Origin of the sequence: Phycicoccus sp. Root101, assembly GCF_001426245.1 — a bacterium.
In the GTDB taxonomy this organism is placed as follows: domain Bacteria; phylum Actinomycetota; class Actinomycetes; order Actinomycetales; family Dermatophilaceae; genus Pedococcus.
Map to the genome: position 1 here is coordinate 110958 of NZ_LMCM01000005.1, position 57354 is coordinate 168311.

A 57354-nucleotide genomic window follows, 5' to 3' on the forward strand; every position below is an offset into this window, starting at 1 on the left:
AGGTGGCCGTGAGCGATCCGCCGGGCGAGTTGATGTAGAGGTCGATGGGGCGCTCGGGGTCCTCGGACTCGAGGTGCAGGATCTGCGCGATGAGGGCGTTGGAGACCCCGTCGTCGATCTCGGTGCCGAGGTAGACGATGCGTTCGCTCAGCAGGTGGCTGTAGACGTCCATCACCCGGTCGCCCCGCGGGTGGGTGCGGATCACGTTGGGGATCGTGTAGGTGCTCATCGGGCGCCTCCCAGCCCGGTCCGCGTGGCCCGCCGGGGACGGACGCTGTCGAGCGACTCGAGGACGTGGTCGACGAAGCCGTACTCCAGCGCCTGGTCGGCCGAGTACCACCGGTCTCGTGCCGAGTCCTCCCGGACCTTCTCCAGGGGTTGGCCGGTGTGCTCCGCGATCAGTCCGAGGACGGTCTCGACGGTCGAGCGCAGGTCCTCGGCCTGGAGCTCGATGTCCACGGCCGTCCCGCCGATCCCCGCCGAGCCCTGGTGCATGAGGATGCGCGAGTGCCGAAGCGCGTACCGCTTGCCGTGCGTGCCGGCCGTGAGGAGGAACTGGCCCGCGCTGCACGCCAGCCCGAGGGCGAGCGTCGAGACGTCGTTGGGCACGAGGCGCATCGCGTCGTGGATCGCCAGCATGGCCGGGACGGATCCGCCGGGGGAGTTGATCCAGAGGCTGATGTCGGCGCGCGGGTCCTCGGCGGACAGGAGGAACAGCTGGGAGCAGAGGCGAGTGCCTCCGTGGTCGTCGAGCTCGCCGTCGAGGACGATGATCCGCTGCTCGAGCAGCCGGCTGGAGAGGTGGGCGTCTGTGGGCTGGGCTGGGGCGGTGGTGTCGCGCATGGCCCCACGCTGGGCGCACCGTCGTGGGCACGCCCAGCGTTCGCTGCTGTGAGCAGAACCTAGGGAGCGACGGGGACGCTGAAGGCGGCCGGGGCCGTGGGCGAGGCGTGCACGGTGACCGGCTGCACGGCATACGCGTTCTTGTAGGCGGCGTCGGTGCTCGCGAGCACGAGCTGCAGCCGGTGCCCCGCCTGCACCCGGTGGACGATCGCCGGGAGCTCGATGTGCACGGGCTGGGTGACGTCGGCGACCCTCACCGGGCTGATCAGCTTGTGCACCAACGTCTTCGAGCCGTCGGGCGCAACGTCGTAGAGCTTGGCGAAGACCTGTAGCTGGCCCGTGGGGCCGGCTGCCTGGGTCAGTGCGGCCGCCGGCGACTCGAGCCTGACGTCGAGTGTCGGCGAGCCGACGACGTCCACCGCCGAGGCCAGCGGCGCGGTCGACCACGCACCGAACGTGCCCGGGGTGTCGAACGGAGCGGTCACGCCGGGCGGCAGCGACACCTGTCCCTCGAGTCCGGAGACCTCGCTGTAGGAGGCGGGGACTCCGAGGCCCGGGTTGGACCAGGTCGTCGAGCCGGGCTGCACCTGGCTCCTCGAGGCCACCAGCTCGTCGGCTGCGGAGAGGTACCACGTGCGGCGGGCGCCGACGGGGAAGGCGGCGGCGCCGGCGTAGGCCGGTGCGGCGCTGCCGGTGTAGGGGACCCAGTCGCGGAAGTAGGCGAACTCGGGGCCGGTCGACACGGTCGAGCCCTTGAGGTGGTGGTCGAACCAGTTCTTCACACGCAGCCCGAGGTAGGTGTCCTCGATGTGCTGGCCGGTCAGGTCCAGCTCGCCGGGGGCCGCGCCCGTGTTGCCGTTGGTGCCGCCCGAGTGGCCCCACGACTGCCAGGCCATCGTCACCGGGACGCCGCGGGACTTCAGGGAGCGGTAGGTCGCAACCGACTCCTGGAGGTTGAACAAGGTGTCGTTCTCGCCCTGGATGAGGAACGTGGGCACCTTCACCTTGTCGATGTAGTGCGCCACCGAGACGCGGTCGGTGAGGCGGTACGTGTCCGAGGAGGGATGGCCGAGCGTGTCGAGCGTCGCCTTCGCCTGGCAGGCCTCGAGGACGAAGTTGGGGCAGCCGACGTTGCGCTTCGGGTCGATCGCCGTCCCCTGGAGGCCGTCGAGGATGCCGATGCCGAAGAACAGCCCGGTCCAGCCGATCTTCTCGGTGCCGGGGTTCGAGTTCGCGTAGGTCACCCCGCGGAGGCTGGTGTTGTTCGGGGCCAGCGAGTAGCGCAGGTCGTTCCAGGTGATGAGGGGAACGAGCGTGTCGACGCGTGGATCCGTTGCGGCAGTGGCGAACTGGATCTGACCACCGTACGAACCACCCAGCATGCCCAGTCGTGGGTCGTGCTTGGCCGCGTCGTCGAGGACGGTCCAGTCCACCGTGAGCGTGCCGGCAGCCCTGGTGGTGCCGCCCACCTGCGCGGAGGCGTATGGCGCGCTGCCTCCGCCACCGAGGAACGTCACGAGGGAGGACGCGGCCACCCCGTCGACGCCGGGGTCGTCGAGCGAGATCTTGCAGCCGCTGTCCGGGAAGCCGAGACCGGTGTACGACAGGACGGTGTAGCCCCGCGCGGCGAACGCCCGTCCGAGCCCGGCCTGGTCGTCCTTGCTCCCGCCGAAGCCGTTGGTGGTGAGGATGGTGGGCACCCGGGCCGACCTGCTGGCCGAGTGGGGCTTGTAGAGGTCCGCGTCGATGGTGCACGTCTGCGGCCGCCCGAGGTCGTCGTTGCCGGCCGGGACCGTGAACTTCAGTCCCGTGTACGTGTCGACAGCGCCGAGGGAGGTGGCGGACGGTGTCGCGCCGGCGGCGGGTGTCGATGCGACGGTGCCGCCGACGGCGACCGCGGCGAGGGGTGCGAGCGCGAGGGCGGTGAGCCGGCGGGCTCGGGACGGGGACGGGCGCGACATCGAGCCTCCACGGGAGTGCGGGCGAGCCGGGTGGCGACGCCTCGGTGGACTGACAACGACGACACCGCTCGCGCGGTTACGTTCACCGAGCTCGCGGCCTTCACCGTGCCGCCAGGGTCGCCCCCGGTGAAGTAGCCACATCGTGGATCTCGCGTACCGAGGCGTGGACCGCGGGGCCTGCCGTCGGCCCCCGCGATGGCACGAACTTGGCCAAGAGCAGAAGAAACATGGTGACGAATCCCCTTGAACCGCAGGTCCCCACGCATTTGGCAAAGTCTTCGCAAGATTCATTGACCCTGTGTGCGCACGAAAGGTTAGGTCGGCACGGCGCCGACGCCCACGGTCACCTTGTGCCGTCTCGGAGGGGGATCGACGTCGCCTCGTGGTGCGGGACCCCATCCGTGCCCTGTCCGAGAAGAGGAACACTCGTGATCCGACTGTCCACCGGCGCCGCCCTCGGCGTCGCAGTCGCCGCAGCAGTGGCCACCCCGCTGTCTGCTGCCTCAGCCGCTCCCGCCGCGGCACCGAGCCAGGCCCCCAGCCAGTCCGTGGCCGTCGCCACCGCCCAGGCAGGAGCCGACCGGGACCACAGCGCCCTGGGGCTCTCCAACGACGAGAAGCTCGTCGTGCGCAACGTCGTCACCGACCGTGACGGCACCCAGCACGTCCGGTACGACCGCACCTACAAGGGCCTGCGTGTCGTCGGTGGCGACCTGGTCGTCGACAAGGCCTCCTCCGGCACGGTCCGTAAGGTTCGCTGGAACGGCAACGACGGTGGCAGGGTCGCTGTCGCCTCGACCACGCCTGCGGTCGCCGAGACGAGCGCCGAGAAGTCCGGTGCCAAGCGCGCCGGCTACGCGCCGAAGAAGAACGACGGCGAGCTCGTCGTGTGGGCGGGCCACGGCACGCCGCGCCTCGCCTACGACGTCCTGACCGAGGGCGTCAAGGCGGACCAGACGCCCAGCCGCCTGCACACCATCGTCGACGCGAGGAGCGGCGCCGTCCTCACCTCGTGGGACGAGGTCGTCAACGGCACCGGCAACTCGATGTACTCCGGCACGGTCACCCTCAACACGACCCTCTCGGGCAGCACGTACCAGCTGAAGGACTCGGTCGGGAACTACACGACCGACCTCAACGGCGCGACGACCGGTACCGGCACGCAGTTCACCGACGCCGACGACGTGTGGGGCAACGGCGCGACCACGTCGCGGCAGACCGCAGGGGTCGACGCCGAGTACGGCGCGGAGAAGACGTTCGCCTACTACAAGAACGTCCTCGGCCGGAACGGCATCTTCAACAACGGCGTGGGCGCCCGCAGCCGGGTCCACTACGGCAACGCCTACAACAACGCGTTCTGGGACGGCACCCAGATGACGTACGGCGACGGGGCGGGCAACACCAAGCCGCTCACCTCGATCGACGTCGCGGCGCACGAGATGAGCCACGGGGTCACCGAGAACACCGCCGGCCTCGCCTACTCGGGTGACGCGGGCGGCCTCAACGAGGCGACGTCCGACATCTTCGGGACCGCGGTCGAGTTCTACGCCAACAGCGCGGCCGACCCGGGTGACTACCTCATCGGCGAGAAGATCAACATCAACGGCAACGGCACCCCGCTGCGCTACATGGACAAGCCCAGCAAGGACGGCGCCTCCAAGGACTGCTGGTCCTCCAGCCTGGGTGGCCTCGACCCGCACTACTCCTCCGGCCCGTTGAACCACTGGTTCTACCTGGCCTCCGAGGGCTCGGGCGCCAAGACCGTCAACGGTGTCGCCTACAACAGCCCCACCTGTGACGGTTCGACCGTCACCGGCGGTGGCCGCAGCAACATCGAGAAGGTCTGGTACCGCACGCTGTCGATCAAGCTCACCTCGAACAGCACCTACCTCAACGCTCGCGAGGGTGCGATCGCCTCGGCCATCGAGCTGTACGGCGCGGGCAGCGCCACCTGCACCGCCGTCGAGAAGGCCTTCACGGCCATCGCGGTCCCGGCCGGTTCGCAGTCCTGCGGCGGCACCACGCCCCCGCCCACCGGCAACCTCCTCCAGAACCCGGGCTTCGAGTCCGGTGCGGTGAGCTGGACCGGCACTGCCGGCCCGATCACCAACAACACCGGCCGTGCAGCCCGCACGGGCTCGTGGAAGGCCTGGCTCGGCGGCAACGGAGCCACCACGACGGAGACGATCCAGCAGAGCGTCACCCTCCCGTCCACGGCGACCGCTGCCACCCTGTCGTTCTACCTGTCCAGCGACACCGCTGAGTCCGGCAGCACGGCGTACGACACGATGAAGGTCCAGGTCGTCGATGGTGCGACGACCACCACCCTGGCGACGTACTCCAACGTCGGCGCCAACGCGGCGTACACCCTGAAGTCGTTCAACGTGACGGCCTACAAGGGCAAGACGATCTCGGTGAAGTTCCTCATGAACGAGGACTCCTCCCTGCAGACGTCGTTCGTCGTGGACGACACCTCGCTCGCCACCAGCTGACGAGGGGACGTGGGCCGGCGCCCGTGCGAGCGCCGGCCCACGTCCGTGTCACCCCAGAACGGGTGGTGGCGGGATCGGGACCTCCAGCCCGGACCCGCCACCACCACCGGCGCCACTCCCGGCGCCCACCCCGAAGGAGATCTCGTGAAGAAGATGTCAGCAGGCCTCGCATTCGGCGTGGTCGTCGCAGCCGCAGTCGCGACCCCCCTCAGCGCAGCCCAAGCCGTCCCGTCCGGATCCACCCCGGCCCCCACCGCTGCCCAGGCGATCGGTGCCGAACAGGCGAAGGTCGCCGACGCCGGCAGGACCCTGGGTCTCGGAGCCGACCAGAAGCTCGTCGTCCGCGACGTGGTCGTGGACACCGACGGCACGCGGCACGTCCGGTACGAGCGCACCTATCGGGGCCTGCGGGTCCTCGGGGGCGACCTCGTCGTCGAGCAGGCACCCGGCGGAGCCGCGAAGTCCGTGCACTGGAACGCCTCCGGCCGCGCGGCCATGCCTGCCACGACGGCGACCCTGTCGGGCGCGCGGGCAGAGTCGTTGGGCCGCAAGGCCTCGGGCTTCAGCGTCGACAGCTCGCACCACGAGCTGGTGGTGCAGCTGACCGGCACCGGCTCGAGGCTCGCCTACGACGTCGTCACGGAGGGAGTGAGGGCGGACCAGACCCCGAGTCGCCTCCACACGGTCGTGGACGCGAAGTCCGGTGCGACGCTGCGCAGCTGGGACGAGGTCAAGACCGGGACGGGCCGCTCGCAGTACTCCGGCACCGTCGCCATCCCCACGCTCAAGAGCGGCTCGACGTTCCAGCTGAAGGACTCCATCGGCAACTCGGCCGAGGACCTCAACGGCAAGACCGACCTGCTGCCCGTGTTCCCTCGCAGCGGCACCATCTTCACGGACGCCGACGACGTGTGGGGCAACGGTGCCACCAGCGATCGCGCGACCGCTGGCGTGGATGCGATGTACGGGGCCCAGAAGACCTTCGAGTTCTACAAGAACATGTTGGGGCGCAACGGGATCAAGAACGACGGCAAGGGCGCACGCAGCCGTGTGCACTACGGCAGCGGCTACGTCAACGCGTTCTGGAACGGCTCGATGATGACCTACGGCGACGGTGCGGGGAACGCCAAGCCGCTCACCCAGCTCGACGTCGCGGCGCACGAGATGAGCCACGGCGTCACCGAGAACACCGCCAACCTCGACTACTCCGGTGACGCCGGCGGCCTCAACGAGGCCACCAGCGACATCATGGCGACGTCGGCGGAGTTCTGGCTCGCCAACGCCGCTGACCCGGGGGACTACCTCATCGGCGAGAAGATCGACATCCGTGGCAACGGCGCCCCGTTGCGCTACATGGACCGTCCGAGCCGGGACGGCAGCAGCCAGGACTGCTGGACGACGGGGACCAAGGACCTCGACCCGCACTACTCCTCGGGTCCGTTGAACCACTGGTTCTACCTCGTGTCAGAGGGGTCGGGCGCCAAGACCGTCAACGGTGTCGCGTACGACAGCCCGGTCTGTGGGAGCGCGGCTCCCGTGACCGGCGCGGGCCGCGACGCGGCCACCAAGGTCTGGTATCGCACCCTGTCGACCAAGCTCACGTCGACCAGCACCTACGCGGACGCCCGCAACGGCGCCATCTCCTCAGCCAAGGAGCTGTACGGCGCGGGCTCGCCGCAGTGCGTCGCGGTGAAGTCCGCGTTCGACGCCATCGCCGTGCCGGCGGGTTCGCAGACCTGCTGATTGACAGACACCTCGACGAGGGGGCGTCGCCGACCGGCTGGTCGGCGGCGCACCCTCGTGTCTGGAGCCGGCGGCCGCACCGACTCCGGCGCGGTCAGCGGCAGGTGGTGCGCTGCGCCTTCGGCCTGGCCAGGTCCTCGAACAGGGTCGTGACGACGGGCGCGACGTCCTTGAGCCGGGCGTCGTCCGTGGGGACCCCGTTGAGGAGCACGAGCAGGTCGTCGGCGTGGGCCATGGTCGGGGTGCTGTTGGCACCGCTGTCGCCGATGGCGAGGGCGGCGGCACTGATGGCCGAGAAGGCCGCGGGGTCGAGCGTGCAGGTGACCTGGCCGTTGTTGACCTTCGCCAGCACGGTCCGGTCGTCCTGGAGGTTCACGGTGTCGCCGAACCCGGCGACTCCTCCGAAGCGCTGGATCGCGATCGGGTAGTCCACGGTCGCGGTCGTCGAGGATGCTCCGCCGGCGGGAGCCTTCGGCAGCTCCGGCGCCTTCTGCGTGCAGCCGCTGAGCAGTCCCCCGATGAGGGCGGCGGAGGCGCAGACGAGGGCGAGCGCGGGCACGGTGGTGGGTCGCGACATACCGGACACCCTCCCACGGCCCCAGCGACTCGGGGAGGATGCGCGCATGACCCTCTCCCTGGCAGACCTGGCCGCAGCCACCGCGGTCGTGCGACGGCACTTCCCGGCGACCCCGCAGTTCGCCTGGCCGCTCCTTGCGCAGGAGGTCGGGGCGACCGTCTGGGTCAAGCACGAGAACCAGACCCCGACGGGTGCGTTCAAGGTGCGTGGCGGCCTGGTCTACACCGACCGCCTGACGCGCGAGCGTCCGCACGTGACGGGGATCGTGGCAGCGACGAGGGGAAACCACGGTCAGTCGCTGGCCTACGCCGGGACCGCTGCCGGGCTGCGGGTGGTCATCGTCGTGCCGGAGGGCAACAGCCCGGACAAGAACGCGGCGATGGAGGGGTTCGGGGCCGAGCTCGTCGTGCACGGCGTCGACTTCCAGGAGTCGCGCGAGCACGCGGCCCGGCTGGGGGAGGAGCTCGGCCTCGAGACCGTGCCGTCGTTCCACGCGGACCTCGTGGCCGGTGTCGCGACGTACGCCAAGGAGCTCTTCGATGCGGCCGGACCGCTCGACGCGGTCTACGTGCCCGTCGGGATGGGCTCGGGCATCGCCGGGCTCGTCGGCGTGCGCGACCTGCTGGGCCTGCCCACGCGGATCGTGGGCGTCGTGTCCCGGGAGGCGCCCGCGACGGCGCTGTCGTTCGCGGCGGGGGAGGTCGTGACCACCGAGCGGGCGGCGACGTTCGTCGACGGCGTCGCGTGCCGCACCCCGGACGCGGACGCGATCGCCCTGATCGTCGCTGGTGCCGACCACATCGTCATGGTGCGGGAGGACGAGACCGCCGAGGCGATGCGCGTGCTCCTGCGCACCACGCACCAGCTCCCGGAGCCGGCCGGGGCGATCGCGCTCGCAGGCCTGCTCGCCGAGCGTGGGTCCGTCATCGGACAGCGGGTCGGGGTGATCCTGTCCGGCGGCAACTGTGACACCCCGATCCTGACCGAGGTCCTCGCCGGCCGGACCCCGGCCGCCTGAGGCCTCGGGCTGGGCGCGGGGACCGCTCGTCGTGAGATTGCTCCCACCCGCAGCACCCGCGGGTCCTGCCGTGCTCGGACAGGACTAGTCTCGGGGCCGAACCTCACCCATCTGCAGACGAGGACGTCAGACGTGGATCTGTTCGAATACCAGGCTCGAGACATGTTCGAGAAGCACGGTGTGCCCGTGCTCGCCGGTGCCACCGCCACCACGCCCGCGCAGGCGCGCGAGGCCGCGGAGGCCATCGGCCCCAAGAGCGGCGGAGTCACCGTCGTCAAGGCCCAGGTGAAGACCGGTGGCCGCGGCAAGGCCGGCGGCGTCAAGGTCGCCAAGAGCGCCGACGAGGCCGAGGAGTTCGCCGAGGCGATCCTCGGTATGGACATCAAGGGCCACACCGTGGGCACCGTGATGATCGCCCAGGGCGCCCGCATCGCCGAGGAGTACTACTTCTCCGTGCTGCTGGACCGGGCCAACCGCACCTACCTCGCGATGTGCAGCAAGGAGGGCGGTATGGAGATCGAGCAGCTCGCGGTCGAACGTCCCGAGGCCCTCGCGCGCATCGCGGTCGACCCCAACACCGGCATCGACGCGGCCAAGGCCGCCGAGATCGTCGAGGCTGCCGGGTTCGACGCCGAGACCGGCGCCAAGATCGCGCCCGTCCTCGAGAAGCTGTGGGCGGTCTACCGCGACGAGGACGCCACGCTCGTGGAGGTCAACCCGCTCGTGAAGACCGAGGACGGCGACATCGTCGCCCTCGACGGCAAGGTCACGCTGGACGCCAACGCGGACTTCCGCCACCCCGACCACGAGGCGCTCGAGGACAAGGACGCGGCCGACCCGCTCGAGGCCGCGGCCAAGGAGAAGGGCCTCAACTACGTCAAGCTCGACGGTTCCGTCGGCATCATCGGCAACGGGGCCGGCCTGGTCATGTCGACCCTCGACGTCGTCGCCTACGCCGGTGAGGAGTTCGCCGGGTCGCCCAAGCCCGCCAACTTCCTCGACATCGGTGGCGGCGCCTCGGCCGAGGTCATGGCCAACGGACTGCACATCATCCTCGGCGACGAGCAGGTGAAGTCGGTGTTCGTCAACGTGTTCGGTGGCATCACCTCCTGCGACGCGGTGGCCAACGGCATCGTCGGTGCGCTGAACGCGCTGGGTGACGAGGCGACCAAGCCGCTCGTCGTGCGGCTCGACGGCAACAACGTGGAGGAGGGCCGGCGCATCCTCGCCGAGGCCAACCACCCGCTGGTGAGCATCGAAGAGACCATGGACGGCGCGGCCCGCAAGGCCGCCGAGCTGGCTTCGGCCGCGACGAACTGACAAGGGCCGGGAGAACACAACAATGGCAATCTTTCTCGACGAGAACTCCAAGGTCATCGTCCAGGGCATGACCGGCTCCGAGGGCATGAAGCACACGCAGCGCATGCTCGCCTCGGGCACCTCGATCGTCGGCGGCGTCAACCCGCGCAAGGCCGGCACCACGGTCGAGTTCGACGGCGGCGTCTCGGTGCCGGTGTACGGCACGGTGGCCGAGGCCATCGAGGCCACCGGCGCGAACGTGTCGGTCATCTTCGTCCCCCCGGCCTTCGCGAAGTCCGCGGTGGTCGAGGCGATCGACGCGGCCATCCCGCTCGCGGTCGTCATCACCGAGGGCATCGCGGTCAAGGACTCCGCTGAGTTCTACGCCTACAGCAAGGACAAGGGCACGACGCGCATCGTCGGCCCGAACTGTCCCGGCCTGATCAGCCCCGGCAAGTCCAACGCCGGCATCATCCCCGCCAACATCGCCGGCCCGGGTCGCATCGGCCTGGTCTCCAAGTCGGGCACGCTGACCTACCAGATGATGTACGAGCTGCGGGAGTTCGGTTTCTCCTCGGCCGTCGGCATCGGTGGTGACCCGATCATCGGGACGACGCACATCGACTGCCTCGAGGCGTTCGAGAACGACCCCGACACCGACGCGATCGTCATGATCGGCGAGATCGGCGGCGACGCCGAAGAGCGCGCCGCGGCATACATCAAGGAGCACGTGACCAAGCCCGTCGTCGGCTACGTCGCGGGCTTCACCGCCCCCGAGGGCAAGACCATGGGCCACGCCGGCGCCATCGTGTCCGGCTCCGCGGGCACCGCTGCAGCCAAGCAGGAGGCCCTCGAGGCCGCCGGGGTCAAGGTCGGCAAGACGCCGTCCGCCACCGCCGACCTGATGCGCGAGATCATGCGCGGGCTGGGCGCCTGAGCGCTTGCAGCACTAAGCAACACGCACGGCAGACGACGAGCGGGCGACCACCGGGGACGGTGGTCGCCCGCTCGTCGTCGTGCTGCTGACCTTTCGACGGTGGCCCATCAGCCGTCCGGGGGAGGTCGTGGTGTGTTTGGGTAAGCAGTTGGTCAAGTCTGTTTACCGGGTCGGGTCCTGATGGTTCCCTGTGATCCTCCCGCACGACCAAGGCCGTGACCCGCACCCCCTGGCGGCGAGCCGTGTCGACGCGGGAGAGGGATTCCCCCCGCCCTCAGATGAGAGACCCAGCCATGTCGTCGACCCGTTTTTCCCCACGCCGCCGCGCGCTCCGCCCCCGTGCCACCGCAGCCCTGGCCGTGATCGCCGTCGTCGTGGCCGGGCTCTTCTGGCAGGCCTCCACGGCCACGGCCCTGACGTCGGTCACGTCGAACTACTCGTACGGAGACTTCGAGACTGGGTCGAAGACACCGCCCGGGTGGTCCCTCAACGCCGTGGCTCCCAACCGCGCTTTCGTCACGAGTCCTCTGGGCATCTCGGGCACCCACTCCCTCTACGTCGAGGACAACTCGACCACCTTGGGGACGACGGCCCGGCGCACGGTGACCAAGGTGGTCCCCGGGTCCGAATACCATCTGCAGGGCTACGCCATGCCGAAGACCGGCATCCAGTACCTCGCGCTGCGGTTCTACGACTCGACCGGGCGAGTGGTCCTGCGGGTCGCGACCCCGAGCACGACGAGCACCATGGCCTGGTCCCGCATCGAGGCCCACGCCGTGGCACCGGCCGGAGCGACCAGCGTCGGGATCGAGATCTCAAGCAGCTCCTCCGCGCAGTCCGCCGTGTGGTGGGACGCCCTGGAGGTGCTGAGGGCCGGTGTGGGCAACAGCGGGTTCGAGACCACCTCGTCGACGACCCCCGTGCCCTCGTGGACGCTCATCACCCCGGCGCGGACCTCGGCCAAGATCGCCACGGACCAGGCCCGTCTCGGTTCACGGAGCCTGTCCATGACCGACTCGTCGACCACAGCAGACGTCACGGCCACCAGTGCACAGGTTCCTGTGTTCGCCGGCACCGGCCACAACCTCAGGGCGTGGCTTCGCCCGACGGGTGGCAGCTACGCCGTCACGGTGCGGTTCACTGACACAGCGAGGGTCGTCGTGGGCCAGCAAAGGTTCAGCTTCAACGGCACGAAGGGCGTGTGGACCCTGCTGGCGCGGCAGGTCACGGCTCCGCCGACCGCGCACTGGGCGACGATCGAGCTGGCCAGCACGGCTGCCTCTACCGGCACGGCGTCCTGGGACGCCGTGGACCTCCGGCCGGCCCCGGGATCGGGCGTGCACACGTTCGTCAACGGTGTCGCCCTTCAGCCTGTGGACGCCTTCAGCAACACCAACGTCGCTGACGCCGTGGTCGTGGGTGGCCGCGCGAAGATCGTGAGCACGGTCTCCGGAAGCCCCGCAGAGCTCCAGGTCGCCGACCTCGAGACCGGCACGGTGGAGCAGCGCTTCCCGCTGGGGACGATGAAGACCAGCTGGACCCTCACCAAGGGTCCTGACAGCGCGGTGTACGTCGGTGGAAACGACGGCCACCTGTGGCGCTGGGCCTACGGCGCCAGCAGCGTCACCGACGTGGGGCGCGCGACCTCGAAGTCCACCACCGTGTTCGACCTCGAGCCGGGCCAGGACGGAAGGCTCTGGGGCGTGTCTTACCCGGGCTCGGAACTGTGGAGCTACAACCCGTCCACGCGGTCCATCACGAACCTCGGTTCGGTGAGCCCGACTCACGCCTACGCGCGCACGCTCGCGGTCGACGGCACCTACGCCTGGGTGGGCCTCGGGTCCGAGGATCCCAGCATCATGAGGGTCACCCTCTCCAACCCCGCGCAGCGCGTGGCGCTGGCGCTGCCCAGTCCCGTCACCAGTGGCCTGATCACCGAGCTCGACTCCCGCGGTCGCTACCTCGCCGTGAAGACCCCGTCGGGAACGACCGCAGCCGGTGTGGCTGTCGCCTCCGAGCGGCGCCTCTACGACACCGTCGCGCAGACCTGGGACGTGCCGGCCAACCTCGCCGCGCAGCGTCCGACCGAGCAGGACACCGACGGCAACTTCTACTACTTCCGCTACAACCAGCTGCTCTACGTCAACGGTGCGACCGGCGCGACCGGCTCGCGAGGCGGGATCGCGACGCAGGCAGGTCGTGACCGCGTGACGCTGCAGGCGACGATCGGTGGCGTGAGCGGCGAGTGGCTGCTCACCTACGACACCGACGGGACGGTCGGGGCCATCAACCTGGCAACCATGCAGGAGCAGTCCTTCACGGTGAAGTTCCTCCCGACCAAGATGCGCATCAAGTCGGTCACACCCGGCGCCGGAACCCTGTTCGTGGGTGGCTACGGCGGGTCCAGCCTTGCGGTCCTTGACGACGCGAACCTGTCGCAGAAGAAGCAGTACCCGCTGATCCCGTTCGGCCCCGGCGTCATCGGTGAGGTCGAGTCCACCATCTCGCACGGGAAGTACCAGTACATCGGTACCTACACGGACTCGAGGGTGTTCCGGTTCGACACGACCCAGCCTTGGAGCGACGGCACCAACCCGTCACTCGTGGCGACCCTCGGGACCTCCCACGGGCAGGATCGTCCGCTTGCGTGGGCGACTGCCGGGTCGCGCACCTTCTTCGGTACCGTGCCCAAGTACGGCCTTCTCGGTGGCGCGCTCGGTATCTTCGACAACGACACCAGTGCCCCCCGTGTCGTGAAGGAACCGGTCGTGGACCAAAGCGTCATCTCGCTCGCAGCGTCGGGGGACGTCGTGTACGGCGGCACCTCGCGATGGGGCGGTCTGGGTGCCACCCCGACCCAGCCCTCGGCCAAGGTCTTCGCCTACAACGCCTCCACGGGCAAGAAGCTCTGGGAGGTGGCCCCGATCGCCAAGGTCGAGGCGTACGGCGCGGTCGCCCTCTCTCCAAACGGGACGCTGTGGGCGTCCCACGGGACGACCCTCGTGGAGCTGAATCCGGCGAACGGTGCGACGCTCCGGGTGATCACCCTCTCGCCGCAGGGTGCCCAGACCACGCCGGTGCTGCACAACGCGGGCATCGTCTTCGACTCGAACGGGCTGATGTTCCTGGCCGCCGCGAGCCGGGTCTACACGTTCGACCCGGTCACGCTGCGCGTCGACGTCGCGGTGGCGGGCGGCCTGACGACCCCGATGATCGTGGTGCGCAACGGAAGCCTCTACGTTGGCCAGGACAACACCCTGCGCCAGGTGCTCGTCCGCTGACCCTGCTACTTCTGGCGGGCGAGCATGAGGAGCCGGTCCAGCTCGGCGAAGGCCTGCTCCGGGTCCTTCAGCTTGGTGATGACGATCGTCGAGACCGCGCCGGAGGTCTTCTGCGCGGTGACCCCGACCCACTCGGAGAGGGTGGGGCTCCCGTCGGTGAAGACGGTGTCGAGGCGGTAGGTGCCCTGCGACGGCCCGGCGGTGGACTTCACGGTGCCGTTGCCGAACGCGCAGCCCTTGCCGTACAACGCCTTTGCCTCGTCCAGGCGCGCGGCGACGTAGGCCTTCTGCACGGCCGCCCCGGTCGACTCGTCGAGCTGCACGCGCTGGTGGCCGACGTAGCTGGTGGCGCTGGTGCCGGCCCTCACCGACACGACGCCGACCCGGCCACCGATGCCTGCCTGCTGCTCGGTGGTCTCACAGGAGGCGATGGCGGTGGAGCCCTCGAGGGCTCCGGGACCGGCCGTGGTCGCGACGTCCCCGCTCAGCGCCGGGGACCGCCACTGCGAGGCGGCGACGAACAGGGGTGACCCCGGGACCGGCTGGGGGCCGGCGACGGGCATGTCCTGGGACAGCGCCCGCGTGCTCCCGGTCGGTCCGATCTGTGGCGTCGTACTGGTGGCCGACGGGCTCCCGGAGCCGGACCCGGCGCCATACCGGTCGAGGCGTTGGCGGGTGAGCTCGGCGAGCGCGCTGAGCTCCTTGGTGGTGAACCCGCCCGAGGCGACGTCGCTGAAGGCGGGGTCGACGAGCTGGAGCAGGGCGACGCCATCACCCCCCGGGACGACGGCGAACCAGCCGGATCCGGCCGAGGGGGTGGAGTAGGAGAACAGGGCGTACGCGCCGACGTACTCGGACTTCACCGTGAAGCCGGGTCCGTTGTCGCAGCCGGTGACGGACTTGATCAGGGCGTTGGCGGAGGGCTCCGGCGTTCCCGTCTTCCAGTACGCGGCGCCACCACTCACCGGGGAGTTGGCCTGCGTCATGCCGTCCTGGCGGGTCGGTACGCCGAGGGCACCGCAGTCGACGCCGCCTCCCTTGGTCACCGGCGTGATCGTCGCCGACCCGGTGGGCAGGTCCAGGGTCGTCTCCCAGTCCCGGGCGAGGGGCAGCAGACCCGGTTCGGCGATGGGGTCGGTGGCGCTGTTCGTGGGCGCTGCGGTCGGCGCCGCGGTGGGTACCGGCGCCGTCGACTGCGTGGCCGGCGTGGCGGGCAGGGTGCTGTCACGGCCGAGCTGGCCGTACCCCACCGCCCCGATCACGACTGCCGCTGCGGCCGCCGCGGCGGTGAGGGCGAGCGCCCGCTGGCGGCGGCGCCTCACCCCGCGGGCCCGGACGAACCGCACGTCCGGCAGGGGCAGCAGGTCGACGTCCTGGCGCAGGGTGGCGAGGGCGCCGCGCAGCTGGGCGTCGTCCTGCGCCGTCCAGTCCTCGTGGTCAGCCATGGGTGGTCTCCTCGTGCCGGAGGGCCTGCGCCAGCTGGGCGCGGCCCCGGTGCAGGCGTGCCTTGACGGTGCCTGCGGGGGTGTTGGTCTCGTGGGCGATCTGCTCGATGGACAGGTCGCCGATGTAGTGCAGCGTCACGGCCTCACGCAGCGGCTCGGACAGCGTCCGCAGTGCTGCGACGACGGCCACCCTGTCCTCGGTGGGTGGGCCGGTCGTGTCGCGGACCCCGTGCCGCTCGTACGCCCGGTCCTGCGTCGTCTTCTTGCGCCACCCGGAGATGGCCACCCGCCGGGCGACGGTCCGCACCCAGGCGAGGGGGTCGTCGTGGGTCCGCACGGTGGACCACTGCTGCCAGGCCCGCGCGTACGCCTCCTGGGTGCTGTCCTGGGCGACGGTGAGGTCACCCGTGAAGCCGTAGACGAGGTGGACGACCCGGCGGGCGGTGTCGCGGTAGAACGCGTCGAACTCCGCCTCGGCGGACTGCGTCCCCACCACCACGTCCCCCTCGTCCGGCGCCGTCCCGACGCTGCCGTTCCTCAGTGCCATCACACCCCAGCAGACGCGACCCCGGCGACCCTGGTTGCGGCGCGTTCGGACATTTCTGGTCCGGCGTCGGCGTTGCCTGCGGCCCGGGGGAGGGCCGGTCAGCGACGATGGGTCGGACATGACTGTGATGGAACTGCTGCGCGGGGCGACGTCGACATCGGGCGGGCCCGACCCGAGGGCGCACCAGCGCACCCTGCTCGCCGGAGCGGGCGCCGCCTCCGCCTCGGCCCTGGTGTTCGTGCTCCCGGCCCTGCTGGTGTGGGTGGCCGCCTCGGAGAGCACCGTCGCCTGGACCACCTCGCTGGGGGTGGGGGCGAGCCTGTGGCTCCTCGGCACCGGCGCCCACCTCGACCTCGGGGCCACGACCGTGACGGTCGTCCCCCTCCTCTTCCTGGCCCTCGCCGTGGTCGGCGGGGCCTGGGCCGCCATCCGCGCGGTCCGTGACAGCGCGGAGGACCGCACGGTCGCCCTCGCCGGGGACCTCCTGCACCGTCCCCTCGCGTTCGGGCTGGGGGCGTGGGCCCTTGGGTATGCCGTCGCCACGGCCCTGTGGTCCCTCGTCGCCCTCGCTGCGGGGCCACGCCCGGTGCTCTGGACGCTGGTCGTGCCCGTCGTCGTCGTCCCGCTGGCCTCGGCCGCGCTGGCCCTGACCAGGCTGCTCCGCCGGCGACCCGAGCTCGCGGGGGACCGCCTGCGGCGCCCGACCTGGCTGCCCGAAGCGGTCCGCCGCGCCCTGCGCCCGGGTGTCGAGGGCGCTGGCGCCCTCCTCGGCGCAGGTGTCGCCGTCTGCGTCGGCTCGGTCGCCGTGCACCACGCGAGCGTCGGCAACCTCCAGGGTGCCCTGGCCCCCGGGCTGATTGGCGGGGCCGTGCTCGCCCTGGCGCAGCTGTTCGTCCTGCCCAACCTCGGCCTTTGGGCCCTGTCCTTCATGGCGGGCACCGGCTTCTCGGCGGTCGACGGGGCCTCGGCGACCTGGACCGGGTCCCGCACGTCGTTGCTGCCGATGGTCCCGGTGTTCGGGGCGCTGCCGGCGCCCGGCGCGTTCCCCGGCTGGCTGCCGGCGATCGTGCTCGTACCGGTCGCCATCGGGGCGTTCGTGGGGTGGCGCGCGCTGCGCTCCGTGGCCCGGTTGTCCACCGAACGCACCAAGCTCACGGTCGCCGGTGTCGCCGTCGTCCTCGCGGCGGGCCTGATCGGCCTGCTCGACGTCGTCGGGGGCGCCTCCCTCGGCCAGCAGCGGTTGTCCGCGATCGGCGCCCCGGCCGGGGCGATGACCCTGGCGCTGCTCGTCGAGCTCGTCGCCGGCGCTGCCGTGGTGCTGGCCTGGGACCGCTGGAAGCTCCGGCGCTGACCGGCAGCGCCCGGCCGCACCGCATACCTCCTCGCCCGCGGCCTGTCCCGTCCGCGCCCGCCCGCGCCTGCCCGCGCCTGTCCCGCGAAGCGGGTGTCGTTCGGTGACACCAGCAGAAATATGACCCGGGTTGACGTAGGACACCCGCTTTGCGAGCCCAGCCCTCCGCCCGGGTGGTGGCCCTCGCCGACCCGTGTGACGGTGGTGGCATGACCCGATTCGGCTACACCCTGATGACCGAGCAGTCCGGCCCGCGCGAGCTGGTCGGCTACGCCGTCGACGCCGAGCGCAGCGGATTCGACTTCGCCGTGAGCAGCGACCACTACTCCCCGTGGCTCACCGAGCAGGGGCATGCGCCCTACGCCTGGACGGTGCTCGGCGCGGTCGCACAGGCGACGAAGCGGCTCGAGCTGATGACCTACGTGACCTGCCCCACGATCCGCTACGAGCCCGCGGTGGTCGCCCAGAAGGCGGCCACCCTGCAGCTCCTCAGCGAGGGGCGGTTCACCCTCGGTCTCGGCAGCGGCGAGAACCTCAACGAGCACGTCGTCGGTGAGGGGTGGCCCATGGTGGGTGTCCGTCAGGACATGCTCGAGGAGGCCATCCACATCATCCGGGAGCTGCACACCGGGAAGCTCGTGACCTGGCAGGGCGAGTACTTCCGGGTCGACTCGGCCCGCATCTGGGACTGCCCCGACGGGGGTGTCCCGATCGGCGTGGCCGTCTCCGGCGAGAAGTCTTTCGCCCGGTTCGGCCCGCTGGCCGACCACGTTATCGCCGTGGAGCCGGACGCCGACCTCGTCAAGGGGTTCCTCGACGCACGGCGTGCGGCCGAGAGCAGCGGCGACGCCGAGGGCGCCCGTTCGTCCTCGGCCCGCGCCATCGGGCAGATCCCCATCTCGTGGGACACCGACGCCGAGCGGGCCAAGGCTCGGGCACACGAGCAGTTCCGCTGGTTCGCCGGCGGCTGGTCGGTGAACGCGGACCTGCCGACGCCGGCCGGCTTCGCGGGGGCGTCGCAGTTCATCACCCCCGAGCAGGTCGCCGAGAACATCCCGTGCGGGCCGGACCTCGACGCCATCGTCGAAGCCGTCTCCGCCTACTGGGACGCCGGGTTCACCGACATCGCGCTGGTGCAGGTGGGGGACGAGGGGCAGCAGAGGTTCCTCGACGAGGCAGCCGGCCCGCTGCTGGAGAAGCTGCGCTCCGCCGCCCCCTGACCCGGCGGTCCGCCGCCCCCTGACCCGGCGCGTGGACGCGGGTGCCTGGGTCCGCGCGACGGTCGGTATCGTCTCCCGCGTGACCGCGGACGGGACGACGCAGCCCACGGGCATCGTCGTCCTCATCTCCGGGTCGGGCACGAACCTCCAGGCGCTCATCGACGCCACGGCCGACCCGGCCTACGGGGTCCGCATCCTGGCGGTGGGGGCCGACCGGGCGGGGATCTCGGGCCTGCACAAGGCTGCCGCCGCGGGCATCCCGACGTTCGTCGTCCGCGTCGAGGACCACGACGATCGCGCCGACTGGGACGCAGCCCTGGCCGAGCGGATCGCCGACCACGAACCGGCCTTCGTCGTCTCGGCGGGGTTCATGAAGATCCTCGGGCCGCGGGTGCTGGGCGACCACGTCGTCCTCAACACCCACCCGGCGCTGCTGCCGGCGTTCCCGGGGGCCCACGCCGTGCGTGACGCGCTCGCCGCCGGGGCCACGGTCACCGGCTGCACGGTCCACGTCGTCGACGCCGGCGTCGACACCGGTCCGGTGATCGCGCAGTCCACCGTCGAGGTGCAGCCCGGCGACACCGAGGACACCCTGCACGAACGCATCAAAGCCGTCGAGCACCTGTTGCTCGTCAACATCGTGGGCCGCGCGGCCCGCGAGGGAATCACCGTCACCGATGGGAAGGTCAGCATTCCGTGACCCAGCAGTCCAGCCCGAAGCCCGCTGACGACGCAGGACGCCGCCCGGTCCGCCGGGCGCTCGTCTCCGTCTACGACAAGACCGGGCTGGAGGAGCTGGCCCGCGGTCTGCACGCTGCCGGCGTCGCCCTCGTCTCGACGGGTGGTTCGGCCAAGCTCATCGAGTCGCTCGGCATCCCCGTGACGGAGGTCGCCGACCTGACCGGGTTCCCAGAGTGCCTCGAGGGTCGGGTCAAGACCCTGCACCCGCGCGTGCACGCCGGCATCCTCGCCGACACGCGCAAGGACGACCACGTCCGTCAGCTCGAGGAGCTCGGGGTCGAGCCGTTCGAGCTCGTCGTCGTGAACCTCTACCCGTTCCGCGAGACCGTCGCCTCGGGCGCCTCCCCGGACGAGGTCATCGAGCAGATCGACATCGGCGGACCGTCGATGGTGCGCGCCGCGGCCAAGAACCACCCGAGCGTCGCCGTGGTCACCGACCCCGCCGCGTATGGCGCGGTGCTGGCTGCCGTCGAGGCCGGCGGCTTCACGCTGGGTGAGCGGAAGCTGTTGGCAGCACAGGCCTTCGTGCACACCGCCGACTACGACAACGCCGTCGCCAACTGGATGGGCAACGTCTACACCGACACCTCCGACGGCACCGGCTTCCCCGCGTGGACCGGTGCGACCTTCACGCGCGCAGCCGTGCTGCGCTACGGCGAGAACCCGCACCAGAAGGCCGCGATCTACCGCCACTGGCGCGGCGGCGTCGCCTCCGCCGAGCAGCTGCACGGCAAGGAGATGTCCTACAACAACTACGTCGACACCGACGCCGCCGTGCGCGCCGCGCACGACCACGGCGACCAGCCGACCGTGGCGATCGTCAAGCACGCCAACCCCTGCGGCATCGCCGTGGGTTCCTCCGTCGAGGCCGCGTATGCCGCCGCGCACGCCACCGACCCCGTGTCCGCCTTCGGGGGCATCATCGCCGCCAACCGCACCGTGAACCTCGCGATGGCCGACCAGGTGAAGGACGTGTTCACCGAGGTCATCATCGCGCCCGACTTCGACGCCGACGCGCTCGAGGTGCTCCAGGGCAAGAAGAACATCCGCATCCTGCGCCTGCCCGCCGAGGCCTCGCGCAACGCCGACGCCATCGAGATGCGGCCGATCAGCGGCGGCCTGCTCCTGCAGACCGTCGACAAGGTCGACGCCGTCGTCGAGGGCGACAAGCCCGGCGGCGACGACCCGTCGCGCTGGACCCTCGTCTCCGGTGACGCTGCCGACGAGGCGATGCTGGCCGACCTGGCGTTCGCGTGGCGCTCGGTGCGCGCGGTGAAGTCCAACGCGATCCTGCTCGCCAAGGACGGCGCGGCAGTCGGCATCGGCATGGGCCAGGTCAACCGCGTCGACTCCTGCCACCTCGCGGTGTCGCGGGCCGGGTCAGATCGGGCGCGCGGAGCCGTGGCCTCGTCGGACGCCTTCTTCCCGTTCGCCGACGGCCTCCAGGTGCTGCTCGACGCGGGGGTCCGCGCGGTGGTCGCCCCGGGTGGTTCCATGCGGGACGCCGAGGTCGTCGAGGCCGCCAAGGCCGCCGGCGTGACGATGTACTTCACCGGCACCCGTCACTTCGCCCACTGACACCGGCACACCGCGGGCCCCACGGCCCGCGGTGTGCGGTTGTCGACTTCTCTGGCGTTCCGGCGGTCCGGCGTGGGACCGTTGGCGCACCGGGCACGCCGCCCGGGCACCGGAGGGGTGGCGTCATGATGATGTGGATCGTGATCGGGTCAGTGCTCGTCGTCGTCCTGGGACTGGCGTGGCTCTACGACCGGAAGTGGGGCGGTGACCCGACCCCGCGCCATACCCCGGGGCGGGCCCAGGCGGAGTCGGACCAGGCGGCCACCGGGTTCAACGGTGGTGGGTACGGCAACAGCGGCTTCTGACCGTCAGGCGGGCTGCGGCCCGCGGTAGCCGGTCGGGTCGCCTGACCCGAGGTCGACGATCGCGGCCACGGGACCACCACCGTCGGGGCCCTGGTGGGCGGCCGAGACGGACACGAACACGGCCGGGTCACCGGTCACCGACGCGGTGACGCCACCGACGGCGGCCTTGATCTGGCGGTGCCAGTGCACGTCGGAGTCGTCGAGCATGGCGTTGCGGCGACCGCGGACCGCCCCGTCCTGGCTGGTCTCGCACTTGAGGAACACGTTGACCAGGCGGCCCTGCAGGTCCGTCGAGTGCGGTCGGTCCGGCAGGTCGAGGCCTGCGTCCTTGATCGCCTCCCAGATGCCGTCGGCGTCGAGGGCGTCGCGCATCACCGAGTGGCCGATGCGGTAGCGGCCGCCGATGCCCCGGGTGTTCCCCACGACCACGACCTGGGCGCGGTCGAGCTCGACGCCGGAGGAGCAGGAGGCGACGGAGGAGAACAGGCTCCGGTCGCGGAGCACGTCCTCGTCACGGGGCATCTTGATCTCGCCGAGGGCGACCGCGATCCCGAGGGCCGTGCCGCCGTTGGACACGTCCATGGACGTCAGCGTGTCCTCCGTGAAGACGTCGTGGCCGCGGCTCTTGGCGTCGCGGATGGTGTCGATCGTCAGCAACGGCGTCTTGGTCTGCACGTAGTGGACGTCGGCCGTGTCGGTGATGCCGGCGCGCTCCATGGCGACCTTCACCGCGTCGGCGACCTTGGTGACCATGGCGGTGCGGCCGATGTCCTCGGGGAGCAGCACCTCGCTCATCGCGAACCCGACCGTGAGCCGCGGCTCGTCGGACTGCTCGGCCCGGTCGGCCGGGACCGTGGCGAAGATGGTCGCGTGCGGGCTGATGACGCCGTCGGTCCCACCGGACCAGACGATCGGCACCTCCTTGACCTTGGCCGGATCGGCGCCCTTCGCCACCAGCACCTCGCGGAACGCCCGGTCGGCGATGATCCGCGTGTAGTCGTTGACGCCGCCGTTGCCCTCGGTCTTGCCGATGACGGCGACGACGCGACCGGCCTCGATGACGCCGTCGTCGATGAGCTTCGCCAGCTCGCTGGCGTCGGAGACGCTGTGGAGCGGCACCTTGCGGACCTCGATGGCTTCGGGCACGTGACTCACCTTCCGGTTGGAGTTGCGGGGGTTGCAGGGGGAGGAGCTGGGGACGTTGCGGCTGGCGCGGGTTCGATGACGGTGCCGACCTCGCCGGAGACGGCCTCGGCGATCCGGTCGAGGGCGGTGATGACGCTGCGACGACCACCGCCCCGGACGAACCGGAGCGCCGCCTCCACCTTGGGACCCATCGAGCCGGAAGCGAACTCGCCCGCCGCGGCATACCCCTCCATCTCGGCGAGCTGCACCCGACCGAGCTCGCGGGCGGACGCCGAGCCGTACCCGAGGACGGCGTGCTCGACGTCGGTGGCGATGACGAGCACCTCCGCGCCGATCGCCCGGGCGAGGACCGCGGCGGTGAGGTCCTTGTCGACGACGGCCTCGACGCCGTGGACCGATCCGTCGGGTTGCCGGACGACCGGTATACCGCCGCCACCGGCCGCGACGACGACGTAGCCCGCGGCGAGGAGGGTGAGGACGGTGTGGGTGTCGAGGACCTCGAGGGGTTCGGGGGAGGCGACCATGCGGCGCCACCCCTTGTCGCCGCGGTCCTGCCAGGTCTCGCCGTGCTCGATCAGCGGCAGGGCCTGGTCGTGGGGGAGGAACCGGCCCACCGGCTTGGTGGGTGTGGTGAACCCGGGGTCGTCGGGGTCCACGAGCGTGCGGGAGACGACGGCGGCTGCCCGGCGCGAGAGCCCTCGCGCGGCGAACGCGGCCTCGAGGGTGTCGAGCGCGGTGAACCCGATGGTTCCCTGCGTCTGGGCGCCGCACCAGTCGAGCGGGACGGGCGGGACCACGTGGGCCGCGAGCTCGTTCTTGACGAGGAGGTTGCCGACCTGGGGGCCGTTGCCGTGGGTGACGACGACCTCGTGGCCTTCGGCCACGACCTCGGCGACCCGTGCCATCGCGAGGGCGATCGCCTCGCGCTGGGCCTGCGGCGTGGCGCTGCCGTCGGGGCCGGTCATGGCGTTGCCACCCAGCGCGATCAGGACCCGCATGCCACCTCCCCACAGTCGTCGTGCGGTGAGCCTAGGGAGGCGGAGTGCGCGCTGACGTTGGCAGGACCTGCCCAACAGCCGGGGTGCGGTTGGCAGATCTGGTCGCCGTGCCTCCCCGCGACCGCCTCCTCATCCGAGCGCCACGACGAGGTCGCGCACCACCTCGGGATCGTCGAGGTCGTCGCCGAACAGGTCGCGCAGCTGGCCCACGCGGTACCGCACGGTCTGCTGGTGCACGAACAAGGCCTCCGCCACGGCCTCGCGCCGGCCGCGGTGCAGCAGCCACAGCCGCAAGGTCTCCTCGAGCTTCTCGCGGGCCACGGGGGTGAGGTCGTCGAGCGGGGCGAGCGCCGTGCGCCGCAGGTCGGCGAGGGCCTCGGGGTCTGCGGCCCGCACGAGGTCGGCCAGGTGCGCCTCGGTGTCGTAGGCCGCACGCTCAGCGCGGTCGTGCCCCCGCACGAGCCGGTGGGCCCGCAGGGCGCGCTGGTAGGAGCCGACCGTCTGCAGCCACGGCCGGGTCGGCCCGACGACGGCGTCCCTCGTGCCGATCGACCGCAGCAGCTTGGTCCGGCCGCCGGGGGAGAGGTCCGGGACCAGGACGACGGCGACGTTCTCCTCGGCGGCGACGTCGGGCAGGTCCTCGGCCAGGACGAGGGACCGTGGGTCCACGAGCCCGCGTATGCCGTGCAGGTCGGTCTCGCGGGTCAGCACGGCGGTGATGGTGGCCGGCTTGTCCCAGCGCGCACGGTCGACCCGGCGCAGGAGGACCTCCTCGGACGCGCCCCGCAGCAGCTCGAGGGCGAGCCGGTCGCGGTGCTGGCGCTGGAGGCGTTCGGAGGTCTCGAGCTCGTCCGCGTGGCCGGCGACGCTGGCCGCCGACAGCTCGTCGATGTAGGCGAAGACGAGCTCGGCGAACTGCGCGAGCTGGCCGGCGTCCATCCCCGCCTCGACCGCGACGGCGGACAGCTGGCGCCACGAGACGCGGGCGCCGACGCGGTAGGCGGACAGCAGCGCGTCCACGCTGCGGCCGCTGCGGGCCTCGCCCCGACCGAGCTCGTAGGAGCCACGCTGGGCGGGGCGAAGCGGCGTGGAGGCGTCCCCGGACCGGGCGGCCAGCGTGAGGAAGCTGCCCAAGGCCATCTGTACGGCCGCCTCGATGTTGTCGACCATGAAGCTGCGCGCCGCGGCATACACAGGAACCTCGACGATGATGGCGGCGACGGCGTGCTCGGCCACGGAGGGCAGGTGCGACCGCAAGGCGGTCTGCACCTCGGGTGACAGTGTGAGGGCTGCCGCTCGATCGGCGGTCACCGTGGGCGATTCGTGGGGATTTTCGTCAATCTTTGTCATCTGCGAACAACTCTCATCGGAGAACTCACGCTTCTGGGTCAGGATTTTAGACCCTCATGACGCCATGATGGAACCATGACCGCAGTCCTCCCTCCCCGCACGGCTCAGGGCGCCCCACCCCGGCGCTCGCTGCGCGACGCCCCACCCCGGCGCTCGCTGCGCGACACCCTGACCCGGGTGGCCCAGGCTGTGACGACGCCTGTCGTGCCCGCCGAGTACCTCGACCTCATCGCCCCGATGCGCAGCGGCGCCGACCTGCGCGGACGCGTCCTGTCCGTCACGGCCGAGACCCGCGACGCCGCCACGGTGCGGATCAAGCCCGGTCGCGGCTGGAAGGGCCACGTGCCCGGCCAGTACATCCGCATCGGCGTCGACGTGAACGGCGTCCGCAACTGGCGCGCGTACTCGCTCACCTCGCTCGTCGGCGACCCCGACGGCGCCGTGGCGATCACGGTCAAGGCGATCGACGGCGGCAAGGTCAGCAACCACGTCGTCCGCGAGCTCGTGCCCGGGACGCTCATCCACCTCGACCAGGCCACCGGCGAGTTCACGCTGCCGGCCCAGACGCCGCGCAAGGCACTGTTCCTCACCGCCGGCAGCGGCATCACCCCGGTGATGGGCATGCTGCGCAACCACCTCGCGGAGCTGCCCGACGCGGTCATGGTCCACTCGGCCCCGACCCGCGACGACGTCATCTTCGGTGACGAGCTGCGCGCGTGGGCCGACGCCGAGTCGCTGCAGCTCGTCGAGCTGCACACCGACACCGACGGCCTGCTCAGCCCCACCGACCTCGACCGCCTCGTCCCGGACTGGCGCGAGCGCGAGACCTGGTGCTGCGGCCCCACCGGCATGCTCGACGCGATGGAGGCCCACTGGGCCGAGGCCGGCCTCGCCGACCGCATCCACACCGAGCGCTTCCGCCCCGTGATCATCTCCGAGGGCGAGGGTGGCACGGTCACCTTCCGCAGGAACGGCATCGTCATCGAGTCCGACGGCGCCACCCCGATCCTCGACGCCGGCGAGGAAGCCGGCGTCCTCATGCCTTCCGGGTGCCGCATGGGCATCTGCTTCGGCTGCGTACTCCCGCTGCGTGAGGGAGCCGTGCGCGACCTGCGCAACGGCGAGCTCACCGTGGCCACACCGGACGACGACGTCCGCATCCAGACCTGCGTGTCGGCAGCCGCCGGCGCCTGCGAGATCGACCTCTAGGAGCGAACAGTGGCTGCCATTGCCCAGAACCGTGAGACCGACAACTTCGACCTGACCATCGACGGGTCGCTCGCCGGGACGCCCAGCGCCCCGAAGCAGACCAAGGCGGTCAACAGCCGCCTCAACGTCGTCACCACCGAGCGCACCCACGCGCCGAAGCCGTCCGGGAAGCCGGACCCGGCCGCGCACCTGACGCCGGAGGACATCGAGGCCCTCGGCAACGAGCTCGACGCCCTGCGCCAGGAGATCCTCGACTCGCGCGGCACCCGCGACGCGGCATACATCCGCAAGGTCCTCAAGTGGCAGCGCGGGCTGGAGATGAGCAGCCGCGCGGTCCTGCTCTTCTCGATCTTCCCGCCGGCGTGGTTCGTCGGCACCGCCGGCCTGTCCGTGGCGAAGATCCTCGAGAACATGGAGCTCGGCCACAACATCATGCACGGCCAGTGGGACTGGATGCGCGACCCGCGGATCCACAGCCAGGAGTGGGAGTGGGACAACGCCTCCCCGTCGGAGTTCTGGAAGCACTCGCACAACCAGCTCCACCACACCTTCACCAACGTCATCGGCCGTGACAACGACCTCGGCTACGGCATCATGCGCGTCGACGAGGACCAGAAGTGGGTCCCCGCCTACCTCGGCCAGCCGATCTACAACTTCACGAACATGCTGTTCTTCGAGTACGGCATCGCCGCGTACGACCTCGAGGTCGGCGCGTACGTCAAGGGTCGGGGCAAGTCCAAGGAGGACTTCCGCAACGACGGCGCCAAGGTGCTCAAGAAGATCGGCCGCCAGGCCCGTCGCGACTACCTGATCCACCCGCTGCTGTCGGGCCCGTCGTTCTTCCACACCATCGGTGCGAACTTCGTCGCCAACACGGTCCGCAACGTCTGGACCCACTCGGTCATCATGTGCGGCCACTTCCCCGAGGGCGTCGAGACCTTCGCCAAGTCCTCCATCGAGGGTGAGACCCGCGGCGAGTGGTACCTGCGCCAGATGCTCGGCTCCGCCAACATCAGCGGCAGCAAGGCCATGCACCTCATGACCGGCAACCTGTCGCACCAGATCGAGCACCACCTGTTCCCGGACCTGCCGAGCAACCGCTACATCGAGATCGCCCCGCGCATCCAGGAGATCTGCGAGCGCTACGGCCTGACCTACACCACGGGTCCGCTGCCGAAGCAGGTCGCCTCCGCGTGGAAGCAGGTCGTCGTGCTGTCCCTGCCGAACAAGCAGGAGGGCCGCACCCGCGTCGGCATCGCTGCCGAGGCCGTGGGCAAGCGCCTGCGCCGCAAGCTGCGTCACGCGCCCCCCCGCCGCACCGCCTGAGTCCACCTCGGCGGTACGCTCAAGACGCCGACGGCCCACCTCCTCTCGCCAGGACGTGGGCCGTCGGTCTGTCTCCGTCCGATCATTCGGTCGGCCAGGTGCGCAGCGTGGGCCGGTAGACCAGCTCCTGGGTCCGGCCGTCGAGCGTGCGGGTGCTGAGCAGCTCGAGGTCGAAGTCCCCGGCGCCGGCGAAGACCGGCTCGTCCCCCGTCTGGGCTGCCACGACGGGGAAGACGGTCACCTGGACCATGTCGACGAGCCCGGCGGCCATCAGGGCGCGGTTCAGGGAGAGGCTGCCGTGCGAACGGAGCGGCACGTCCGACTCCTCCTTGAGGCGCCGCACGGTGTCCACGGCGTCCCCGCCGGCGACCGAGGCGTCCGGCCAGTCGAGGGGGTCCTGCATCGTCGAGGAGATCACGGTCGTGGGCAGCGCGACCATCCGGTCGAGCCAGGGATCGCGCTCGTCGCCCATCATCGGCAGCATCTGCTGGAACTGGCCGAAGGTGGTGGCGCCGAAGACCATGCGCTGCGCGGCCGCGTAGGTCTGGAACCGGTGCTCGAGGAACTCGGGACCCTGCTTGCCCCAGTAGCCGCCCCAGTCGCCGGGTGGTCCGTAGGAGGCGTTGCCGTCGAGGCTCGTGAAGATGTCGAAGGTGTAGGTGGCTGTCATGCCGGAGCTGACCGGCGCCCCGCCCGGAAGTCATCGGTGCCCCCGACGAGTGCGGGGTCGATGCCGGCGAGGGCCTCCGGGGTCGGCCGCCGTCCGGACACCACCGCGGCAGCGCACGCCATGGCGAGGCCTCCCGCCTGCCGGGGCGCCAGACCGGTCAGCAGCCCGTGGAGCAGGCCTGCGGTCGCTGCGTCCCCGGCGCCCGTGGTCGTGGCGAGGCGGGTCACGGCATACGGGGCGACCCACTCGCGCACGCCCACCCAGCGGTCAGGATCGGGCAGGGCCCGGCCGGCCGCGTGCAGGCGAGCCGTGTCCCCGGTACACAGGAACACGCCGCGGGCGCCCGCGGACACGGCCACGACCGCGGCCCCCCAGTCGAGCAGCGTCAGCGCCAGGCGTTCGACGCACGCGTCGTCCGGGGCCGCCGACCCCGCGAGCCCGGGCAGCGCGGAGGTCAGGTCGTCGATGCTCGGGGTGATGACGTCGACCTCGCCGACGGTCCGGCGCAGGATCTCCTCCCAGTCCAGGGCGCCGGTGGGGGAACGGGGGTCGATGACCGCGAGGTCCACCGAGGTCGTGACGCCGGTCCGCCGCACGCGAGCCAGGAGCTCACGCATGGGGGTCGCACCGTCGGTGAGGAGGGCGGGCAGGAGGTTGGGATAGCCGAGGTGGAGCAGGTCGAGGTCGTCGTCGAGGGTGACCTCGCTGCCGTCGAAGTGGGCGTTGGTGCCGACGTGGTGCCAGAAGGTCCGGTCGGTTCCCGGGGACTCGAACACCAGGCTGTAGGAGGAGGCTGCGCCGTCGACCTGACGCAGCCGTGGCGTCATGCCCGGCCGTTCGGCCACCATCCGGCGAAGCAGGACGCCGAGGTCGTCGTCGCCGACGGTGGCGAAGACGTCGACGGGTGTCCCGAGGTCGGCGAGGTCGCCACCGGTGTTGGCGACGCTGCCTCCCAGCCGCACCGAGAGGGCGCCCACCTCGAGCAGGTGGCCCGGGTCGATGACCTCGCCCCCGAGCAGCTCGGGCGTCAGGTCGAGGCACAGGTGCCCGGCGACGGCGACACGGGCCACGGTGCCCTCCCCCCTGAGTCGGCCCGGCCGAACCATGACCGGGTCGCCCATCGTCCCTTGAGGCCCGGCCGTTGTCACTACGCTGCGAGCATGACTGACTGGTTGAGCGGCCCCGCAAGCCTCGGCAAGGTCCGGTCGCTGACCCGGATCTCGACGGACGACGGTTTCATCGCGACCCTGGCCATCGACCACCCCGAGAACTACCTCGCCATGCTCGACCCCGACTGGCGCCGGGTGACGTCGGCCCAGGCGACACGGAGCAAGCTCGAGCTGATCGCGGCCCTGGCGCCGCACGCGAGCGCCTTCCTCGTCGACCCGCTCTGGTCCCTGGCGCAGGGCATCGCGACGGGAGTGATCCCGGCCGGCACGGGGATCATCACCGGCATCGAGTCGCTCAGCTACCAGCCCGATGGCGGGTTCGGGACCGCCACGGCGGTCCGTGACCGGTGGACCGTCGAGAAGATCAAGACCCTCGGCGCGGACGCGGTGAAGATGGTCGTCTGGTGGCGTCCCGACGCGGACGACGCGGACGAGATCCGCGCGGTGGTGTCCCGTCTGGTTGCTGACTGCGAACGCCACCAGATCCCGCTGGTGGTCGAGCCGCTGTGGTACCCCGCCGAAGGTCAGGACCCCGCGAGTGAAGCCGCCAGGGCAGAGCGGCAGGAGACCCTCGTGGGCGCTGCGCGCGAGTTCGTCGGCCTCGGCATCGACGTGCTGAAGTCGGAGTTCCCGGGCGACCTCGTCATCGGACCCGAGGGCGTGACGGGGGAGCAGTCCGGCACCGACGCGGCCCGGGCGATCGATGCCGCCTGCGCCGGGACCCCGTGGGTCATGCTGTCCGGATCGGGCACGTATGACGTCTTCCGGCGGCAGCTCGAGATCGTCGCCCGCGCAGGGGCGTGCGGCTTCATGGCCGGGCGCGCGATCTGGACCGGGGCCGTGGGTGGGCCCGAGGAGGAGCGGGTGGAGGCCGTGCAGCGCTGCCGGGACCGGCTGGACGAGAGCGTGGCGACCCTCCGCGCCCACGGGCGGCCCTGGCGGCAGGTGCCCACCGTCGACGAGGTCGCGCAGTCGCTGACCGCCGGCTGGCACGAGCGGTACCTCGAGTCCAGCTAGAGCCCGTAACCCGTCCAGTCACCCTCGGAGACGACCTCGACCCGGCCGTCAACGACCGCGATGGCGGTCTGCTCGTCGATCGCGTAGGCGGGGGCGCCGAGGTCGGCCGCCCAGCGGTCGGCGTGAGCCGGGGTGTTGGTCGCGAAGAGGTTGAGGTGCGGGAAGATCGAGAAGTCGACGACGCCGAGCGCACTGTCGTCGGGTGCCCCTGCCCACTCGACGAAGTAGTCGCCGATGCGTGGCGTCATGACCATGCTGCCCGCGCTCACCCCGACCCAGACCGTGTCGGTCAGCGACGGGAGCAGGTCGGCGAGGCCGGACTCGCGCATCCAGTGGGCGAGGTACGTCGCGTCCCCACCGTCGACGAGGAGGACATCGGCCCCGCGGACCCAGGGTTCCCACCGCTCGCGGCCGATGCTGGGGAGGGCGGTGAGCTCGAGGACCCCGAGCGAGGCCCAGCCGAGACCGGTGTGGCTGCGCCACGTGGGGCCGGCAGCGATGAAGCCCTGCACGGACCCGGGTCCGCACATCGGGTGGCCCCACTGCGCCGTCGGTACGCAGAGGGCGTGGCACTCCTCGATCGGCTTGCCGAGCTGGTCCAGCAGGGCCGCGCGGATGCTGGGGTTGGTGACCCCACCCGAGGTGAGCAAGAGCCTCATACTGCCTCCGTGGTGTGTTGACTGCCGGTGCTGACTACAGACCCGCGGGCAGCCCGGAACTCATCGGTGCCCCGCCGTGTCGCGGAGGTCGGCGATCGGTTCAGTCCGACCCCGGTGGGCACTGCGTGCCGGACGGCGTGCACACCCAGAAGTCTGCGCCGACGGTCATGCGGTGCTTGACGAATCCGGATCGGTAGACGATCTCGTAACCCCGGTAGTGCCACGTTCCTGGCCTGGTCACCTTGGCACGGACGAGCACCTCGACGTACCCGGCGTCCTTGCCCACCCGTCGCTCAGGCAGCACGGCGTACTCCGCGGGGCTGCTGCGCACACCCTGCGCCACGTACTCGTACCCGTCGCCATCGACCATGCCGATTCCCGAGGGGGATGCTGGCGCGACCTCGACCGCGGTGACCGTCAGCCCGGCGGCCTCGTCCCCCACGGAGACGGGACGGACGCTCTCGAGGTGAGCGGTGAACCAGCCGTGGTTCACGAGGAACGTCGAACCCTCCGTCACCTCCGAGCCGACGTCGCGCGAGACCCCCACGCCGTACCCCGGCGGGGGCCCGAGTGGTCCGTCACCGGTCCCGATCCCCAGCGCCGACAAGCCGATGCTCGCGACGGTCAGCAGCCCGAGGGCCGCAGGGCCCCGTCGGCGAGGAGCACGCGGTGCCCTCGCCGCAGTCCCCACGGGCTCGTGGATCGTTGCCCCCATGGCGGGAGTATGGCGCGTCAGCCCAGCTCGTCGAGCCAGTTCCGGATGGATTCGTCGTGCTGGCCCAACGTCGGCGGGGCGAGGTGCTCGGCCCGCCCACCGGCATACCCGTTGTCGTCGAAGCGGATCGGCGGTCCGGGGAGCTCGATGGGGCCGAGGACCGGGTGGTCGACCTCGATGACCAGTCCCTGCGAGCGGGTCTGGTCCCAGTCGTACACGCGGTCGATCGTGCGCACCTCGCCGGCGGGGATGCCGAGCGACGCGAGCCGGGGGAGCAGCTCGTCGAGCGGGTGGTCGGCGAACGCTGCGTTGAGGGTGGCGGTGACCTGGTCGCGGTTGACCGTGCGCTCGCGGTTGGTGCTCATGCCGGGAGCGGCCGGGTCGAGGTCGAACGCCCGGGCCAGCTTGACCCACAGCGACTCGCTGCCGCACGCGACCTGGATGTCGCCGTCCTTGCAGTGGAAGAGGCCGTAGGGGGACAGGCTCGGGTGGTGGTTGCCCTGCGCGCGGCCCACGTGGCCGGCGACCGTGTAGGCCGAGCCGTGGAAGGCGTGCGCGCCGACGACCGCGGCGAGCAGGCTGGTTCGGACCACCCGGCCGCGGCCGGTCCGGTCGCGCTCGTGCAGGGCTGCGACGACGCCGTACGCGCCGTACATGCCCGCGAGCAGGTCACCGATCGGCACGCCGACCCGCTGCGGGGTGTCGGCGTCGGGACCGGTGACGGACATGAGTCCGGCCTCGCCCTGGGCGATCTGGTCGTACCCGGCGCGGCCGCCCTGCGGACCGTCGTGGCCGAAGCCGCTGATCGACAGCACGACGAGGCGGGGGTTGAGCTCGTGCAGGCGTTCGACGGTGAAGCCGAGGCGGTCGAGGACGCCGGGGCGGAAGTTCTCCACGAGGACGTCCGACGCCCTGACCAGGCGGGTGAGCACGTCGCGGCCGTCGTCGGACTTGAGGTCGAGGGTGATCGACTCCTTGTTGCGGTTGGCGCTGAGGTAGTAGGTCGAGACCGGGTCGTCCTCCGGCCCGACGAAGGGTGGTCCCCAGCCGCGGGTGTCGTCACCGCTGCCCGGCGACTCGACCTTGATGACGCGGGCTCCCATGTCTCCCAGCATCATCGCCGCGTGCGGGCCGGCCAGGGCGCGGGACAGGTCGACGACGGTGATGTCCTCCAGCGGTGCGCTCACCGCGCCATCCTGTCAGGGCCCCAGCCGTCGTGGGGAGGTCATTCGGTCGGGGGCCGCCACGGCTCGTGCTCGTGCGAGAGCCAGACCTCGTCGGGGTCGAGGTCGCGGATCAGCCGTTGGCCCTCGGTACGCGGCTCGTCGAGCTCGGAGAAGAAGACGGCCGTGTCACCGGCGATGACGACCGAGCGACCGCCCGCCTCGACGACGACGACCTGCGAACCGGGGGTGTGGCCGGGCGCCGGGACGAGCCGGATCCCGGGGAGCAGCTCGTGCGGTCCGTCGACGGGGACGTACTGGACGCCCGGCGCCTGGACCCAGTCCCGGATCGTGTAGTCGTCCTGACCCAGGGCGTCGTCGAGCTCGCGCCTCTGGACGTAGGTCGGCCGGTCGGGGAAGAGGTGGTTGCCACCACAGTGGTCGAAGTGCAGGTGCGTGTTGACGACCATGTCGATGCCCGCGACGTCGAAGTCGGGCTGGCTGTCCAGGGGGAAGACACGCGGATCCATGTCGGCCACCGCAGGGTGCAGCCGGGTCATCCCGGTGTCGACCAGCACGCGCCCCTCGGGGTGGTCGATGACGTGGACGTAGACCGGCATGCGTCCGTCCTCGACGAGCAGCTCGGCAGCCAGGACCGGCGTGACCGTCACCGGCGACGGTTCGGGCGTTTCCTCGTCACCGGTGTCCGTGGACGTCACCATGCGCTTCATCTCCTCGGGGTCAGGGTGCGGCCGGCACCGTGCTCTCCACACTATGACCGCGCGGTGACATCGAACTCATCGTCGGCGCCGGTCGGCGCCGGGCGCCCGTGGGCCGTCAGGTGGCGCCGGCGCGATGGGCCATGACGACGAGCTGAACGCGGTCGCGTGCCCCCAGCTTGGCCTGGATCCGGGACACGTGGGTCTTCACGGTCGTCTCGCCGATGAACAGCTGACGGGCGATCTCGGGGTTGGTGGCACCGCGGGCGACGAGCGTGAGGACCTCGGTCTCCCTGGGCGACAGCCGCGCGAGCACCTGCGCCGTCTCCGGGTGGGGCGGCGCGGGCCTGGCATTGACGAGGCGGTCCAGGACCTGCTTCTCGACGGCGGCCTCCCCGGCGGCCACGGATCGGATGGCGGCCACGAGTGATGCCCGTGGCGTGTCCTTGAGGAGGTACCCGCTGGCCCCGGCCCGGAGCGCGGCGAGGACCAGGTCGTCCGCGCCGAAGGTCGTCAGGATGATGATCCTGGTGGCGGAACCGGACTCGACGATCTGCCGGGTCGCCTCGATGCCGTCGACGTCGGGCATGCGGATGTCCATGAGGGCGATGTCCGGTGCGAGAGTGGTCACCAGTCCCACGGCCTCGGCTCCGTCGGCGGCGGTGCCGACAACAGCGAAGTCGGCCTCGGCATCGAGGATCGCCGCGATGCCGTCGCGGATGAGGATCTGGTCGTCGACGACGACGAGGGTCGTCGTCATCGGCCTCCCGCCACGGGAAGGACTGCCCGGACGCGGTACCCACCCTCGGGCCGTGGCCCGGTCGTGAGCATCCCACCACAGGCGGTCACCCGCTCCTGCATGCCAGACAGCCCGTACCCACCGCCCACGGCCGGCTCGTCGATGCCGACGGCCGCCTCCGTGTCGTTCTGCACCTCGATGAGCAACAGATCGGCCTGCCGGGTGACGTCGACGGTCGTCTGCGACGTCCGTGCGTGCCGCAGCGAGTTCGTCAGCGCCTCCTGCACCACCCGGTATGCCGCGGCCGACGCCTCCGGGGTGAGCTGAGGGTCGCCATCCGGCAGCTGGAGGGTGACGTGGAGCCCCGACTCGCGCATCCGGTGGACGAGCTCGGGGATGTCGGGCCAGGTCGGCGTCAAGGCCGCAGCATCGGCCGATGTCGGGTCCCGGAGCTCCTCGAGCAGGCGACGGGTCTCTCCCAGGGCGGTGCGTCCGGTCTCCTGCACGCGTCGCAGGGCTTCCTCTGCGCGCTCTGGGTCCGACGTCATGAACAACCGTGCCAGCTCGGTCTGCACGACGACGACACTGAGGCTGTGGGACACCACGTCGTGCACCTCCCTGGCGAGGCTGACGCGCTGCTCCGCCGCATGCATACGGGACTGCGCGGCGACGGCCTGGGTCACCCGCTCGCGCAGGATCCGTTCCCGGCGGAAGGCTGCGCCGAGCGCAAAGATCCACACGGCGTTGAGTCCCCAGGCCCAGGCGTTCGCGACATGGACCTCCGGGTGGGCCGCCAGCCACAGCAGCAGCGGCACCTCCGGAAGGGCGACGGCGGCATACCTCAGGGGCGTGGTGCCGTACCGGCCGCAGGCGAAGACCGCCACGACGACGAGGTAGGTCTCCGACAGCAGGATCGCGTTGTAGGCCGTCGTCGTCGTCGCCACCACCGACGTGACGACCACGAGCAGAGCCCACTCGGGTCGGGTCCGGCGCACCAATAGTGCGGCGCTGCAGAACGTCACCGCGACGACGAAGGGCCACCGTGGTCCGTGCACCGGAAGGGCGCGGACGTTCAACGGGTCCCACAGTTCGAGCAGGCCCGCCACCCAGAGGGCCCCGGGGACCGCCCAGTCCCGCCACGTCAGACGCCGGACAAGCCCCGACATGAGCCAAGGCTACGCGGGTGTGGAGGTGTCGGTGGTCCTCCTGTGGTCCACAGGACGCTCATCCCGTACGCCGACGAGGACGGACCTCGTGGGCGACGCGGCCCGCGCTCCCGCAGAGCCACCATTCACTCCTCCCCGCCGGAACGACCACCCCTGGAGGACCGATGCGCACCGGGTGCCCGATCGTCGCTGCCATGGCGGCAAGCGTTGTCGCCATCTCACTGTCCGCCTGCGGTGCTGCTCCCGGCGGTGACTCCTCCTTCCGCGCGGGGAGCGCCCTGCCCCAGCGCGAGGTGGACTCGGTCATCGCCCAGGTCCGTGCCACCGGGAAGCCCGCGTACTACCTGGGGACCACGGTCGACGACCTTCCGCTGACGGTCCTGGACCTCGTCGAGGAGGACGCCCCGACTCTTCAGGTGGAGGCGGACTACGGCAGCTGCCAGCCGTCAGGCGACGGGGGTTGCGCCGATCCTGTCGTCGTCTCGACCTCCGACCGTCCGCCGGACGTCTTCGGCACCCACTGCCTTCGCCTCGAACCCCAGCTGGGAGTCCCCGCAGGTGTCGTCATGGGCGAGCTCACGCTGGTCACTGGGGAGGTGGTCGTGACCGTGTCCGACATGCGCGGACGCGACGACCATGACGACGGCATCCGGTCGGCCCTCGCCCTGCTGCCTCGGCTCCGCGCGCTGGGCGAGACCGGGCCGCCCACCGCTCTGCCGCTCCCCAGCAAGGCGTCCGCCGCCTGGATGGACGAGGTCTGTGGTACCCGCCCGGGGGGAGAGGTGTCCCACGACCCCGACAGCCAGCCCGTTCCTACGGTCCCCGACCACGTCCCGGACTTCACGGTCGAGCGTCTCGGGGGCGGGACGCTGAGCTGGGCCGACTACCGCGGGAAGACGGTCGTCATCGCGGTCGGCACGGTGGCGCAGGTGTCGGCCGCCGTGGTGCGTCTCCGGCCTCTGGTGGCCAAGGCGCCCTCGCATCCGACCCTCCTCGGTCTGGTCACGGACCCGACCGGGGACAAGTTCAACCCTCGGCCTGTGAAGGACATCGAACGCGAGGCGGGCCCCCTGCCGGCCGCCGTCGGGTATGCCGCGGTGCCCATGTCGGCAGTGTGGTTCCTCGACGCTGCCGCCGACTCGGGTGGAACACCGTTGGACAGTGGCACCATCGCGTTCGTCGACCGGGCCGGGGACGTGGTGGAGTTCGCGCAGCCGTCGACGCCCGAGGCCCCGCTCTCGGAGTGGGCTCGTGCGTTGGGCTGAGGTGTGGGCCCCCGTTGCGGTACCGCCGTCCACACGAGAGGTCGCCCACGAGCCGGCTCTCACGCTCCCGAACGCCGTCACCGTCCTGCGCACGGTCCTGTCCATCGTCCTGGCGTTGAGGGCGGTGGCCACGGACAGCGGGATCCTGTTGGCCGCGGCGTATCTCGTCTACTGGATCGGAGACATGGCCGACGGCGAGGTGGCCCGACGCCTGGGCCTCGAGACGAGGATCGGGGCCGTCTTCGACATCGTCGCCGACCGTGCCAACAGCCTGCTGTGCGCAGCGTGCTTCGTGGCCGTCGACCCGCGGACGATCGTCCCGATCAGCATCTACGTCGTGGAGTTCGCGGTCGTCGACACCATGTTGTCCCTGGGGTTCCTGGCCTTCGAGATCAAGGGCCCCAACGACTTCCACACCGTCGACCTGGCACTGTGGCGTTGGAACTGGTCTCGGCCCGCCAAGGCCGTGAACACCTCGGTCATCGTGCTGGCCTGCCTCGCGGGTCACGCCGGGCTCGCGACCGTCCTCGCCTCTGGCGTGCTCCTCGGCAAGCTGTGGTCCTGCGCACGGCTGCGTCGCCTCACCACCCGGGTTCGCGCGACATGAACGGCGACGCGCCGTGGACGGACGTTGGTCTGGCCCTGGGCCTGTTCGGCGGCGGGCTCGCGTCAGGTCTCGTCCCCGTGGTTAACGCCGAGGCGATCCTGGCTGCGACGGTGGCTGGCCGACCGCCGGCCTGGATGCTGCTCGTGCTCGGCCTGACCTCCGGTCAGAGCACGGCCAAGGTGCTCATCTACCTCACGGCCCGCGACGGCCCGGCGGGCCTCCAACACCTCCCCCAGGTGAGGGGCGGATTCAGGCACCCCCGTTCGGGGACATCGAGTGCGGGGTCAAGACGCGCTGGGACCCCGCGGGCGCTCAGAGCCGGATGGGCGTGGTCCCTGCAGCGCCTGCGCACGCCCGTTGCGGGGACGACCGTGGTGGCCACGAGCGCCCTCGTGGGTCTCCCACCGCTGGCCGTGGTCAGCGCGATGGCGGGTATGGCGCGCCTGCGGCTCGCGTTGTTCGTCCCGGCATGCTTCGTCGGACGACTGGCCCGCTTCACGCTCATCGCCTGGCCACTCGCGCGTCTGATCGAACAGGGCGCCCCTCCGCGGTGAGCGAGCTCATCTCCGCAGCACGGACGACGACCCGCACGGCACTACGAGGTCCCGAGGTGGGCCTCGAGGCGGGCGACGGCGCCCTCGACGTCGGTCAGCTTGTCGAGGCCGAACAACCCGAGGCGGAACGTCGAGAAGTCGTCGCGTTCGCCACACATCAGCGGCACGCCCGCCGCGACCTGCATGCCGCCCTGCTTGAACTTCGCCCCGGTCTTGACCTCGGGATCGTCCGTGAACGACACCACGACGCTCGACGCGGCGAAGCCTTCTGCTGCGACAGAAGGGAACCCGCGCTCGGTCATCAGCGCACGCACTCTGCTGCCGAGCGATCTCTGCGCCTGCTTGAGGGAGTCCAGCCCCAGCGACCGGGTCTCGAGCATGATGGCGGCGTCGCGCGCGAGGGAGTCGGTGGGCATGGTCGCGTGGTACGGCGTCTGTCCCTGCAGGTACGCCTCGCTGATCGTGAGCCACTTCTGGAGGTCGACCGCGAAGCTGGTCGACGTCGTCGCCATCACCCGTTCACGCCCGGCCTCCGACAGCATGACGAACCCCGCGCACGGCGAACCGCTCCACCCCTTCTGCGGCGCGCTGAGCAGCACGTCGACGTGCAGGTCGGTCATGTCGGCCCAGAGCGCGCCGGAGGCGATGCAGTCGAGCACGAACAGCCCGCCCACCGCGTGGGTCGCGTCCGCGACGGCCCGGACGTACTCGTCGGGCAACAGGATGCCGGCCGCGGTCTCGACGTGCGCCGCGAAGACCACCTCGGGTCGGTCCCGCTCGATGGCGGCCACCACCTCGGCGACGGGGGCCGGCGTCCACGGGGCCTGCGGTTCGTCCGAGGCCGGACGCGCGCGGCACACGGTCGTCTCGCTGGCGACGGAGCCGGCGTCGAGGATCTGTGACCACCGGTACGAGAACAGGCCGTTGCGCACGACGAGGCACCGGCGGCCCGTGGCCAGCTGGCGTGCGACTGCCTCCATCGCGTAGGTGCCGCCGCCCGGGACCACGGCCACGGTGTGCGCGGAGTAGGTCGTGCGCAGCACGTCGATGATGTCCTGCATCACGCCGACGAACCGCTTCGACATGTGGTTCAGGGATCGGTCGGTGAAGACCACCGAGTACTCGAGCAGGCCGTCGGGGTCGATCTCGGGGCGGGGAAGAGTCACCTCTGCAGGTTGCCACACCGGACGTGGACGTGCGGCCCGGTGGGATGTCGAGAACGACGTGCCCGCTCCGTTCCAGGGGTGCGCGGCGGCACCCGCCGTCGACCACCAGTCCGTTGGAGGATGATCGTCATGACCCAGCTCAAGAGCTTCGACCACGTCGGTGTCACCGTCGCCGACCTCGACACCGCAGTGGACTTCTTCGTCGGCCTGGGGCTCGAGCTCGAGGGGCGCACGTTCGTCGAGGGCGAGTTCCTCGACACCGTGTGCGGGATCCCTGGCTCGCGCACCGAGGTCGCGATGCTGAGGCCGCCCGGGGGTGGCACCGCCCTCGAGCTCGCGCGGTTCGTCCGGCCCGACCACACGCCCGGCTCGCCGAACGCGATGGCCACCGAGCTCGGCCTGCGCAACGTCTGCTTCGTCGTCGAGGACCTCCAGTCGATCGTCGACCGGTTGGCCGCGGAGGGGTACGGACTGGTCGGAGGTGTCGGACGCTACGAGGACACGTGGCTGATGGCGTACGTCCGAGGCCCGGAGGGCATCGTCGTCTCCCTCACCGAGCGACTCGGGTGACGGCCCTCACCAGACCGACGAGGACCCAGAGGACGACGCCCAGCACGACGACCATGGGGATGATGTTCAACAGGCTGGGACCGAAGATCCTCACGGCCACCTCGCCGACAGCGGCGTAGCCGACGGTCGTGGCTGGGAAGAGGAGTGCAGAGGTCACTCGCTGCCGCGTGGTCCATCCCGGCGCGAGCATCGACAGGACGACAGCGATGCCCCAGGGGATGACGAGGAGCGTGCCCAGCGCGATGATCTCGAAGGGTGCCGTGACGCTCCACGACCAGAGGGTCACCAGGGCGATACCCAGTCCGTTGATGCACGAAGCGGCGATGCCCAGCCAGGTCGATCGGACGGATGCCCCCGGCCTCGGTATGGCGCGGCCGGCCCAGGCCTCGTCGGCGACGGACTGGGGGCTGCCGAGGTCGGTGAGCACGCGCCGTACGTCGTCGTCGCTGGCACCGGGTGGCAGGGAGCCGTCGAGGTGCTCACGGACCCCGGCGAGGACCTCGGCGCGTTCGCCGGGATCGATGCCGTGCAGCAGCAGCTCGAGGTCGCGCAGCCACGCCTCGGTCAACGGGTGGGTCGTGGACGAGCTCATGTGATGCCCCCTTGGAGTGCGGTGTCGACCGCGTCCCTGAACGGTTTCCAGGTGCGCTTGAAGGCGGCGAGGGACTCGGTGCCGTCGGCCGTCAGCGCGTAGTAGCGGCGCGGAGGTCCTTCGGCGGACTCCTGCCAGCTGGTGTCGACCAGGCCTGCCTTGCGCAGCCGGGCGAGCAGTGGGTAGAGCGTTCCCTCGCTGGCCAGCAGGACCCCGTCGGCCGTGAGACGGCGGGCGATGTCGAGGCCGTAGAGCTCCTGCTCGGCGAGCATGGCGAGCACGCAGTACTCCAACGCACCCCGTCGCAGGTGCGTCAGGATCCCATCGTCGCCGGGTACCATGCGACACAAGGTAATGGCCGATGCCTCGATGTCGCAAGGGATTCGGTCAACTCCGCCGAGCGGGTCACGGCACCCCGTCCGGGGTGGGACTCAGAGCCAGTCGACCTCAGCGGTGGTCCGGCCGTCGGCCAGCCGCGCGTACCCCGGTCCCCGGTCGAAGAACGCCCCCGCCTCGGGGCGGGCCGCCCTCAGCTCCGCGCGCAGCGCGTCGGACGAGGCCGCGTCGACCACCGGCTCGTCCTTCGAACCCGTCGCGACCACGCCGTAGTCACGACGCGCGCCCTCGAACGAGACCTTCCCCCACCGCAGGTCGCGCTCGACGTCCTCGTAGGGGCGCTCCAGCGGATCGCCCCAGCCACCGCCGCCGGTGGTGCGGATGCGGATCACCTGCCCTGCCCTGATCGGCTCGGCATCGGCCAGCGCGTCGACCTCGCGCTCGTCGGGGCCGCCGAGGTCGACGGTGACGTTGAACGACATACCGGCCTTGCCGCCCTTGACCCCCCAGCAGGCGAGGATCGAGCGGTCGGCGATGGACATGAAGTGGGCGTCCTTGAGCATCCGGATCTGCTTCTCGTACCCGAGGCCGCCGCGGTAGCGCCCGGCGCCGCCGGAGTCGACGGCGAGGCCGAGCCGCTCGACGATGAAGGGGAACCGGCTCTCGGTGAACTCGGTCGGGAGGTTGCGCGAGTCGGGGACGACGTGGATCGTGTCTTCGCCGTCGGCGTAGTAGCGCCCACCCGAGCCGCCACCGAGGACCTCGCGCATGAGGTAGTCGTTGCCGTCGCGGTCCTTGCCGTAGACGCCGGTGTAGCGGATCGTCTCCTGGTCGGCGGGCATCTTGCCGTCCACGGCCTTGGCGACCACACCGGCCAGCACCCCGAGCAGCCGCAGGATGACGAACGTCCGGGCGTTGGTGGGGGCCGGGAAGATGGGTGTCAGCAACGTGCCCTTGTCGGGGAAGCGCATCTCGATCAGCGGCACCACGCCCTCGTTCACGTCGAGCTCGGCCATCCGCTCCGGGGTGTCGGCGAGGTTGCGCAGGATCGGAGCGAGCCACTTCTTCAGGAAGTTGCCGCCGACGTAGTCGCCGCAGTGGTTGATCGGTCCCTTGGCCTGGGGTGCGGTGCCGGTGAAGTCGATGATGAGGCGCGGGCCGGCAGGGCGACCGTTCTCGGGGTCGGCGGGCGCATCGCTCACCTTGGTCAGCGTGATCCGCTGGGTGTGCAGCCGGGGCTCGTCGACGCCGTCGTGCTCGGCGTAGTCCTCCCAGACGTAGGTGCCGTCGGGGATCTTCGACAGGATCTCGCGACGGTACGTCTCCGTCGTCGCGTCGAGGATGGCGTCGAACGCCGCCTCCACGTCGGCCCGCCCGTACCGCGCGAACAGCTCGCCGAGACGTCGCGCGCCCATGAGGCAGGCCGAGCACTCGGCGTCGAGGTCGGCCGCGAGGGAGTCGGGCATCCGCGAGTTGCGGGTCATGATCCGCAGAGCTGCCTTGTTCGGAACTCCCTTGTCCCACAGCTTGATCGGCGGAACTGCGAGGCCTTCCTCGTGCACGCTCGTGGCGTTGCTCGGCATCGAGCCGGGCACCGCGCCACCGATGTCGTCGTGGTGGCCGAACGCCTGGACGAACGCCACGACCTCGCCGTCAGCGAACACCGGCACCGTCACGCAGAGGTCCGGCAGGTGGCCGATGCCCCCCTCGGACTCGTAGACGTCGTTGTGGAAGAAGACATCACCCTCGGCCATCTCGGCCAGGGGGAAGTCACGGACGATCGGGTGCACCAGCGCGGAGTACGAGCGGCCGGTGAGCTTGCGCAGCTGCCGGTCGTGGATGCCGGCCCGGAAGTCATGCGCGTCGCGGATCATGGGGGAACGGCTGGTGCGCGCGATCGAGGTCTCCACCTCCATCTCGACGCTGGCCAGGGTGCCCTGGACGATCTCGACCAGGATGGGGTCGACGGTGCTTCCGAGCGGGGTGAGCCGCCCACCGTGCTCGTATGCCGTGGGCAGGCCAGCAGGGTTCATCGGTCGCCTCCGGTGGTGGCACGGGTGATCACGAGGTTGCCGATCGCGTCGACACGGACGGTGAAGCCGGGGTGGACCGGGACCGTGGAGCCGAACTCCTCGACGATCGCGGGTCCGTCGAACGTGTCGCCGGCCCGCAGGTCCGGTCGCCAGATGACCGGGGTGTCGACATGGCCTTCGTCCGCGTCGAAGCAGACCGGTCGTTGCAGGCGTTGCGCGGCCGCGTCATCCTCGGCTGAGCCGGTGGGGAGGTCGCGCAGCTGCGGTCGGGTGATCGGGCCGACGCCCGTCACGCGCAGGTTCACCCACTCGACCTGCTGGGTCGGGTCGTCGCGGAAGTCGTAGCCGTACAACGCGCGGTGCTCGGCGTGGAAGCGGTCGGCGACCGCGGCGGCATACGCGGCGTCGACCGTGCCGTCCGGTGCGGTCACGCGGACCTCGAACGCCTGGCCGAAGTAGCGCAGGTCGACGGTGCGGGTGTACCGGTGTGCCGAGCGCGGAAAGCCCTCTCCGTCAAGGGCGTTCGCGGCCCGGTCGGTGAGCGATTCGAACGTCTTCTGGACCGCTGCGTGGTCGAGGGCGTCGTGCCGGGCTACAGCGGTCTGCACGTAGTCGTTCTTCACGTCGACGGTGAGCAGGCCGAACGCCGAGACGTTGCCGGGGTTCTGCGGGACGACGACTCCTGCGAGGTCGAGGATGTCGACGAGGCGGCAGGCCAGCAGCGAGCCCGAACCCCCGAACGTCGTCAGCATGAAGTCGCGCACGTCGAGACCGCGCTTGACCGACACCTGGCGCAGCGCGTTGGCCTGGTTCCACGCCGAGATCTCCAGGATGCCGGTGGCGCACCGAACCGGGGCCAGCCCCAGGCGTCCGGCCAGCTCGTCGATCCCCCGGCGGGCGGCGTCGACGTCCAGTGCGATCTCGCCCCCGAGCAGGTGCGGGGGGATCCGGCCCAGGACGACGTGGGCGTCCGTGATCGTCGGCTCGGTGCCCCCCTTGGCGTAGCAGAGGGGACCCGGGTCCGCGCCGGCCGACTGGGGCCCCACCTTGAGCGTTCCCTCCGGGGTGACCCAGGCGATGGAGCCGCCGCCGGCACCGACGGTGACGACGTCGATCATGGGGATCTTGCTGGGGTACGCGCCGATCGTGCCCTCGGTCGTGAGAGTGGGCTCGCCGTCGAGGACGACGCTCACGTCGGTGGACGTGCCACCGCCGTCGCAGGTCAGCACCTTCGGGAACCCGGCCCGCTGCGCGATGAGCCCGGCGCCGAGCGCGCCTGCAGCCGGTCCCGAGAGCACCGTCGTGATCGGCTGGTTGACGACCTCGTCGGCCGACAGCACGCCGCCGTTGGACTTCATGATGGAGAAGGCCACGCCGGGCGCGATCTGGTCGAGCCTGGAGTGGATGTTGGCGACGTAGCGCGACACCTTCGGCTTCACCGCCGCGTCGACGAGCGTGGTCATGGAGCGCTCGTACTCGCGGTACTCGCGCAGCACCTCGCTCGAGATGGAGACGACCGCGTCGGGGTGCTCGCGGCGCAGCACCTCACGGACGGCCAGCTCGTGGCTGTCGTCGGCGTACGAGTGCAGCAGGCAGACGCCGATGGTCGTGATTCCGCGGTCCCTGAACCAACGGGCAGCCGCGACCGCAGACTCCTCGTCGAAGGGGCGGATCTCGTTGCCCTCGAAGTCGATCCGACCGCCAACCGTCCGGACGAGGTCGACCGGGACGATGCGTGGGGGCTTCACCCAGAAGTAGGAGTTGCCGTAGCCGTCGGGGACGGCCTGCCGGGCGATCTCGAGGATGAACTCGTAGCCCTCGGTCGTGATGAACCCCAGCGACTCGACCTTGCCCTCGAGCAGCTGGTTGGTCGCGACGGTCGTGCCGTGGCAGACCGCGGTGATGTCGCTCCCGCTCGCCCCCATGAGGCCGAGCACCTTGTGGACGCCGGTGATGAACCCGTCAGCGGGGTTCGCCGGGGTCGACGGTGTCTTGGTGGTGACGAGCTCGCCGGAGTCCTCGTCGAAGGCCACGACGTCGGTGAACGTGCCGCCTGTGTCGATGCCGATCCGGATGCGTCGAGTGGGCTGTGTCGTCACGGGACGATTCAACCGAGCCGTGGGAGTCGATGCGTTGGCACAAGTTGCCAACCACCGTGCTCAGGACTGTGCAGGCAGGGCGGGACCGCGCACGGCGGTGTGAACCGGGTCCGGTCCGTTCAGCGGCACCTCGCGCCAGCCCAGCACCACGGTGCCGTCGGGGCGCGTGCGGACCTGCACCGAGTGGGGGGTCTCGATGAGCCGCAGGTCGGCGGCGAACTTCCCGTCCTCCTGCCACCCGCCGGCGGCCATGACCGGCAGCTCGGCCCCCTGGACCGCAAGCAACGACTCGACCCACTCACCGTCGCCCACCGCCAACGGCACCTTGGTGCCGTTGCGCTCCAGGACGAGCTCGTATGCCGCGCCGGCGCGCGCGAGGCTCACCGCGGCATACGCCTCGGGGAGGGTGCTGTCGGGGGACCTCGTCCATGACGCGTCGTCCGGACCGGTGCCCGTGGACGCGGGGGTGGGGACGCGCAGGTCCGCCAGCCGGCCGCTGAGCTCGGCGTCGGCCTCGGGGGTGCCGTCACGGTCGACCGCCGGGAGGAGGTGCTCCCAGACGAGGTCGAGGACGGCCTGCATGTCGACAGCCTCCGACGTGATGGCGACGGCGATGTCCTGCTCGGGCAGGACGATCGCGAACTGGCCGTAGGCGCCGTCGCCGCGGTAGCCGTGGCGGGCGATCCAGAAGGAGCAGCCGTAGCCCTGGGCCCAGTCGGGGTTGGGGTCGGCCTCCGTGTTCGGCAGGCCGGTCGGCGCGGTGGCCCGCGCGACCCACTCGGGGGAGAGGAGCGGCTCGCCCAGCCACGCACCGTGGTCGAGGTGGGTCTGGGCCAGGGCGAGGATCGCCTCGGTGCCGACGTGGATGCCGGAGAAGGCGAGCTCGCGACCCGTGGCGGTGCGGTGCCAGCGGACGCCGCGGGCGCCCAGCGGGTCGAGCAGGCGCGGCCGCGCGAACTCGAGCAGCCCTTCCCCGGTGACGGCCCGGACCACGGCCCCGGCGAGGTAGGTCGCGACCTGGTTGTAGGCCCACACCGTGCCGGGCTCCTGCTCCGCGGGCGCAGCGAGGATGGCGCCGAGGACCGGGTCCGTGCCGTCCCCGGCGGGGGTGTGGGCGGCCCGCAGGACGGCAGGGGTCCAGGCATCGACCTCGTGGCCCGTCGCCATGGTCAGGCAGTGGCCGAGGGTGAGGCGCGCGAAGCGTCCGTGGACCTCCGCCCCGGCCGGGATCTCGGAGGCCGGGATGAGGTCGAACACCTTGTCGTCCAGGGAGACCCGACCCGCGTCGACCAGCAGGCCGACGGTGGCAGCGGTGAACGACTTGCTCAGGGAGTAGACGAGCTGGTTGCGCTCGGCGGCGTAGGGCGCCCACCAGCCGCGGGTAATGACGTGGCCGTGCCTGGCGATGAGGAGGCTGTGCGGGTCGTGCCCACCGGCCTCGAGGGCGTCGACGAGGGCGAGGACGCCGCGGGCGTCGACGTGCTGGGCAGAGGGCGAGCTGGTCGGCAGGGGCACTCGTCGAGGCTAACCCGCGGACGCCCCCTGCGCTTTGGGTGCCCAGGCGGACGGATTTCCGACCATCGGGGCACCCAAAGCGAGAGGTGGGTCAGGCGTCGGTGCCGAACCGGCCCCGGTGGTCGAGCGGGATCAGCGGTTTCTCGCCGCGGACCTTGAGCTGTTGCACCGCCCAGGTGTTGCCGTCCGGGTCGGCGAACCCGAAGAACGTCCCGCCGTCACGCTCGTCGAACACCGTCACCTCGCTGCACTCCACCCCGCGGCCGACGAGCTCCTCGCGCGCGGCGTTCGCATCCGCGACGACGAGCTGCAGGCCGCGCATCGAACCCGCTGCCATCTCCTGCTGGGACGGGAGCGTGCCGACGACGATCGAGCAGCCAGACCCGCGGGGCGTCAGCTGGGCGACGTCCATGTGCTCGTTCGTGGTGCGGTGGTCGAGGTCGAAGCCGACCTTGTCGCGGTAGAACCCCACCGCCGAGTCCAGGTCGCTCACGGGCAGGATGACGACTTCCAGGGTCCAGTCCATGCCGGGCAGTCTGCCGCGAGTCAGCGGCAGGCGAAAGGATCTCGCCCCCCGCGCTTTGGGTGCCCAGACGGGCGGAATTCCGACCGTCTGGGCACCCAAAGGCGGGGTGGAGGGCGGGGGTGGCGGGCGGGGTGGCGGGCGGGGTAGGGGTGGCGGTGGCGGACGCTCGCCGTCAGTGGGGGAACGAGGACTGCGCGGGGCGTTCGAGGTCGTCGCGGTGGTTGCGGATGAGGTCGAGGTTGCGGTCGCGCAGGTGGTCGAACCCCTGGCCGATGTTCGAGCCCGGCGTCAACGACCCGAGCGCCGTCGACGGGTCGAGCAGGGCCGACACCCAGCCCTCGTGGGAGGCGGCCTTGGCGACGATGTGGCCGACGGGCGTGACGATGTGGGAGTTGCCGAAGTAGAGGACGCCGGCCGCGTCGACGCCGGTGGCGTTGGCCCCGACGACGAAGACGTGGTTGTCGTAGGCCCGGGCCCGCGACGTGAGCTCCCAGATGTCGGCGGACCGGAGCAGGGCGGAGGGACGCAGGATGACCTCGGCGCCCTGGACGGCCTGGATCCGCGAGAGCTCCGGGTAGTCGCCGTCGAAGCAGACGATCATGCCGATCTTCCCGAGCGGGGTGTCGACGACCGTGACCGTGTCGCCGGGCGTGACCCAGCCGCCGCCGTCGACGTGCTCGGTGCAGAACGGGTGGGTCTTGCGGTAGACGCCGACCACGTCGCCACTCGGGTCGATGAGCACCGAGGCGTTGTAGACGGTCCCGCGCTCGGGGCCGCGTTCGTAGGTGCCCAGGCAGACGTGCACGCCGAGGTCGCGGGCGACCTGCTGCACGGGTTCGGTCACGGGTCCGGGGACCTCGGAGACCAGGTCCCACAGCTCCTCGGTCGAGCAGTCGGGCGTGAACCCGGTCGTCGCCGTCTCGGGCAGCACGACGAGCTCGGCACCGGTGGCGTCGACGCAGCGGCGGGTGAAGTCGACGCACTTGTCGAGGTTCTTGCGGACGACCTCCGGTGACAGCGGCCCGGCGACCGGTGCGATCTGGACGGCCGCGGCGGTGAATGCGCGCATCAGTGTCGCCTCCCTAGGTTCCACCCGACGATAACCCCGGCGAGGGCCACCGCCCCACCCGCGAGCACGCCATACGCCCAGTCGCGGTTGCCGGCCACCGACGAGCCGGGCCGTCCCAGGGAGGCGGCCGGTGTGGCCGCGATGCCGGCGTAGACCGGCGAACCGGCCGGTGCGCCGGGCGCACGGGTGAGCACGGGGGACTCGATGGGCTCGGGGCGGACCCCGGCGATGTCGGCGTCGACGGCGGCGAAGAACTGGCCGGCCATCTTGCGGGTCACACCGGCGAGCATCCGCTGACCCACCCCGCCGATCACACCGCCCACGGCCGCGTCCGCGTCGTACGAGAGGTCGGTGCCTCCTCCGGCTGCGGCGACGAGCCGCACGACCACGTCCGCGTCGACCGTGCCCGGTCCGCCGGCACCGGTCGCCTTCATCGTGAACTGGCCCGGAGGCTGCGGGTCCTTGAGCGCGACGCGACCGTCGTACGTGCCCTTGATCGCCGCGACCCCTGCCGTGACGGTCATGGCGTACTCGTCCTCGCCGATCTGGGTCAGCGACTCGCACCCGGGGAGGCACCTGGCCAGGACGGCTGGGTCGTGGAAGGCGTCCCACACCTGCTGCGGGCTGGAGGTCAGGGCGGCCGTGCCGGAGATCTTCATCAGGACTTCCTCGTCGTGGGGCCGGTCAGGTCGTCGGGCTGCGCGGAGCCACCGGAGGGGTATGGCGCGTGGTCGCGCAGGGAGGGGATCTCGCCGGCCGCGTGGCGCTGGCGCAGCTCCCAGAGCTCGACCGGTGAGATCGGCATCGAGGTGATCGCGAAGCCCTCGGCGTCGGAGACGGCCGACGCGATCACGGCGCTGACCGGGATGCAGCCGGCCTCGCCGGCACCCTTGATCCCCAACGGGTTCAGCGGCGACGGCGTCTCGAGGTGGTCGGTCTCGATGTGGGGGATCTCGGAGGCGTACGGCATGAGGAAGTCCATGAACGACGCGTTGAGCAGCTGCCCCGACTCGTCGTAGACCATCCGTTCGTAGAGCGCGCCGCCCACGCCCTGGGCGACACCGCCGTGGACCTGTCCCTCGACGATCATCGGGTTGATCATCGTGCCGCAGTCGTGGATGACGCAGTAGCGCAGGATGCGGATCTCGGCGGTGACCGGGTCGGTCTCGACGATCGCCGCGTGCATGCCGTTGGCGAACGTCGCCTGCGTCGGGGAGTAGAAGTCGCGACCCTCCAGGCCGGGTTCGTCGTCGTCCGCCACGGGAGGCTTGTCGGGGTCGTTGCTGCCGGCGAACTGGGTCGCCGCCTTCGCCGCCTCGTCGAAGGCGTAGCGCAGCGGGTTGCTCATCACCGACACCGTGCCGAGCGACATCGCGGTGTCGGGCGCGCCCTTGACGCGGATGATGCCGTCGACGATCTCGAGGTCGTCGGCCGACACCTCGAGCGCGTCGGCCGCGATCCGCAGCGCCTTCGCCCGCACGTTGCGGGCAGCGAGGGCGATCGCGTTGCCGCTCATCACCGCCGCCCGGGACGCGAAAGTGCCGACGGCGTAGGGCATCCGGCGCGTGTCACCCGTCGTGACGAACACGTCCTCGATCGGCACCCCGAGCTCCTGGGCCACCACCTGCGCGAACGCCGTCTCGTGTCCCTGGCCCTGCGACGTGAGTCCGGTGGACACGTTGACCCGGCCGCTGGTCTCGATCTGGATGTGGCCGCCCTCGTAGGGGCCGACGCCGGTTCCCTCGACGTAGCACCCGATCCCGAGGCCCACCTTGCGGCCCTCGACCTGCGCCCGCTCGCGGTACTCGGCGAAGTCGTCCCACCCGACGAGCGCCTTGAGCTTGTCCAGCGACGCGGGGAAGTCGCCGGAGTCGTACTTCAGCGGACGGCCGTCCTGGAACAGCAGACCGTGGTCGAACGGCATCTCGCTCGGCTGGATGAAGTTGCGCGACCGCACCTCGGCCCGGTCCAGCCCGAGCTCGTCGGCGATCGCGTCCATGGTGCGCTCCATGGCGAAGCACCCCTGCGGCCGGCCGGCGCCGCGGTACGGCGTGACGAGGACGGTGTTCGTGTAGAGCGACCAGAACTCGCAGCGGTACGTCCCCGGCTTGTAGGGGCCGAGCAGCTGGGTGGAGGTGATGATCGGGACGATGATCCCGTATGGCGTGTACGCCCCGTTGTCGTGCCAGAACTTGACGTCCAGTCCGAGGAGCCGGCCGTCGTCGTCGAAGCCGACCCGCACCTGCTGGAGCTGGCCTCGTTCGTGCGCCGAGGAGATGAAGTGCTCGCGGCGGTCCTCGACCCACTTCACCTCGACCCCGAGGGTCTTCGCGACCCAGGGGACGAGGACCTCCTCGGGCCACGGGTGGTTGATCTTGACCCCGAACCCACCACCCACGTCGGGGGCGATGCACTCGACCTTGGCGAGCGGCATACCGAGCTTGGCGGCGACGGCTGCGCGCACCCCGGTGGAGGTCTGGGTGGAGGAGTAGATGCGCAGCTCGTCGCGGTCGGCGTCCCAGCGGGCGTAGACCCCCTTGCCCTCCATGGGCATGCAGGCGCTGCGCTCGATGGCGAGGTCCAGCTCGAGCACGTGCGGCGCGCCGGCGATGGCGGCCTCGACGTCACCGACCTCCTGGAGCATGTGGGCCGCGATGTTGCCGGGGACGTCGTCGTGGACGAGCAGGTCGGCGGTGCGGGCGGCCTCGATGCCGACGACAGGGGGGAGCGGCTCGTAGTCGACGCGGATCCGGGCGCAGGCGTCCTCGGCGAGGTAGCGGTCGCGGGCGACGACCATGACGACTGGTTCGCCGACGTGGTTGACCTCGTCCCTGGCCAGGGCGTGCTGGGTGCGGCCGTGGGTCAGCGTGGGGTGGGGGATGAGCAGCGGCAGGGGTTCGCCGACCCGGCCGGGGAGGTCCTCGTGCGTGTAGATCGCGACCAGCCCCTCGACGTCGAGGGCATCGGTGACGTCGATGTCGACGACCTTGGCGTGGGCGTGCGGACTTCGGACGAAGGCAGCCGCGAGGGCGCCGCGTCCGAGGTCGTCGAGGAACTTGCCACCGCCGGTCACCAGGCGCGGGTCCTCCCGACGCCTGACCGGGGCGCCGAACATCTGGGTGGTCACGAGCCGGCCGCCTTGATCTCGGCAGCGCGCAGGACGGACTTGACGATGTTCTGGTAGCCGGTGCAGCGGCACAGGTTCCCCGAGATCGCCTCGCGGGCCTCGTCCTGCGTCGGGTCGGGGTTCTCCTCGAGGTAGGCCGTGATCGTCGTGACGAAGCCGGGGGTGCAGAAGCCGCATTGCAGACCGTGGCACTCGGTGAACGCCTGCTGCACCGGGCCCATGGCGTCGATGGTGCCGAGGCCCTCGATGGTGGTGACCGCATGGGCCTGGGCGCTCACCGCGAACATCAGGCACGCGCGCACCGGGGCGCCGTCGACAAGGACGGTGCAGGCGCCGCAGACCCCGTGCTCGCACCCGACGTGGGTGCCGGTGAGGCCGAGGTCGTGCCGCAGGAAGTCGGACAGCAACCGTCGGGCCGGCACCCGGGCGTGACGCGGGACGTCGTTGACCGTGACGGTGACGTCGAGCAGCTCCTCGGGGACGGGCTCGCTCATGCGGCGGATCCTCCTGCGCTGGAAGCGATCGAGTCGCTGGCGGCCTCGGCCAGGGTGAGGTGGGCGAGTCGGGTGGCGAGCATGGTGCGGTACTCCGCCGTGGCGTGGATGTCGGCCTCCGGTGAGAGGTGGTCGCGGATCAGGTCGTCGCACAGGGACCAGTCGATCCCCTCGGGGGACTGGCCCTGGACGGCCTCTGTCACGTCGACCACCCCGGGCACCTCGGTGACGGAGACGAACGACAGCCTCGCCGACGTGACCACCCCGTCCGCCACGGCGACCGAGGCGGCAGCTCCGGCGATGGCGTAGTCGCCGTGCCGACGGGCGCGTTCGGCGAACGCCGTCCCGGTGGCAGCAGGCAGTCTCGGGAAGCGCACAGCCACTGCCAGCTCGTCGGGTTCCAGGGACGTCTCGAGCGCGCCGAGGAAGAAGTCGTGCCAAGGGATCTCGCGCGCCCCGGCAGGCCCGACGGCCTCGACCACGCCACCGGTCAGCGCGAGGATGGCCGGCATCTCGCCTGCAGCGTCCGCGTGGGCGATGGATCCCACCGTGGTCCCGCGGTTGCGGATGGCCGGGTGGGCCACGTGCCGCAGGGCGCGGCGCAGCAGCGGCGACGCGGCATATGCGCCCTCGTGGGCCTCGAGTCCTGCGTGCCGCACCAGGGCCCCGACCCGGACCACCTCGTCGGTGACGGTGACGGCGTCGAGGCCGGTCACGCGGTTGATGTCGACGAGGTGGGCCGGGGAGGCCAGCCGCATGTTGAGGATCGGGATCAGGCTCTGCCCACCGGCGAGGACCTTCCCGTCGTGGCCCACCCGCCCGAGCACCGCGACGGCCTCCTCGACGGTGCGAGGTGCGTGGTGCACGAACGGAGCGGGCTTCACGGACTGATCCTGCCTGTTCGGTGGGCGGGTGGGAAGGACGGGTCAGCGGCGAGGTCGGAGGTCGTCCTCACCGTCGCCATACGTCTCCCTGCCCACGGTGAGCACAGAGCCCTCTGCCTTCGCTCGCAGGTCGGAGGGGGCCAGGGACTTGGCGAGGTGGTACGCGCCGACGGCGACGATCGTGCCGAGGGCGATGCCGCTGAGCGAGAAGTCGTCGGTGAACTTCAGCGAGACGTTGCCGATGCCGATGACGATGCCGGCCGCGACCGGGACGAGGTTGATCGGGTTGCCGAAGTCGACACCGTTCTCCTTCCAGATCTTGGCGCCGAGCAGGCCGATCATGCCGTAGAGGACCACGGTGATCCCGCCGAGGACGCCACCGGGGGTGGAGGCGACGAGGGCACCGAACTTCGGTGAGAGACCGAACAGGATGGCCACGACCGCGGCGACGTAGTAGGCCGCTGTCGAGTAGACGCGCGTGGCGGCCATGACACCGATGTTCTCGGCGTACGTCGTCGTGGGGGAGCCGCCGACCGAGGAGGCGAGCACCGTGCCGATGCCGTCCGCGGCGATGGCGCGACCCATGACGGGGTCGAGGTCGGTCTTGGTCATCTCGGCGACCGCCTTGACGTGGCCGGTGTTCTCCGCGATCAGGGCGATGACGGCCGGGAGGACGAGCAGGATCGCGGCGACCGAGAAGCTCGGCGCGTGCCAGCCGACGACCTCCTTGCCGGCGACGAGCTCGGTGTGGGGCGGGAACCCGATCCAGTCGGCAGCCTTGACGCCGTCGAAGTTGGTGCGGAAGTGGGTCGTGATCTTGCCGGCGCCCGCGTCGTAGGCGGTGATCTGGCCGAAGGCCTTGTCGAAGATCCACGAGAGGACGTAGCCGAAGATCAGTGCGAGGAAGATGGCGATGCGGCCGACGAAGCCACGGACGGCCACCGCGCACACGATGGTGAACACCATGACGAGCAGGGCGACCCACTGGTCCTGGGGCCAGTAGATCGTGGCCACCACCGGGGCGAGGTTGAACCCGATGAGCATGACCACCGCACCGGTGACGACCGGTGGCAGCACCTTGTGCACCACCCGTGAGCCGGCGAAGTGGATGAGCACGCCGACGAGGGCGAGGACGACACCGGCGACGAGGATCGCCCCGGTCACCTCGGCCGAGTCGCCGCCCTGCGCGCGGATCGCCGCGACACCGCCGACGAAGGACGCCGAGGTGCCGAGGTAGGACGGCACCTTGCCCTGGACGATGAGCAGGAACGCGATCGTCGCGATGCCGCTCATCATGATCGCCAGCTGGGCGTTGAGGCCCATGATCAGGGGGAAGACGAACGTCGCCCCGAACATCGCGACGACGTGCTGGGCGCCGAGCCCGATGGTCTTGCCCCAGGAGAGCCGCTCGTCGGGGGCGACGACGTCGTCGGGCCCCATCGTGCGACCGTCACCGTGAAGTTTCCAGCCCAATGCCATGAGGACTCCTTGTCGACTGCCGCGCCGGGTGGGGGGAGGGAGCAGCGCTGCCCCAGGTCGAACGTCACGCGGTGCGGCGACCCTACGACCCGGGCACCCCGGGACATGCGAAAACTAGCGGGACGCGCGGGCCGTGCATTGGGCAACAGTTGCCATCGGGGGCGGGCACTGGTTCGGCAGGTCGTGCACTCGCCCCCAGCGCTCAGATGCCGCGCATCTGGTGGACCTTCAGGGCCAGGGCCAGCTTGAGTCGCAGCTGCGGGTCGGAGGTGAACGGGCCGAGCATCTTCTCGAGCTTGGCGATGCGGTAGCGCAACGTGTTGTAGTGGAAGAACAGCATGCGGGCGGTCTCGGCGACGTTCATGTTCGTGTCGATCAGCACGCTCAGGGTGGTGCGCAGGTCCGCGTGCTCGGGGAGGTCGTCGTTCGCGAGCGGCCCCAGCGACTCCTCGACGAACCGGCGCAGGTCCGCGCTGTCCGGGATCAGCGACAGCAGCCGGAACACGCCGAGCCCGTCGAAGTGGGTCAGCGCGGAGGCTCCGTGCAGCTGCCGCCCCACGCTCACGGCACTGAGCGCCTCGTCGTATGCCGCGGGGAGACCGGCGAGGGAGTCGATCGGCCGCGACACCCCGGTCGAGAACGTGCGACGCCCCCCTCCGCCGTCGCCGCGCACGATCCGGACGACCTCGCCCACGGCGCGCATGACGGCATCGGTGTCGGCGTCTGCCGGGACGGCGTGCAGGGCGACGACCTCCTGGCTGAACCCCACCACCGGGGCGCGCGGGTCGCGCACCGCCATCGCCTGGCTCCAGGCTCGGGCGAAGCGTTGCTGCAGCGAGCTCACCTCCTCGGGGGAGCGCGTCGTGTGGGCGTCGTCCTCGTCGGTCTCGGCGACGACGACGACGAGCCGGCGGTCGATGTCCCACCCGAGGGCTGCTGCGTGCGCGATCGCCTCGGCGGGCGCGCCCGCTCGTCCGGAGAGCGCGTCGCGGAGGAACTCCGCGCGGTACTTGCCCTCGACCGCCGACACCGCCTGGTCCTTGGTGATGGCCAGGGCCGCCACGGTGGCGGCGCGCTCGAGCAGGTGGACGTCGTCGGCGGTCAGGGCCCGGTCCACGACGAACGCCGAGAGCAGCCCGTGGTCGAGCTGTCCCGCCACGATCCGGACGAGGGCGCGGCCGGCGTTGTCGGCGCGGGGGTCGCGGATGCCGACGGGTTCGCGTTCGGTGACCAGCCGCCCCGTCCGGTCGAAGCAGTCCAGCGCCAGGGCCGCCTCGAGGTCGGCCTCCGAACCGGCGCGGGCGAGCACCCGCCCGTCGGTCGTCGTCACCATCGTGGCCCCACCGAGGAACCCGGCCAGGCGCTCGCACAGGTCCTCGAGGCCGCCTCCCGCGAGCACGATCCCGACGAGGATCTGGTGGGCCTCGTCGACCCGGGCGAGGATTCCGGACTGCTGGTCGAGCAGCGCCCCGAGGACCTCGGTGACGACGAGCTCGGGGCTGGCGCCGCGGACCAGCACGACGGGGAGGCCGGCCGCAGCCCCGGTGCTGCGCCAGTCGGTGCCGTTCGTGCCGCCGTTGCGGGTCACGACGAGGGCGGCTGCGCCACCGGCGACCAGGGTGTCGACCAGGCCCCGGACGTCGGTGCCGGGCGCGAGCCTGGCGGGGTCGAGGCAGACCACGTGGTGGTCGGGACTGAGCTCGCGCCCGGAGTCGGGTCGGGAGCCGGGTCGCGAGCCCGCCTGCGTGTCGTGCACCGACGCCCGTGTGACGACGGTCCCCAGCTGGTCGGCCGTCGCGTGCACGGTGGCCCCGGCCAGCGCCGGCAGGAGCAGGACCCTGCTGAGTGGCACACCAGTGACGAGCTCGCGGGTGGGCAGGGGTGTTGCCGCCAGCGCCTGGGCGGCTGGCAACTCCGCGTCAAGGACGCCGGGATCATTGGCAACATTCACCATGAGGGGACTGTAGTCCCACTGGGTAGCGTCGCTGCTCGAAGCCGCGCGGGGCTCGTGGTCCCCTGTCCACGGAACCCGCGCGGCTCTCTCGTCAGTCCTGCGCGACCCGACGCCGAGGAGGTGCAGCACCCGTGACGCCCTCCGGGACGCCTCTCGCCGGCACGATGGACCGTGCCACCAGGAGCAGCCCTGCGCCCGCCGAGGGGGGAGCCCCCACCTGGCCGGCCGCGGTCTCCGAACGGTCCGTGGGGATGCTGGCCCGGCGTCCGAGGAGTGCCACCGTCGTCGCGGTCCACCCGCTCGCGTTCTACCTGCGGTTCGACCGCAGCCGGCCCGACGGCACCACCGAGGGGATCCTGCCCGTGGTGGCCCAGTCGGGGCTGCGCCTGCCCAACGCCGTGGTGCTCGCCCCCGGGTCGTCCCGGCTCGGCTGGGGGGTCCAGCCCGGCGACCGGGTGGGTGTGGGCGACGGGGAGATCCGCCTTCCCGGCGCGACGATCCGACGAGCCCGCGTCTGGCGGCCGGTCCGCGTGCCGACGTCCGGCCACCTCCCGGGGGTTGCGGCGACCGGCTCCCTCGGGCGGCTCGCCTCCCCCGGGTGGGCGGTGCCGGCGCGGCACCTCGCCACGACGGCCCTGAGGGGCGAGTCGTTGGTCGACGTCGTCGGTCACACGGTGGGAGTGGGGCAGGGGCTGACCCCCAGCGGTGACGACGTCCTGTGCGGCGTGCTCCTCGCCCTGCGCCTCGCGGGCGCCGAGGACGCGCGCCGGCACCTGTGGACGACGGTCCGACCCCGTCTCGGCGCCACGACCGCCGTCTCCGCCGCCCTGCTCACCGAGGCCGCCGACGGGTATGCCGTGCCGGCCGTCGTCCGCCTCGCCGCGGCGCTCGCCGGTGGCCGCGAGAGCGAACCCGACGTCGTTCCCGCGGCCCTGGAGGTGCGGGCCATCGGCCACAGCTCGGGTGCCGACCTGCTCGCCGGGCTCGCGGGGGCGCTGGCGGCGGCGGACAGCACTTGCGGAGGTGACCCGAGCAGTCGCGTGCTGGGGCTGCCCACCGTGGGCGCCCACCACCTCCCGACGACCCCAGGAGTGACCTCGTGACCGATCACGTCGAGCTGAGGACCGGGGTCTACGTCGACTCGGTCAGCCTCATGCAGGTCTCGCGCACGGCGGCGGCAGCCCCGGGCGTCGACGCGGCCCAGGTCGCGATGGCGACCGAGCTGAACCTCGAGGTGCTGCGCGGCATGGGTTTCGACGTCCCGGCCGCCTCACCCAACGACCTCGTCGTCGCCCTGCGCGCTGCCGACGAGACGGGGGTGGCCACCGGGCGGGCCGCCGTCGACGACGCCCTCGCAGCGCTCCGGTCGGCCGGGACGTCGGCAGGAGGGTTCGGCGACGCCCCGCCACCACGGACCCTCGGTCGCGCCATCGACGCGGTCGGTGCGAACCTCGCCCTCGTCTCCGTCCCCGGTCGTCACGCGGCGGTGGAGGCGTTCGACGCCATCGACCGCGGGGTGAGCGTGATGCTGTTCTCCGACAACGTCGACGTCGACACGGAGGTGCTCCTCAAGGACGCAGCGGCCGACCGTGGCGTGCTCGTGATGGGTCCGGACTGCGGCACCGCCGTGGTCGGTGGCGTGGCCCTCGGGTTCGCCAACGTCGTCTCGCCCGGACGGGTCGGGCTGGTCGCCGCCTCCG

Annotated in this window: 51 protein-coding genes (2 of these 51 running past the window's edge); 20 read left to right on the forward strand and 31 right to left on the reverse strand. The window is 71.3% G+C overall.

Features of this window, described 5'->3' with window-relative positions; genetic code table 11:
* The 3 genes in view from ASC58_RS05350 to ASC58_RS05360 are tightly spaced (at most 59 nt apart) and all read right to left on the reverse strand, a layout consistent with a single transcriptional unit that may run on beyond the window.
* On the reverse strand, positions 1 to 229 hold the start of the coding sequence (locus ASC58_RS05350) for a ClpP family protease (RefSeq protein ID WP_056916677.1). Its footprint begins 371 nt before the window's first position; only the first 229 of its 600 coding nucleotides appear in the window; it begins with the start codon at positions 227 to 229; its stop codon lies off the left edge, out of view.
* Positions 226 to 843: a ClpP family protease gene (locus ASC58_RS05355; RefSeq protein ID WP_082552986.1), complete on the reverse strand. Its 618-nt coding sequence runs from the start codon at positions 841 to 843 to the stop codon at positions 226 to 228. Before ASC58_RS05355 ends, ASC58_RS05350 begins: the two co-directional genes overlap by 4 nt.
* A 59-nt stretch (positions 844 to 902) precedes the next feature.
* Complete coding sequence (locus ASC58_RS05360) at positions 903 to 2804, reverse strand: CocE/NonD family hydrolase (RefSeq protein WP_082552987.1); 1902 nt, start codon at positions 2802 to 2804, stop codon at positions 903 to 905.
* Between the two features lie 428 nt (positions 2805 to 3232).
* On the opposite strand from ASC58_RS05360, the gene ASC58_RS05365 reads away from it, so the two are divergent.
* Positions 3233 to 5296 carry a M4 family metallopeptidase gene (locus ASC58_RS05365; protein ID WP_056918601.1) on the forward strand — a complete coding sequence of 688 codons (2064 nt, stop codon included), beginning with the start codon at positions 3233 to 3235 and terminating at the stop codon, positions 5294 to 5296.
* A 153-nt stretch (positions 5297 to 5449) separates the two neighbouring features.
* Positions 5450 to 7039, forward strand: coding sequence for a M4 family metallopeptidase (locus tag ASC58_RS05370; protein ID WP_082553055.1), 1590 nt, complete (start codon positions 5450 to 5452; stop codon positions 7037 to 7039).
* A 94-nt stretch (positions 7040 to 7133) separates the two neighbouring features.
* Here ASC58_RS05370 and ASC58_RS05375 read toward each other — a convergent pair whose 3' ends face one another.
* Positions 7134 to 7616, reverse strand: a complete 483-nt coding sequence (locus tag ASC58_RS05375; protein WP_056918603.1) for a hypothetical protein — start codon at positions 7614 to 7616, stop codon at positions 7134 to 7136.
* A 46-nt stretch (positions 7617 to 7662) separates the two neighbouring features.
* On the opposite strand from ASC58_RS05375, the gene ASC58_RS05380 reads away from it, so the two are divergent.
* The 4 genes from ASC58_RS05380 (at position 7663) to ASC58_RS05395 (ending at position 14151) form a co-directional block, all read left to right on the forward strand.
* Entirely contained in the window at positions 7663 to 8634 is a 972-nt protein-coding gene (locus tag ASC58_RS05380; protein WP_056918604.1) for a threonine dehydratase, read from the forward strand.
* A 132-nt stretch (positions 8635 to 8766) separates the two neighbouring features.
* Complete coding sequence (gene sucC, locus ASC58_RS05385) at positions 8767 to 9954, forward strand: ADP-forming succinate--CoA ligase subunit beta (protein WP_056916682.1); 1188 nt, start codon at positions 8767 to 8769, stop codon at positions 9952 to 9954.
* 22 nt (positions 9955 to 9976) lie between these two features.
* Positions 9977 to 10870 (forward strand): succinate--CoA ligase subunit alpha, encoded by an 894-nt coding sequence (gene sucD / locus ASC58_RS05390; RefSeq protein WP_056916683.1) that lies wholly within the window; start codon positions 9977 to 9979, stop codon positions 10868 to 10870.
* A gap of 293 nt (positions 10871 to 11163) precedes the next feature.
* The gene (locus ASC58_RS05395; RefSeq protein ID WP_056918605.1) at positions 11164 to 14151 is read left to right on the forward strand and encodes a hypothetical protein; all 2988 of its coding nucleotides are present in this window, start codon (positions 11164 to 11166) and stop codon (positions 14149 to 14151) included.
* A gap of 5 nt (positions 14152 to 14156) precedes the next feature.
* Here ASC58_RS05395 and ASC58_RS05400 read toward each other — a convergent pair whose 3' ends face one another.
* Positions 14157 to 15596 (reverse strand): hypothetical protein, encoded by a 1440-nt coding sequence (locus ASC58_RS05400; RefSeq protein WP_056918606.1) that lies wholly within the window; start codon positions 15594 to 15596, stop codon positions 14157 to 14159.
* Positions 15589 to 16143: an RNA polymerase sigma factor gene (locus ASC58_RS05405; RefSeq protein WP_082552989.1), complete on the reverse strand. Its 555-nt coding sequence runs from the start codon at positions 16141 to 16143 to the stop codon at positions 15589 to 15591. Before ASC58_RS05405 ends, ASC58_RS05400 begins: the two co-directional genes overlap by 8 nt.
* Before the next feature lie 118 nt (positions 16144 to 16261).
* On the opposite strand from ASC58_RS05405, the gene ASC58_RS05410 reads away from it, so the two are divergent.
* The 5 genes from ASC58_RS05410 to ASC58_RS05430 all read left to right on the forward strand — a co-directional run bounded on the left by ASC58_RS05410 (position 16262) and on the right by ASC58_RS05430 (position 21338).
* On the forward strand, positions 16262 to 17494 hold the full coding sequence (locus ASC58_RS05410; protein WP_157598374.1) for a DUF6350 family protein: 1233 nt from the start codon (positions 16262 to 16264) through the stop codon (positions 17492 to 17494).
* 209 nt (positions 17495 to 17703) lie between these two features.
* On the forward strand, positions 17704 to 18714 hold the full coding sequence (locus ASC58_RS05415; RefSeq protein WP_056918844.1) for a TIGR03557 family F420-dependent LLM class oxidoreductase: 1011 nt from the start codon (positions 17704 to 17706) through the stop codon (positions 18712 to 18714).
* 79 nt (positions 18715 to 18793) lie between these two features.
* Complete coding sequence (purN, locus tag ASC58_RS05420; protein WP_056918845.1) at positions 18794 to 19414, forward strand: phosphoribosylglycinamide formyltransferase; 621 nt, start codon at positions 18794 to 18796, stop codon at positions 19412 to 19414.
* Positions 19411 to 21033: a bifunctional phosphoribosylaminoimidazolecarboxamide formyltransferase/IMP cyclohydrolase gene (gene purH / locus ASC58_RS05425; RefSeq protein WP_056918608.1), complete on the forward strand. Its 1623-nt coding sequence runs from the start codon at positions 19411 to 19413 to the stop codon at positions 21031 to 21033. Before purN ends, purH begins: the two co-directional genes overlap by 4 nt.
* A 125-nt stretch (positions 21034 to 21158) precedes the next feature.
* Complete coding sequence (locus ASC58_RS05430; protein WP_056916688.1) at positions 21159 to 21338, forward strand: hypothetical protein; 180 nt, start codon at positions 21159 to 21161, stop codon at positions 21336 to 21338.
* Positions 21339 to 21341: 3 nt separating this feature from the next.
* On the opposite strand, the gene ASC58_RS05435 is transcribed toward ASC58_RS05430, so the two are convergent.
* The 3 genes from ASC58_RS05435 to ASC58_RS05445 all read right to left on the reverse strand — a co-directional run bounded on the left by ASC58_RS05435 (position 21342) and on the right by ASC58_RS05445 (position 24751).
* Entirely contained in the window at positions 21342 to 22484 is a 1143-nt protein-coding gene (locus tag ASC58_RS05435) for a ring-opening amidohydrolase (protein WP_056918609.1), read from the reverse strand.
* A 5-nt stretch (positions 22485 to 22489) separates the two neighbouring features.
* Positions 22490 to 23482 (reverse strand): carbamate kinase, encoded by a 993-nt coding sequence (locus tag ASC58_RS05440; RefSeq protein WP_056918610.1) that lies wholly within the window; start codon positions 23480 to 23482, stop codon positions 22490 to 22492.
* Positions 23483 to 23611: 129 nt separating this feature from the next.
* Positions 23612 to 24751 (reverse strand): CdaR family transcriptional regulator, encoded by a 1140-nt coding sequence (locus tag ASC58_RS05445; RefSeq protein WP_235529113.1) that lies wholly within the window; start codon positions 24749 to 24751, stop codon positions 23612 to 23614.
* Between the two features lie 156 nt (positions 24752 to 24907).
* Between ASC58_RS05445 and ASC58_RS05450 the strand changes: the two genes are divergently transcribed.
* Positions 24908 to 26041, forward strand: a complete 1134-nt coding sequence (locus ASC58_RS05450) for a ferredoxin reductase (RefSeq protein WP_056918611.1) — start codon at positions 24908 to 24910, stop codon at positions 26039 to 26041.
* A gap of 18 nt (positions 26042 to 26059) precedes the next feature.
* Entirely contained in the window at positions 26060 to 27367 is a 1308-nt protein-coding gene (locus ASC58_RS05455) for an acyl-CoA desaturase (RefSeq protein WP_235529134.1), read from the forward strand.
* Positions 27368 to 27449: 82 nt separating this feature from the next.
* Here ASC58_RS05455 and ASC58_RS05460 read toward each other — a convergent pair whose 3' ends face one another.
* Both ASC58_RS05460 and ASC58_RS05465 read right to left on the reverse strand, forming a co-directional pair.
* Positions 27450 to 28037, reverse strand: coding sequence for a dihydrofolate reductase family protein (locus ASC58_RS05460; RefSeq protein ID WP_056918612.1), 588 nt, complete (start codon positions 28035 to 28037; stop codon positions 27450 to 27452).
* Positions 28034 to 29107, reverse strand: coding sequence for a carbohydrate kinase family protein (locus ASC58_RS05465; RefSeq protein WP_162246819.1), 1074 nt, complete (start codon positions 29105 to 29107; stop codon positions 28034 to 28036). Before ASC58_RS05465 ends, ASC58_RS05460 begins: the two co-directional genes overlap by 4 nt.
* 90 nt (positions 29108 to 29197) lie before the next feature.
* Here ASC58_RS05465 and ASC58_RS05470 point away from each other — a divergent pair, with 90 nt between their 5' ends.
* Positions 29198 to 30223 (forward strand): tagatose 1,6-diphosphate aldolase, encoded by a 1026-nt coding sequence (locus ASC58_RS05470; RefSeq protein ID WP_056918614.1) that lies wholly within the window; start codon positions 29198 to 29200, stop codon positions 30221 to 30223.
* Here ASC58_RS05470 and ASC58_RS05475 read toward each other — a convergent pair.
* From ASC58_RS05475 to ASC58_RS05500, 6 genes are all read right to left on the reverse strand, one after another.
* Positions 30220 to 30882 (reverse strand): Type 1 glutamine amidotransferase-like domain-containing protein, encoded by a 663-nt coding sequence (locus ASC58_RS05475; protein WP_056918615.1) that lies wholly within the window; start codon positions 30880 to 30882, stop codon positions 30220 to 30222. The genes ASC58_RS05470 and ASC58_RS05475 overlap by 4 nt on opposite strands.
* Before the next feature lie 100 nt (positions 30883 to 30982).
* Complete coding sequence (locus ASC58_RS05480; protein ID WP_157598375.1) at positions 30983 to 31597, reverse strand: hypothetical protein; 615 nt, start codon at positions 31595 to 31597, stop codon at positions 30983 to 30985.
* 17 nt (positions 31598 to 31614) lie between these two features.
* Complete coding sequence (locus ASC58_RS05485; protein WP_056918617.1) at positions 31615 to 32784, reverse strand: CaiB/BaiF CoA-transferase family protein; 1170 nt, start codon at positions 32782 to 32784, stop codon at positions 31615 to 31617.
* A gap of 38 nt (positions 32785 to 32822) precedes the next feature.
* A complete protein-coding gene (locus ASC58_RS05490; RefSeq protein ID WP_056918847.1) occupies positions 32823 to 33482 on the reverse strand; it encodes an N-acyl homoserine lactonase family protein in 660 nt (219 codons plus the stop codon).
* A gap of 115 nt (positions 33483 to 33597) precedes the next feature.
* Complete coding sequence (locus tag ASC58_RS05495) at positions 33598 to 34239, reverse strand: response regulator transcription factor (protein ID WP_056918618.1); 642 nt, start codon at positions 34237 to 34239, stop codon at positions 33598 to 33600.
* On the reverse strand, positions 34236 to 35384 hold the full coding sequence (locus ASC58_RS05500; RefSeq protein ID WP_056918619.1) for a sensor histidine kinase: 1149 nt from the start codon (positions 35382 to 35384) through the stop codon (positions 34236 to 34238). Before ASC58_RS05500 ends, ASC58_RS05495 begins: the two co-directional genes overlap by 4 nt.
* A gap of 194 nt (positions 35385 to 35578) precedes the next feature.
* Here ASC58_RS05500 and ASC58_RS21255 point away from each other — a divergent pair, with 194 nt between their 5' ends.
* The 3 genes from ASC58_RS21255 to ASC58_RS05515 are packed head-to-tail and all read left to right on the forward strand — an operon-like array spanning position 35579 to position 37810.
* Positions 35579 to 36649 carry a hypothetical protein gene (locus ASC58_RS21255; RefSeq protein WP_162246820.1) on the forward strand — a complete coding sequence of 357 codons (1071 nt, stop codon included), beginning with the start codon at positions 35579 to 35581 and terminating at the stop codon, positions 36647 to 36649.
* The gene (locus tag ASC58_RS05510) at positions 36636 to 37256 is read left to right on the forward strand and encodes a CDP-alcohol phosphatidyltransferase family protein (RefSeq protein ID WP_162246821.1); all 621 of its coding nucleotides are present in this window, start codon (positions 36636 to 36638) and stop codon (positions 37254 to 37256) included. The genes ASC58_RS21255 and ASC58_RS05510 overlap by 14 nt, the downstream gene beginning before the upstream one ends.
* Positions 37253 to 37810, forward strand: a complete 558-nt coding sequence (locus ASC58_RS05515; RefSeq protein WP_056918622.1) for a hypothetical protein — start codon at positions 37253 to 37255, stop codon at positions 37808 to 37810. Before ASC58_RS05510 ends, ASC58_RS05515 begins: the two co-directional genes overlap by 4 nt.
* 41 nt (positions 37811 to 37851) lie before the next feature.
* Here the strand turns inward: ASC58_RS05515 and ASC58_RS05520 are convergent, their stop codons facing one another.
* Positions 37852 to 38976: an aminotransferase class V-fold PLP-dependent enzyme gene (locus ASC58_RS05520; RefSeq protein WP_056918623.1), complete on the reverse strand. Its 1125-nt coding sequence runs from the start codon at positions 38974 to 38976 to the stop codon at positions 37852 to 37854.
* A gap of 129 nt (positions 38977 to 39105) precedes the next feature.
* On the opposite strand from ASC58_RS05520, the gene ASC58_RS05525 reads away from it, so the two are divergent.
* Positions 39106 to 39546, forward strand: coding sequence for a VOC family protein (locus ASC58_RS05525; protein WP_056916701.1), 441 nt, complete (start codon positions 39106 to 39108; stop codon positions 39544 to 39546).
* Here the strand turns inward: ASC58_RS05525 and ASC58_RS05530 are convergent.
* The 13 genes from ASC58_RS05530 to ASC58_RS05590 form a co-directional block, all read right to left on the reverse strand.
* On the reverse strand, positions 39527 to 40138 hold the full coding sequence (locus ASC58_RS05530; protein WP_056918624.1) for a hypothetical protein: 612 nt from the start codon (positions 40136 to 40138) through the stop codon (positions 39527 to 39529). The two genes, ASC58_RS05525 and ASC58_RS05530, sit on opposite strands and share 20 nt — an antisense overlap.
* Positions 40135 to 40479, reverse strand: coding sequence for a PadR family transcriptional regulator (locus tag ASC58_RS05535; protein WP_056918625.1), 345 nt, complete (start codon positions 40477 to 40479; stop codon positions 40135 to 40137). Before ASC58_RS05535 ends, ASC58_RS05530 begins: the two co-directional genes overlap by 4 nt.
* 90 nt (positions 40480 to 40569) lie before the next feature.
* Positions 40570 to 42507: a hydantoinase B/oxoprolinase family protein gene (locus tag ASC58_RS05540; protein ID WP_056918626.1), complete on the reverse strand. Its 1938-nt coding sequence runs from the start codon at positions 42505 to 42507 to the stop codon at positions 40570 to 40572.
* Entirely contained in the window at positions 42504 to 44606 is a 2103-nt protein-coding gene (locus ASC58_RS05545) for a hydantoinase/oxoprolinase family protein (protein WP_056918627.1), read from the reverse strand. The genes ASC58_RS05540 and ASC58_RS05545 overlap by 4 nt, the downstream gene beginning before the upstream one ends.
* A 60-nt stretch (positions 44607 to 44666) precedes the next feature.
* Positions 44667 to 46121, reverse strand: a complete 1455-nt coding sequence (locus tag ASC58_RS05550) for a serine hydrolase (RefSeq protein WP_056918628.1) — start codon at positions 46119 to 46121, stop codon at positions 44667 to 44669.
* Between the two features lie 91 nt (positions 46122 to 46212).
* Positions 46213 to 46647 (reverse strand): VOC family protein, encoded by a 435-nt coding sequence (locus ASC58_RS05555; protein ID WP_056918629.1) that lies wholly within the window; start codon positions 46645 to 46647, stop codon positions 46213 to 46215.
* Between the two features lie 172 nt (positions 46648 to 46819).
* Positions 46820 to 47716: a carbon-nitrogen hydrolase family protein gene (locus ASC58_RS05560; RefSeq protein WP_056918630.1), complete on the reverse strand. Its 897-nt coding sequence runs from the start codon at positions 47714 to 47716 to the stop codon at positions 46820 to 46822.
* Entirely contained in the window at positions 47716 to 48375 is a 660-nt protein-coding gene (locus tag ASC58_RS05565) for a carbon monoxide dehydrogenase subunit G (RefSeq protein WP_056918631.1), read from the reverse strand. The genes ASC58_RS05560 and ASC58_RS05565 overlap by 1 nt, the downstream gene beginning before the upstream one ends.
* Positions 48375 to 50843 carry an aerobic carbon-monoxide dehydrogenase large subunit gene (gene cutA, locus ASC58_RS05570; protein ID WP_056916710.1) on the reverse strand — a complete coding sequence of 823 codons (2469 nt, stop codon included), beginning with the start codon at positions 50841 to 50843 and terminating at the stop codon, positions 48375 to 48377. Before cutA ends, ASC58_RS05565 begins: the two co-directional genes overlap by 1 nt.
* Entirely contained in the window at positions 50840 to 51337 is a 498-nt protein-coding gene (locus ASC58_RS05575; RefSeq protein WP_056916711.1) for a (2Fe-2S)-binding protein, read from the reverse strand. Before ASC58_RS05575 ends, cutA begins: the two co-directional genes overlap by 4 nt.
* Entirely contained in the window at positions 51334 to 52221 is an 888-nt protein-coding gene (locus ASC58_RS05580; RefSeq protein ID WP_056916712.1) for a xanthine dehydrogenase family protein subunit M, read from the reverse strand. The genes ASC58_RS05575 and ASC58_RS05580 overlap by 4 nt, the downstream gene beginning before the upstream one ends.
* Positions 52222 to 52263: 42 nt before the next feature.
* Entirely contained in the window at positions 52264 to 53661 is a 1398-nt protein-coding gene (locus tag ASC58_RS05585) for a uracil-xanthine permease family protein (protein ID WP_235529114.1), read from the reverse strand.
* 241 nt (positions 53662 to 53902) lie between these two features.
* Positions 53903 to 55654, reverse strand: coding sequence for a CdaR family transcriptional regulator (locus tag ASC58_RS05590; protein ID WP_082552993.1), 1752 nt, complete (start codon positions 55652 to 55654; stop codon positions 53903 to 53905).
* Between the two features lie 131 nt (positions 55655 to 55785).
* On the opposite strand from ASC58_RS05590, the gene ASC58_RS05595 reads away from it, so the two are divergent.
* Positions 55786 to 56757 carry a DUF2877 domain-containing protein gene (locus ASC58_RS05595; protein ID WP_157598376.1) on the forward strand — a complete coding sequence of 324 codons (972 nt, stop codon included), beginning with the start codon at positions 55786 to 55788 and terminating at the stop codon, positions 56755 to 56757.
* Positions 56754 to 57354 carry the beginning of an FdrA family protein gene (locus ASC58_RS05600; RefSeq protein WP_056918633.1) on the forward strand. 905 nt of this gene lie beyond the right edge of the window, so only the first 601 of its 1506 coding nucleotides appear in the window; its start codon is at positions 56754 to 56756; the stop codon falls past the right edge of the window. Before ASC58_RS05595 ends, ASC58_RS05600 begins: the two co-directional genes overlap by 4 nt.

Coding starts and splice junctions, on each gene's coding strand:
- ASC58_RS05440 (WP_056918610.1), bottom strand. CDS start 23,482: ATGCGGGTCCTGATCGCGCTGGGTGGCAACGCCATGACCGGCCCCGAC.
- ASC58_RS05410 (WP_157598374.1), top strand. CDS start 16,262: ATGACTGTGATGGAACTGCTGCGCGGGGCGACGTCGACATCGGGCGGG.
- ASC58_RS05490 (WP_056918847.1), bottom strand. CDS start 33,482: ATGGTGACGTCCACGGACACCGGTGACGAGGAAACGCCCGAACCGTCG.
- ASC58_RS05585 (WP_235529114.1), bottom strand. CDS start 53,661: ATGGGGCCCGACGACGTCGTCGCCCCCGACGAGCGGCTCTCCTGGGGC.
- ASC58_RS21255 (WP_162246820.1), top strand. CDS start 35,579: ATGGCGGCAAGCGTTGTCGCCATCTCACTGTCCGCCTGCGGTGCTGCT.
- ASC58_RS05575 (WP_056916711.1), bottom strand. CDS start 51,337: ATGAGCGAGCCCGTCCCCGAGGAGCTGCTCGACGTCACCGTCACGGTC.
- ASC58_RS05540 (WP_056918626.1), bottom strand. CDS start 42,507: ATGAACCCTGCTGGCCTGCCCACGGCATACGAGCACGGTGGGCGGCTC.
- ASC58_RS05400 (WP_056918606.1), bottom strand. CDS start 15,596: ATGGCTGACCACGAGGACTGGACGGCGCAGGACGACGCCCAGCTGCGC.
- ASC58_RS05460 (WP_056918612.1), bottom strand. CDS start 28,037: ATGACAGCCACCTACACCTTCGACATCTTCACGAGCCTCGACGGCAAC.
- ASC58_RS05375 (WP_056918603.1), bottom strand. CDS start 7,616: ATGTCGCGACCCACCACCGTGCCCGCGCTCGCCCTCGTCTGCGCCTCC.
- ASC58_RS05450 (WP_056918611.1), top strand. CDS start 24,908: ATGACCGCAGTCCTCCCTCCCCGCACGGCTCAGGGCGCCCCACCCCGG.
- ASC58_RS05475 (WP_056918615.1), bottom strand. CDS start 30,882: ATGAGGCTCTTGCTCACCTCGGGTGGGGTCACCAACCCCAGCATCCGC.
- ASC58_RS05480 (WP_157598375.1), bottom strand. CDS start 31,597: ATGGGGGCAACGATCCACGAGCCCGTGGGGACTGCGGCGAGGGCACCG.
- ASC58_RS05500 (WP_056918619.1), bottom strand. CDS start 35,384: ATGTCGGGGCTTGTCCGGCGTCTGACGTGGCGGGACTGGGCGGTCCCC.
- sucD (WP_056916683.1), top strand. CDS start 9,977: ATGGCAATCTTTCTCGACGAGAACTCCAAGGTCATCGTCCAGGGCATG.
- ASC58_RS05515 (WP_056918622.1), top strand. CDS start 37,253: ATGAACGGCGACGCGCCGTGGACGGACGTTGGTCTGGCCCTGGGCCTG.
- ASC58_RS05525 (WP_056916701.1), top strand. CDS start 39,106: ATGACCCAGCTCAAGAGCTTCGACCACGTCGGTGTCACCGTCGCCGAC.
- ASC58_RS05360 (WP_082552987.1), bottom strand. CDS start 2,804: ATGTCGCGCCCGTCCCCGTCCCGAGCCCGCCGGCTCACCGCCCTCGCG.
- ASC58_RS05430 (WP_056916688.1), top strand. CDS start 21,159: ATGATGATGTGGATCGTGATCGGGTCAGTGCTCGTCGTCGTCCTGGGA.
- ASC58_RS05535 (WP_056918625.1), bottom strand. CDS start 40,479: ATGGTACCCGGCGACGATGGGATCCTGACGCACCTGCGACGGGGTGCG.
- ASC58_RS05355 (WP_082552986.1), bottom strand. CDS start 843: ATGCGCGACACCACCGCCCCAGCCCAGCCCACAGACGCCCACCTCTCC.
- ASC58_RS05370 (WP_082553055.1), top strand. CDS start 5,450: ATGTCAGCAGGCCTCGCATTCGGCGTGGTCGTCGCAGCCGCAGTCGCG.
- ASC58_RS05470 (WP_056918614.1), top strand. CDS start 29,198: ATGACTGACTGGTTGAGCGGCCCCGCAAGCCTCGGCAAGGTCCGGTCG.
- ASC58_RS05590 (WP_082552993.1), bottom strand. CDS start 55,654: ATGGTGAATGTTGCCAATGATCCCGGCGTCCTTGACGCGGAGTTGCCA.
- ASC58_RS05405 (WP_082552989.1), bottom strand. CDS start 16,143: ATGGCACTGAGGAACGGCAGCGTCGGGACGGCGCCGGACGAGGGGGAC.
- ASC58_RS05530 (WP_056918624.1), bottom strand. CDS start 40,138: ATGAGCTCGTCCACGACCCACCCGTTGACCGAGGCGTGGCTGCGCGAC.
- ASC58_RS05495 (WP_056918618.1), bottom strand. CDS start 34,239: ATGACGACGACCCTCGTCGTCGTCGACGACCAGATCCTCATCCGCGAC.
- ASC58_RS05560 (WP_056918630.1), bottom strand. CDS start 47,716: ATGCGCGCATTCACCGCCGCGGCCGTCCAGATCGCACCGGTCGCCGGG.
- ASC58_RS05380 (WP_056918604.1), top strand. CDS start 7,663: ATGACCCTCTCCCTGGCAGACCTGGCCGCAGCCACCGCGGTCGTGCGA.
- ASC58_RS05415 (WP_056918844.1), top strand. CDS start 17,704: ATGACCCGATTCGGCTACACCCTGATGACCGAGCAGTCCGGCCCGCGC.
- ASC58_RS05555 (WP_056918629.1), bottom strand. CDS start 46,647: ATGGACTGGACCCTGGAAGTCGTCATCCTGCCCGTGAGCGACCTGGAC.
- ASC58_RS05395 (WP_056918605.1), top strand. CDS start 11,164: ATGTCGTCGACCCGTTTTTCCCCACGCCGCCGCGCGCTCCGCCCCCGT.
- ASC58_RS05565 (WP_056918631.1), bottom strand. CDS start 48,375: ATGAAGATCTCCGGCACGGCCGCCCTGACCTCCAGCCCGCAGCAGGTG.